This is a genomic window from Sphingomonas sp. NPDC079357, from assembly GCF_044901155.1.
Lineage (GTDB): Bacteria > Pseudomonadota > Alphaproteobacteria > Sphingomonadales > Sphingomonadaceae > Sphingomonas.
In genome coordinates this window covers 112648-168577 of the sequence record NZ_JBJDOM010000006.1, presented here as the reverse complement: position 1 = coordinate 168577, position 55930 = coordinate 112648, and the positions used below count along the sequence as shown (strand labels likewise).

The following is a 55930-nucleotide window of genomic DNA, read 5'->3' as shown; positions in this document are numbered from 1 at the left end:
TGCCATAATCCGCACGCTAGGGGCGGCCGGCGCGCTCCCAGGCGGCGATGTCAGCGATCCCCTCCGCCACGCTGATCCGCGGGGTGAAGCCGGTCGCCTGCATTCGCTCAATCGTGTAGCGAACCGAGGTACGGAAACGCGCAACCTCGTCGTATGACGGCGTGCGCGCGACGAATCGTTCGAGCGGGTCGAGCGCCACACCTGCCCGCCCGGCAGCGGCACCGATCGCTTTGGCGAGCTTGCGCGCGGCCAAGGTCGCCGAACCAGGCAGCGACCCGCTCCCCGCGGGAGCCTGCACCGCGTCACGCAGCGCCTCGAGATAGGCGTGCCACGTCGGGATGTCGGCACCGTTGACGTTGAACGTGCCGGCGATCGGCGCCGCGCTGGTCGCCAGATGGGTGATGAACCCGGCGAGATCGTCGACGTGGACCAGATTGGCATCGCCACGTCCGGCGTCGCCGAGCACCGGCCAGCCATCGTGCAACCGGTCGAGATAGGTGGTGGTCCAGGCCGCGCTGCCCGGACCGTAGATCAAGGTCGGGCGCAGGATGGCGACCGACAGGCCGTCGCCGGCCTGCTGGCAGGCAGCCTCCGCCGCCACCTTCGCCGCGCCATAGGCACCGTGCGGATGTTCGGTGGACGTATCCTCGTCGATCGTGCCGGTGGCGGCGCCATAAACCGCGACCGAGCTGATCTGGATGAAGCGCTTCACCCCCGCCGCGCGCGCGGCGGCCAACGTGTTGCGGGTGCCGTCGACGATGACGCGCGTGTCGCGCGGACCGCCGACAGCGGTGTGGACGACCGTCTCGATGCCCGGCATCGTCACCGCCAGCGCCTTGGGCTCCAGCACGTTGAGCGCAATGCCGCCCGGCGGCGGGCGACGGTAGCCCGCGACGACCGGAACCCCGGCGGCCTGAAGCGCGGTGACGACGCGTTGCCCGACGAAACCGCCCGCGCCGGTCACCAGCACCCGTCCCGTCATGCCTGCCGCTCCTTGAGATGATCCGCCAGCCGCAGGGCGAGCGCGATCGCGGTCAGCGTGGGATTGGCCTGGCTTGACGTCGGCGTGACCGATGCGCTGGCGACATAGAGGCCGGCGACTCCATGCACGCGGCAGTCGCGATCGACGACGCCGTCGCGCGGGCTGTCCGACATGCGGGTGGTGCCGCTGTGATGCCCGCCATAAGCCGCCGAGTCGAGCAATGCGTCCTCCAGCGCCGCCTCGTCATAATCGAGCGTGCCGGTGCCGGTGCGCGCCAGCTCTTCGCGGATCAGCCGGTAGGTCGCGCGTGCCGAATCAAAGTCGGCGGCGGCGACGCGCCAATCGACATGCAGGCGGCGCATGCCCAAGGCGTCGCGCTCGGGCGACAAGGCAACGCGGCTGTGCCAATTGGGCGATTGCTCGCTGACGAACTCGAACGGATAACGATTGTCGCGCGACGGCAGCGCGATCGAGGGGATCCGCCGTGACGCCAGATAGCGCTTCACCCCCCAAGTGCGAACGAAGTTGAACAACTGCACCGGGTGGCGCGCGATATTGCCGACATGGCGCAGATACGGCCCGAGCGAGCGATCCGCCTCGCGCGCGGCGCGACTATATTCATACTTCACCGCGAAGGCGGCGAGGAACATCAGCGAGAGCACCGGATCGCCGTGCGCAGGATCGTTGGCTTCGCGAATGTGGAGGCGCACCGTGCTGTTCAGCAACTGACGCGCGCGCTGCGCTTCCGGGGTGGGGGCAAGGCGTCGACGGATGTAAATTCCCTCGGCATCGCGTTCGTAATCGAAGCCGATCTTTTTGGGGTCGCCGGTGAAATGCGCCATGCCGAAGGTCGCGGCGAGGTGACACATATAGCCGCGGCCCAGCCAGCCGCCGGCGTTGCCCGGCCCGTCGGGCAGTATGTCGTCAGAGGCGAGCAGCAGTCGAGCGGTTTCCAGCCCGCCTGCCGCCAGCACGTAATGCGTCGCGCGGACCTGCCAGTCGGAGCCGTCCGGCGCGCGCACCGCCAGGTGGTCGACGCTGTTGCCGTCCGGTGCGAGCCGGATCGCGGTGACGGGCGCATGCGTGACGACGCGGACGTTGGCGGCGGCGGTCAGTTGCTGGCCGTAGCGCGTCCAGAAGTTGGTCGGGCGGCTGAAGCGTTCGATCGTGGTGTGGAGGCATTCGCCGTCGAGCCCCGGGACGATCGGCGCGGAGGGTGTGTGGTCGAACGCGCCGGCCTCCGCCGCCTCCATCGCAGCGGGATAGTAGCGCGCGACCTCGTCAAAGCCGATCGGCCATCCCGAGTGCGCCACCCACGGGCGCGGCTCGAAGTCGATCGGGTCGAACGGGATCGAGCGGCCGCCCCACAAGGCGGTGGTGCCGCCCAGGGCGCGCACGCGATAGGTATCCAGCGGCCAATGCACGCGCGGATCGGCGACCTGCCCGGCATAGGCGTCCTGCACCGCGGGATCGACGTCCGCCCCGCCGGCCTCGAGCACCAGCACCTCCAGCCCCAGCGCGGCGCAACGCGCGGCCAGGGTAAGCCCAGCCGCCCCCGATCCGACGATGCAGACGTCGGCCGGCGCGGGTGGGGCGGTCAGTTCGCTGGCATCGGCGCGCACGCTGTCTCCTTCGGGCTATGCCGCAAAGGCGTAGCATGGTGCAGCGCGGGAGCAAGTATTGCGGCTCCGCCACCGGGTGGCGGAGCCGTGTCATTTTGGGTGGTTAGAGGATGGCGCGGGCGATCGCGGCGGCCTGGACGTCATAGGCCCAGGCCGTTTCGTGCAGGCTGTCGGCGAACGCGCCGCTCACCTGAGCGGCAGTTCGGCCACCGAGCAGCGCCTCGTCGTCGATGAACAGGCAGCCGTTGTCGAAGGCGAATGCGCGCAGGGCGGCGCGCCATTGGCTGCGGTTCACGTCGCTGCCGCCGGCCGGACTGACCCCGGCGATCGCCGGCCAGGTGAGGATCACGCTGCCGCTCTGCCGCGCCTGCTGGACGATCGTGCGCAGGTTTGCCAGCCATGTCGCCATCGCCAGCCCTTGCGCGCTGTCGTTGGTGCCGAGGTTCACGATCGTCAGGTGCGGCGCATAGGTGGCGAGCGCCGCCGCCGGCGAATAGGCGTTGGTCATGTCGGCCTGAAACCCCGCGACCACGCCGAAGACGCCAAAATTGGCGATCTCCACGCCGGGCCGCGTGCTGTCCCAGGCGATCAACCCTGCGAGCTGCAGATTGCCCGTGTTGCCGCCGCGCGCGATCGTGATCGGGGCGGCGTCGCGCGTGACGAAGCTGACTTCCAGCCGTGCGAAGCCGCCGTTGGGCCCGGACGGGGTCAGCGTGACACTCTCGGTCCCCTTGGTGACCGTGAAGGGCGGGCGATCGCTGCCATTGCGGATGAAGACCGAGCAGCGATCCACCGCCCCGCCGGGCTGGAACTGTCCGGGGTTAGAATTGCCGGTGCTCATCGTGGCGCCGCCCAGCGAGTTCGCGCCGCCGCTCCAGCTCGAAAAGCCGCTGCGGCGCGGATCATAGGCAAGCAGGTCGGCGATACTGCCCAGTCCAGCGCAACCGAAGAAGCCGTCGGTGCGCGTCGGAAGGCCGCCCGCCGCCAGCAGCGCCGCGACCCGCGCCGGCCGGGAGCGGGCGAACGCGCCGACGGTATAATTGCCGCCGGTGCCGGCGCCCGCCCCCATGGTCTTGCTGTCCCCGACAAACGCGATCCGTGCCGAGTCGGCCATGCCGCTGCGCAGCCGTCCGCGCGCTGCCGCCCAGCCGAGCACGGCGGTAGGCGACGCGGTTTCCACGGTCGGTACCGGCGTACCGATGCGGGCGAGCGCGGCCGCGGTCACGGTGCCGCCGATCGATCCAGAGGTTCGTGTCATCTCAGGCCTCCGCGATCAGGTTGGTGGCGGTGGTGCCGGTGGCGCGGACGTAAAGCGCGCGCACCGCGACGTAGCTGGCATCGGGAAGGTTACGATAGGTGACGTCCTCGCTACCCTCGACGCCGCGCAGGACCAGCGTGCCGCCACCGCCGATGTAGATGCCGCATGGCACGCTGGGCAGCGGAGCGAGATCATCGGGCTGGATGGAATAGGGTGCGGTGGCGGGCGCGCTCGGGCTGTCGGCGCTGTTCTGGAATTTGTCGGCCATGGCTTCGTCCTCCTTGATAAGAGGGGTTCCCTTTATGTTCTGATACGGCTTGTAGGACAGCCCCCAGTTTCTGTGCCATAAAGGACACGCCTTTTCGGTTGGCGGTGGGGCGGTTAGGCACTAGCGTCGCCGAATGACGAAGCGTGCTCGCGCTTCACAGATCCGCCTTGACCAGGGATTGCGTGACACGATGGCCCGATCGCTGACGCTCGACGCCGCTCCGCTCGAGGCAACGGAGCGCGCCGCGCGCGACCCTGCCGACCGCCGCCCGCGCAGCGAGGCGCCGGGCGCTCCGCTTTCGTTCGAAGACAAGGTCGTGCTGGCGATCTTCGCGGTTGGACTGGTCGGCAATATCGTCCTCCAGAAGATCGCCTGGCCGCTGAAGGCCGGCGGGTTCGTGCCACTGGTGCTGCCGCTGTTCGTTGCGGCGATCGCGCTGGGGCCGGTGTTGATCCGGCCGAAGTTCGACCCGGCGCGGATCGGCGGGTTCTTTCTCGCCTTTCTGGTGGCGGCTTTCTCGACCTTCTTCCTCGCGCCACGCTACAGCGCGTCGAGCTTGATGCTGTTCGCTGCGCTCTATGCGCCGTTCATGATCTACTACGAGACGAGCGCCGCCAATTACCGCCGCTGCATGAACCTGTTCATCTCGGTCATGCTCGGGTTCGTCGGCATCACGCTGGCGCAGCACCTGATCCAGCTGGTACTGACCTACCGGGCGTGGCCGAACCTCAACCTGCTGCTCCCGCAGTCGTGGCTGATCCCCGATTACAATTACATCCAGCCGATCATCTACGGCTCGCGCTTCATGAAGCCCAATGCGGTGGTCTTCCTCGAAGTGTCGCTGCTGTCGCAGTTCATCGCGGTGGCGCTGGCCGCGGAGCTGGTGCTGTTCCGGCGACCGATCCGCCTGATCGTGCTGGCGAGCGGGCTGCTGATGACGATGGCGGGGACCGGAGCGTTGCTGCTCGCGCTGACGCTGCCGGTGCTGCTCGGTCGGATGCGGATGCGCAATGCGGTGGTGATGATCGCCATCCTGCTGGTGGTGTGCGTCGTCGCGTTCCGGCTCGGCTGGTTCGACATCGTCAGCTCGCGCATGGACGAATACAAGCGCAACGGGACCAGCGCCAACATGCGCTTCATCCTGCCGCTGGAGCGGATGGTGGAGTTCCTGCAGGATCCGCGCGGGCTGATCGCCGGGATCGGCGCCGGGCAGATCGAAAAGGGGCGCAACTTCATTTGGTGGCCGTTCACCAAGGTGGCGATTGAATACGGGCTGATCACCGCGATCATCTTCTATGGCTGGGTGATCTTCTGCCTGTTCCGCCGCGCGCCGGAGCGTGCGTTCGCGTTCGTGTTGCTGGTCTGGTTTTCGTTCGAGGGCACGCTGCTGACCGCGCACAACGTGCTGTCGCTGGTGATGTTCGGTACGTTGCTGCGCGTGGCGCCCGAGGAGTCGCGGCGGCGGCGCAGCAAGGAACCACCGCAGCCGCAACCGGACGGCCCGCCACTGCCGACCGCAACGACGCCGCCGCGTCCCACGCGTACGCCGCTGCCCGAACCGGTGCCGGCGGGCGGTGTCAGTGGCGAGGCGCTGGTGCGCGTGCTGGGCACGCCCGATACCGGCGGGCGGCTGATCTACGCGATCGGCGACCTGCACGGGCGTGTCGACCTGTTCGACAAGCTGCTCGCGCGGATCCGTGACGATATCGCGGCGCATCCGGGCGGCTATCAGGGCAAGCCGATGGTGGTGCTGCTCGGCGATTACATCGATCGCGGGCCGGCATCGGCGCAGTTGATCGACCGCATCCTCGCGCTGCGGAACGACGAGATGATCGAGTGGCGTGCGGTGCTGGGCAACCATGAGGATGCGATGGTCGCCTTCCTCGACGCACGCAGCAGCGGGCAGAGCTGGGGCCGCCACGGCGGCGCGACCACGCTCGCGTCCTACGGCGTCGCGGCGCCGGACACCGCCGAGGGCTGGGACGCGACCCGCGAGCAGCTACGCGCGGTGGTGCCCGAGGCGCACGACACATGGCTGCGCGGGCTCGATCATTACATCGTGCAGGGCGGGCTGATTTTCGTTCATGCCGGGCTGCGTCCGGGCGTGCCGCTGGAAAAGCAGCGGATGAAGGACATCCTCTATATTCGCGAGGAATTCCTGAGCGCGCCGGTCGACAGCGACCTGCTGATCGTCCACGGCCACACGCCGCAGGACGAAGCCTATGGCGCACCGGGGCGGATCTGTCTCGACAGCGGTGCCTATGCCACGGGTGTGCTGACTGCGGCACGCTTCGACGGTGGGCCGATCAAGTTGCTGACGTCGCGGTAAACGATCCTGCCGGCGGCGTCAGCGCCGCCGGATCGGACGCATCGGGCGGAGACGGACCGCCAGGCAGATGACGGTCGGCCAGAACAGCGTGTTGATGACGTCGGGGATTGTGTCCCACCACCGCCAGCTGTGGTAATGTAGCCGGTCGAGCACCTCGTTCGCCAGCTCGGCCACCACCACTACCGACAGCGGGATGAACGTGCCGAGCGAGCGGCGGGTGACGATTCGCGCGATCATCAGCACCGCCATTCCGGCGTGGATGTGCAGGACCGTATCGGTTGTACCGGTGCCGTCGCCGATCCAGTTGATGAAGCGGGCGTACAGCCCCGGTACGTCGATCACCGGGTTACTTCTGGCAGGCGACGATCGCGGTGACGACGCTGATCGTTTCCTGTGGATCGCGGACGCGGACGCAATCGACCCCCGCCTCGTGCGCGGGATAGTCGTTGCCGCCCGGGAAGATCGCGTCGCCGATGAACAGCATTTCCGACAGGTCGAACCCGCTCTCCTTCGCGAGCTTGCGCAGGCCGTAGCCCTTGTCGACGCCCTCGCGGGTGATGTCGATCGAGGTCGCGCCGCCCATGTTGATCGCAAGCCCCGGCAGACGCTGGCGCAGGTCGGCCTGGATCACCTTACGCTTGGCAAAGTCGGGATCCCAATGTTCCTTGGCCTCGATCGGCGCTTCCTGTCCGAGCGCGGAGAAGGTGATCTGGCTGCCGCGATCCTCGATCCGCTCGCCCCAGGTCTGTTCGGGGACGAAGCCAGTCGCCTCCAGCGATTCACCGAACGCGGTGATGATCTTTTGCTTTTCGGCGTCGTCGAACAGCTCGGCATAGACGGTCTGCCACGCGTCACCCTTATGGACGTAGAGCTTGGTGCCGGTGGTCGGCATCAGCCACAGCCGCGCGCGGTCGGCGCGTTCGGGGAGGCGGCTGGCGACCTGCTTCTCGAACTGTGGCCAGTCACCGCCCGAGATCACGGCGACGTCGGCCACGGTGAGCAGATCGGCCAGTGTCTCGCCCATATCGTCCTTCAGCGGTTGCTTGCTGAGCGCGAGCGTGCCGTCGAGGTCGAAGGCGACGAGCTTCTTCATTCGGTATCTCCGGTGCGCAGGATAATCGTGTCGATGGCGTGCGCTACGCCATCTTCATCATTGGCGCGAGTGGTGGTGTGCGCCTTCGCCTTCACCGCATCGGGCGCGTTGCCCATCGCGATCGACAGACCGGCGCGCGCCAGCATCGGCAGGTCATTGGCCTGATCGCCGATCGCGGCGGTGTCGGCGAGATCGACGTCAAGCGCCTTGGCGAGCGCGGCGATGCCGTCGCCTTTGTTGGCGGTGAGCGCCGTGACATCGAGATAATAGGTCTGCGACTGCGCGACGGTTGCGTCCTTGCCGTAGCGGGCATGGACGCGCTCGTAGAGCGCGTGGAGCGCGGCGTCGTCGTCACTGACGAAGGTGATCTTGTCGGCGCGGTCGAGCAGGTCGTCGAACGAGGCCACGACGACAGGTTCCTGCGCGCTGCTGCGACGCTCGCTCTGTGTGTGCGGGCCGTCACCGTTGCTGGCAAACCATTGGTCGTCGGCGAAAACCCAGGTGTCGACGCCGTCGGCCATCGCCATGACGCCGCGCGCGATCTCCGCGGGGATCGTGACGTGGCTGACGATCGTGCCGTCGCGGCGGAAAACGATCCCGCCGTTGAACGCCGCGACATCGCCGTCGAGACCAAGCGGTTCGAGTAGCGGGCGAATCCCCGACATCGGGCGCGCGCTGATGACGGTGAACCCGACTCCCGCCGCGCGCAGCCGGTCGACGGCGTCGATCGTCACGGGCGTGAGATTCTTGTCCTTGTCGACCAATGTGCCGTCAAGATCCGACACCAGCAGGCGGATCGCCATTATTGCGGCATCTCGACATGGCCGCCGAAGCCGAAGCGCATCGCCGACAACACCTTCTCGCCAAAGGTATGTTCGACGCGGCTGCGGTAGCGCGCGAACAGCGCGGTGGTCAGGACGTTGGCGGGCACCGCCTCTTCCATCGCCGCCTCGATCGTCCACTGACCCTCGCCCGAATCGGCGACGTTGCCGCTGAACTTCTCCAGCTTGCCATCGGCGGCAAGCGCGTCGGCGGTCAGGTCGAGCAGCCACGACGAGATCACGCTGCCACGCCGCCACACCTCGGCGACGTCGGCAAGGTCGATGTCATAGCGTTGATCCTCGGGCAGTTTTTCCGAAGCTTTGCCCTTCAGGATGTCGAAGCCCTCGGCATAGGCCTGCATCAGCCCGTATTCGATACCGTTGTGAACCATCTTCACGAAATGGCCTGCGCCGGCAGGGCCGGCGTGGATGTAGCCGCTCTCTGCGCGCGGGTCGGTGCCGTCCTTGCGGCCGACGGTGCGCGGAATCGTACCCATTCCGGGGGCGAGGGCGGCAAAAATCGGGTCAAGATCTTTGACGACGTCAGTCGGGCCGCCGATCATCATGCAATAGCCGCGTTCGAGCCCCCAGACGCCGCCCGAGGTGCCGACGTCGACATAGTGGATGCCCTTTTCGGCGAGCGCCTTTGCACGGCGAATATCGTCCTTGTAGAAGCTGTTGCCGCCGTCGATCACCACGTCGCCCGCGCTGCCGCCGGCCGCGATCTGGTCGACCATGCCGTCGGTGATGTCGCCATGAGGAAGCATTACCCACCAGATCGCCGGACGGCCCGCCTTGGCCCTGGCATCGTCGACGGAAGTGGCCGCGATCGCGCCCTCTGCGACAAGCTTTTCAACAGCTTGTGCGTCGCGATCGAAGGCAACGATCTCGTGCCCAGCCCTCATCAGGCGGCGCGCCATGTTGCCGCCCATCCGGCCGAGGCCGATCATCACCAGTCGCATTGCAAACTCCCTCGCTGGCCGCTTAATCACCCGACCATGCGTCAGGTTCCGCTGGCGCAACAACCCCTGGGAGCGTTCCCGCGTTGCATCGGCCCCGCTTGCTCGTCGTCCTGGGTACACGACCGGAGGCGATCAAGATGGCGCCGGTGATCGCGGCGTTGCGCAAACGACCGCAGGTCGACACGCGCGTGCTGGCGACGGGGCAGCACCGGACGCTGCTGAAGCAGGACCTGGACGTCTTCGGGATCGTCCCCGACGCTGAAATAGCGCCGACCGGCGCGGGCGGGGCGCTCGATGTCGCGCTGGCGCGATTGCTGACGGGGATCGGGAGCGTGATCGAACGGAAACGGCCGCAGCGCGTGATCGTGCATGGCGACACGCTGACGGCGTTGGCCGCGACGTTGTCGGCGCACCTGCGCGGTGTTCCCGTGGCGCATGTCGAGGCGGGATTGCGGAGCGGCGACCTGTCCGCGCCGTGGCCCGAGGAAGGCAGCCGGCGCGTGACGGGGGTGCTGGCCGATCTGCACTTCGCGCCGACCGCGGGGGCGGTGGCGGCGTTGCGGGCGGAGAACGTGCCGTCCGACGCGATCCATCTGACCGGCAACACGGTCGCGGATGCGTTGCGGATCGTCCAGGCACGGATTGCCGCCGCACCGGGGCTGACGGACGCTGTCGCCCCGGTGCTGGCGCGATTCGCGGGGCGGCGGATCGTGACCGTCACGGTGCATCGGCGCGAGAACCATGGCGTGGCGCTGGCGCGGATCGCCGAGGCGGTCGCGCGCCTGGCGATCCGCGAGGATATCGGCATCGTCGTAGCGCTGCACCCGAACCCGGCGGTGGCGGGGCCGTTGTCCGAACGCCTTCGCGGATGCGGGCGGGTCGCGCTGGTCCGGGCACTCGACTATCCGGCGTTCGTGCGGTTGATGGCGGCGAGCGCGCTGATCCTGACCGACTCCGGCGGCGTGCAGGAAGAAGCGCCCGCGCTGGGCGTGCCGGTGCTGGTGCTGCGCGACCGGACCGAACGGCCCGAAGGCGTCGCAGCAGGCGCGGCGCGGATCGTCGGCACCGACCCGGCGCGGATCGTCGCGGCGGCGAGTGGGTTGCTCGACGATCCCGCGGCGCTGGGCGCGATGGCGGTGGTGCGGCATTGCTATGGCGATGGTCGGGCGGGGGAGCGGATCGCGGCGATCCTCGCGGCGACGCCGGGGCGCGATCCGGCAGCGCTGGAGCGCCGCTGACACTGCCTCACGCTACCTCACGCCGGCTTTTTCAACTGACCTCCGGCCTTGGCCGGGGTGGCGATCCGACAGGTGCGATGGCGGGTTCGGCTTGGTCGCCCCAAGCTTTTCTGCGCTTGCCGCCACGCGCGGCGCGTCGCAGGTACGGGCGATGAACGGGGGCAGACCGCTTTGGACGCACTGAGCACGCTGGCAGGATTTCTGGTCGGCACGATCGTCGGGCTGACCGGGGTCGGCGGCGGATCGTTGATGTCGCCGCTGTTGATCCTGCTGTTCGGGGTTGCGCCGACGACCGCGGTCGGGACCGACCTGTGGTTCGCCGCGATCACCAAGATCGTCGGCGGGACGATGCACCACCGGCAGAACAACGCCGACTGGGCGATCGTCAAGCGGCTGTGCTGGGGCAGCCTGCCCGCGGTGGCGATCACCTTGTGGTGGCTGTCGAGCCATGGCCACAAGGCCGAGAGCAACGGCCTGATCGTGCGCGTGCTTGGCGTGACGCTGGTCATCTCCGCGCTGCTGACGCCGTTTCGCGCGAAACTGGCGCGGCGCTTTGCGCGCGCCGAGGGGGCGCGGACCGAGGCGATGTTGCGCTGGCAGCCGTTGTTGACGGCGGCGGCGGGGGCGCTGCTGGGGACGCTGATCACGCTGACCTCGGTGGGCGCGGGCGCGCTGGGGGCGACGTTGCTGCTGATGCTCTATCCGTTCCGGTTGAACGCCAAGCGGCTGGTGGGAACGGATATCCTCCATGCAGTGCCGGTCGCGCTGATCGGCGGGATCGGGCATGCGGTGATCGGGAACATCAATCTGCCGCTGCTGGGGTCGCTGCTGCTCGGGTCGGTGCCGGGGGTGATCCTCGGCGCGAAGCTGACCGACCGGCTGCCGGAGCGGGTGGTGACGCCGGCACTGGCGGTGGTGTTGCTGATCGTCGGGGTCCGGTTGTTGATGTAGGCTTGTGTCGGGTTGACGCGCGGTCTGACCGTCGACCGTCATTGCTTCGCTACGCTCGCAATGACGGCAAGAGGCTTTAACCCAGCGCCGCCTTCACCCGGTCGGCGAGGCGGAGGACGGCGGCGTCGTGGATGCCCGCAGTGCTGACGAGCACGCCATAGGCGCGCGGGTCGGGCTTGTTGAACACCAACGGCGCGCCGACAGCGTCGCTGACCGAGGCGCCCGCCGCGCTCGCCACCAGCACCGCGGCGGCGATGTCCCATTCGTTGCCCCAGCGCAGCGTCGCGACGAGGTCAGCGTGGTCTGCGGCGACCATCGCGACGCGCAGTGCGATCGAATTGGGTTTTTCGACCGCGGTCAGGTCGCGGTCGACCTTGGGCAAGGCGTCGACCGGGACGCGCGCGCCGGGCAAGGAGTCGCGCCTTCCCGCGGTGACGCGCACGCCATTGCGGGTCGCGCGGCCGGGCGCGGTGGCGCACCACACTTCGCCGCGTGCGGGGGCGTCGAGCACGCCGATCACCGGACGGCCGTCCTCGACCAAGGCGATCGACACGCACCAGCCGGTGCGCCCGCGAATATAGTCGCGCGTGCCGTCGATCGGATCGACCACCCAGACGCGGCGGCACGCCAGCCGGTCGGCATTGTCGGCGGTTTCCTCAGACAGCCAGCCGGCGTCGGGGAGCAGGGCGCCCAGCCGCGCGCGCACCATGCGGTCGACGTCGAGATCGACCTCGCACACCGGGCTGCCCTCGGATTTTTCCCAGCGCGCGAAATCGGTGCGCCAGCGCGCGAGCGCCATCTGCCCGGCGTCGCGCGCCACCGCGACGACCGCCGCGACCAGCCCGGGGTCCGGAGCGGCGGGCTCAGCCACCAGCGACCGTCATCCCGTCGATGCGCAGCGTCGGCACGTTGACCCCCTGTCGGAACACGAGATCGTTGGCGGGGGTGAGCGCGCGGTACATGGCGAGCAGGTTGCCCGCGATTGTGAAGCCGGCGAGCGGCGCGACGATCTCGCCGCCGCGGATCGCGAAGCCGGCCGCACCGCGGCTGTAATCGCCGGTGACGGGGTTGACGCCCTGACCGATCAGCTCGGTGACGTAGATGCCGTCCTCGATATCCTCGATCAGCGTCGCGACGGGCATTTTGCCCGGTTCCATATAGAGGTTGCTGGTCGACACGCCCGGTGCGCCCGCGATGCCGCGCGCGGCGTGGCCGGTCGGCTCCAGCCCCAATTGCCGCGCCGAAGCGCTGTCGAGCAGCCAGCTTTCGAGCACACCGTTCTCGATGATCGCGAGCGGCGAAACGGGTAACCCTTCGCCATCGAACGGGCGCGAGCGCAGGCCGTGGGGGCGGTGCGGATCGTCGCGGATCGTCACGCCCGGCGCGAAGACCTCGGTGCCGAGCGAATCGAGCAGGAAGCTGGTACGGCGGGTGATCGCCCCGCCGGTGATCGCGCCGCTGAGATGCCCGAGCAGGCTGGCGCCGACGCGCGGATCGAAGACGATCGGCATCGTGCCGCTGCGCGCGACGCCCGGATCGAGGCGGGCGACGGCGCGCTCGCCGGCGAGCTGGCCGATCGCCTCGGGGGTGTCGAGATGCGCGAGGTGGCGGGCAGAATGGAAGGCGTAATCGCGCTGCATCGCGCTGCCCTCGCCCGCGATCACGCTCGCCGAGACGCTGAATCCGGTGGTGGCGTAGCTGCCCGCGAAGCCGTGGCTGGTGGCGAGCGCCCAGACGCTCTCCGATGCCGCCGCGCCGCCGCCCTCGCTGTTGGTGACGCCGTCGACCGCGCGCGCGGCATCCTCGGCGCGCTGCGCGGCGCTGCGGAGCTGCTCGGGGGTGCAGGCGTGGCGGTCGGCGAGGTCGAGCGCGGGTGGCGCGCCGTGGAGCAGCCGCTCCTGCGGGGCGAGCCCGGCCCAGCGGTCCTCGGGCGCTTCGCGCGCCATCGCCACCGCACGTTCCACCAGCGCGTCCATCGCGGCGGTCGAGAGGTCGGAGGTCGAGACGCTGGCCGAGCGGCAGCCCGCGAACACACGCAGGCCGAGGTCCTCGCCCTCCGAGCGGCCGACGTCCTCGAGCCTGCCGAGCCGGACAGAGACCTCGGTTGAGGCGCTGGCGGCGAAGACCGCATCGGCGGCGTCGGCTCCGGCGGCGGTGGCGCGGCGGACGATGTCGTGGGCGCGATCCTGCGCTTGGGAAGGCGTGAGCATGGGATCGACTTAGGAGCGAAAGGTTTCGGATGCCATATCGCGGAGAACGTCGCCGCGGCGTTATTGGATGCGCGTGCCGACGACGATGCAGGCGAGGAACATCAGCAGCCCGGCGGTGCGGTTGCTGCGGAAGCGGTCGAGCGCGCCTTGGCCATCATCGTCGCGCAACGTCGCGACCTGCCAGAACAGGTGCAGCGCGACCGGGGCGAGCGCGGCGAGGATGAGCGGATCGGCGCGCACCTGCCACAGCGCTGCTGCCCAGAGCGCAAGCGCGAGCGCGTAACAGGCGCTGACGCCGGTGCGGACGTGGCGACCGAGCGCGAGTGCGGAGGAGCGGATGCCGACGAGCGCATCGTCCTCTCGGTCCTGCAACGCATAGATCGTGTCATAGCCGACCACCCAGAAGATCGTGCCGGCGTAGAGCGTCAGGCCGGGCAGGGTGAGCGCGCCCCAGGTTTCGGTCCAGCCGACCAGCGCCGCCCAGGAGAAGACCAGCCCGAGCCATGCCTGCGGCCACCAGGTGATGCGCTTCATGAACGGATAGGCGGCGACCGGCGCGATTGCGGCGAGCGAGACGAGCGCGGCAGGGAGGTGGAGCTGGAGCAGCACGACCAACCCGATCAGGCAAAGCGCGAGCAGGAACGCCCACGCCGCCTTCGCCGACACCGCGCCGCTCGCCAGCGGGCGCGTGCGGGTGCGCGCGACGCTGGCATCGAGATCGCGGTCGACGATGTCGTTGTAGACGCAGCCTGCGCCGCGCATCGCGATGCTGCCGAGGAGCAGCCACAGGAGGAGCGGCCAGCGCTCGATGACGCCGTCGGCGAGCGCGACGCCCCACGCGCCGGGCCAGAACAGCAGCCACCAGCCGATCGGCCGGTCGAACCGCGCCAGCGACGCGAACAGCCGCGCGCGCGGCGGCAGGAGCGACAGAAGGCCGCGGTGCTGGGTGTCGGGGACGATGTCGGTCACGCCCGCCGCGATAGCGTGAACCGGCGCGTGCGCGAAGCGGTTCATTCCGGCGCAACGGGTCCCTAGATAGAGGCTTCGGTTTTGCACGAGGTTCGCGCGTATGTTGACCCTTCTCGCCCTGCTCGCCGCCGCTGCCACCGATCCGCTGGCGGGGACGTGGCGCAATGCCAGTGACAGCGTGCGGATCCGCGTCGCGCCGTGCCGGGGCGAGCCGGGAATGTGCGGCACCGTGGTGTCGGCGAGCGACAAGGCCAAGGACGATGCCGCTGCGGGCGGCACCGACCGGCTGGTCGGCACGCCGCTGTTCCGCGGCTTCGAGCAGGATGGCGACGGGACGTGGGCGGGGACGGTGTTCGTCCCCGACATCGGGCGCGAGGTCGATGGGACGTTGCAGCTCGACGGGCGCAACACTTTGGTTGCGCAGGGGTGCCTGTTCGCGGGCTTCGGGTGCAAGGAGCAGCGCTGGACACGCGTTTCGGGTAAGTGATCCATCTCTCGGTCGCGATCGGCCGGTTTTTCGAGGCGCTGTTCTATGCCATTCTGCGCGTCGCCGGGGTGGTGACGGGCGTGGTGCTGGTCGTCGCGCTGGCGGGCGCGCTGCTGTTCCTGATCGCGCGCCTGCTGATCGGACGGGGAAGGAAGAAATGATGGGGGCGGTGCCCGCCTGGCCGCCGCGCTCGACGCCGCGGCTGTTCGTCGAGACGGCGCTCGCGCCCGGTCCGCTGACGCTGTCGGGGCCGCAGGCGCATTATCTGGTGGCGGTGATGCGCACGAAGCCGGGCGATCCGGTCAAATTGTTCAACGACGCCAGCGGCGAATGGCTGGCGGTGGCGAGCGCGGTCGGCAAGCGCGACCTGACGCTCGACGTGCAGGAGCGGCTGCGCGAGCGCGAGGCGGTGCCCGACCTGTGGCTGGTCGCCGCGCCGCTCAAGAAGGGGCGCGTCGACTGGATGGCGGAGAAGGCGTGCGAGCTGGGCGTCGCGCGGCTGGTGCCGGTGGTGACGCGGCGGACGGTGGTCGACAAGCCGAACACCGAGCGGCTGCGCGCGCATATGATCGAGGCGGCCGAACAATGCGGGCGCACCGCGGTGCCCGAGGTGGCGGAGATGGTGAAGCTGCCCGCGCTGCTGCGCGACTGGCCGGCGGAGCGGGCGCTGTTCTTCGCCGACGAACTGGGCGGCGCGCCGGCGGCGGCGGCAATGCGCGAGCGGCGCGGACCAGCGGCGATCCTGATCGGGCCGGAGGGCGGGTTCGACGACGAGGAGCGCGCCGCGATCCGCGCGCATCCGGCGGCGGTGGGTGTGGGACTGGGGCCGCGGATCCTGCGCGCCGATACCGCGGCGGCGGCGGCGGTCGCGGTGTGGATGGCGGTCGCCGGGGACTGGTGACGCGGCTTTACTCCTCGCAGCCCAATCCGCTCTAGCGCCGGTGTTCATCGCGGCGTAAGGCGCGGCCATGACGACCAAGACGGTTTCGGACGCACCGGCAGCGGCCATTGAATCGCGCGACGAATTGATCGCGCGCTTCGCGAGTGGCGAGAAGCCGGCGGAGCGCTGGCGGATCGGCACTGAGCACGAAAAATTCGTCTATGCCACCAGCGACCATCACGCGCCGTCCTATGACGAGGCGGGTGGAATTCGCGCGCTGCTCGGCGAGCTGGAACAGCATGGCTGGCGGCCGGTCGAGGAAGGCGGCAACGTCATCGCGATGAGCGGGGCGGACGGGTCGATCAGCCTTGAGCCCGCCGGGCAGTTCGAGCTGTCGGGCGCGCCGCTGGAGAATCTGCACCAGACCTGCGCCGAGACCGGGCGGCATCTGGCGCAGGTGAAGGCGGCGGGCGAGAAGCTGGGGATCGGCTTCCTCGGGCTCGGCATGTGGCCCGACAAGACGCGCGCCGAGCTGCCGATCATGCCCAAGGGCCGTTACGCGATCATGCTGCGCCACATGCCGCGCGTCGGGACGATGGGGCTCGACATGATGCTGCGCACTTGCACGATCCAGGTGAACCTGGATTACGCCAGCGAAGCCGACATGGTGAAGAAGTTTCGCGTCGGGCTCGCGCTGCAACCGCTCGCCACCGCCTTGTTCGCCAATTCGCCGTTCACCGAAGGCAAGCCCAACGGTTTCCTGAGCTATCGCAGCCATATCTGGTCGGACACCGACCCGACGCGGACGGGGATGCTGCCGTTCGTGTTCGAGGACGGGTTCGGCTACGAGCGGTACGCCGAGTATATGCTCGATGTGCCGATGTACTTCGTCTATCGCGACGGCCGCTACATCGATGCGGCGGGGCTGAGCTTCCGCGACTTCCTGCGCGGCGAATTGTCAGTGCTGCCCGGCGAGAAGCCGACGATCTCCGATTGGGACGATCACCTGTCGACCGCCTTCCCCGAGGTGCGGCTCAAGACCTTCCTCGAGATGCGTGGCGCGGACGGCGGGCCGTGGAACCGGATATGTGCGCTGCCGGCGTTCTGGGTCGGGTTGCTGTACGATAGCGTCGCGCTGGATGCGGCGTGGGATCTGGTCAAGCACTGGACGCTTGAGGAGCGGCAGGCGCTGCGCGACGCGGTGCCGAAAATGGGACTGTCGGCACCGATCCCCGGTGGCGGGCAGCTGCGCAACATCGCGGGTGCGGTGCTCGACATCGCACATGGCGGGCTGAAGGCGCGCGCGCGGGTCAGTGCGGCGGGTGAGGACGAGACGGGATTCCTCGAGCCGCTGCGCGAGATCGTGCGCGCGGGGAAGGTGCCGGCGGAGCGGTTGCTTGAGCTGTACCATGGCGCGTGGGGCGGAGATCTGTCGCGCGTCTACGGCGAGGCGAGTTTCTGAACCTTCTCCCCTCCCCTTCCCTTTACGGGAGGGGCTTTATTGCGCGTGCGGCCAGCCCTCTTGATCCCAACGCAGCCGCTGGATGCGCAGCGTAGGGGTGCCGTTTCGCTGCGTGTCATAGGCGTGGTAGACGATGCGGTCGCCGTCCGGGCCTTGCAGAATCGCATTGTGGCCGCGGCCGATATAGCGGCTGCCGGTGCCCTGTCCCGAGGTGAGCATCGGGGTGCCGCCGCCCTTCAGCATCGGCGTACCGGCGCGATCGAGGTAGGGACCGGTCGGGGCGGTCGCGCGGCCGACGACGGTGTTGTAGCTGCTCTTCGCGCCGCGACAGCAGAAGTCGAATGAGGCGAACAGGTAATAATAGCGGTCGTGGCGGATCACGAACGGCGCCTCGATCGCGCCGGGTGATGCACGTGAGGCGAGGCTGTGCATCGGTGTGTCCGGCATGCGCATGCCGGTGGCGGGGTCCAGTTCGATCAGCTTGATCCCGCTCCAGAAGCTGCCGAACGCCAGCCATTGATGGCCATCAGCGTCGGTGAAGGCGGCGGGGTCGATCGCGTTGAAGTCGTTGTCGGCGTTGGATTCGACCACCGGGCCCTTGTCGACCCAGTTGGCGGCGGGGGCGGCGGGGTCGAGGCGGTGCGCGGTGGCGAGGCCGATCGCGGAGCGATTCTTCCCGAACGTCGAGAGCGAGTAATAGAGGCGGTACTCGTCGCCGACCTTGCTGATGTCGGGCGCCCACATGCCGGCGGTGCCGGGGACATGCTTGCTTGCCCAGGCGGGGAGCGCGGTGAAGGAAGCGCCGCGCAGCGTCCAGTGCTTGAGGTCGGTCGAGGTGCGGAGCGGGATCAGCCCGTCGCGGCTGCGGACATGGCCGGTGACGAGGAGGTAGTAGGTGCCGTTGTCGGCGATGATCGCGGGGTCGTGGACGGGGGTGAGGGCGCCAGTCAGCGGCGGCGGAGCGGTCGCGGCCGGGGCGGTGGCGAGCAGGAGCAGCGCGCTGGTGCTGCGGAGGAGGATGCGCATGAGGCGGCGCCTTTCCGGATGCAGAAATGATCTGCAATACTCATACAATTGGTAAAGGCGCCATGTGGGAGCCGCTTCGTCATTGCGAGCGGAGCGGAGCAATCCAGGGCGTTCTGGTCCGGCTCCGGATTGCTTCGCTCCGCTCGCAATGACGGGTAGAGGCTACGCTCCGCGCGGCAGAGGGCCGTTGGCGACCGGCGGGTCGAATTGCGGAACGCCCGCTGCGTCGTAGCGGATCGGCTGAACGCGGGTGTGGCGATTGGGATCGAACAGCGGGTCGCCGACGATCTTCTCGTAATCGCGCGCGTGGAAGACCAGCATGTCGCGCCCGCGCTCGTCGACGGTGAAGCTGTTGTGGCCGGGGCCGAAGATCTTGTGCGCGCGCGAGGTCTTCATCACCGGCTCGGGCGACTTGGTCCATGCCGCCGGGTCCATGATGTCGGCATCGTCGCGCGCGGTGAGCATTCCCAGACAGTAACGCGCGTCGGTGGCGCTCGCCGAATAGGTCATGAACAACCGGCCGTTGCGCGCCAGCAGCGCAGGGGCCTCGGCGACCTTGTAACCCTGTATCTCCCACGGGAGTTGCGGGATCGTCAGCCGTGCGGGCTTGGCGGCGAAGGTCAGCGGGGTGGCGAGCGGGGCGAGGTAGATGTTCGAGTTGGTGTCGATGCCGTCCTCGCGCTGCGCCCACGCCAGATAGCGCTGGCCGCGATGGACGAAGCTGGTCGAATCAAGGTTGAAACTGTCCCACGGCGTTTGGAGCTGCCCCAGCACCGTCCAGTTGCCGGTCATCGGATCGGCCCCGTCGCAGACCACCGCATGGGTGCGGATGCGGAACACGTCCGCCCCGCCGCCGCTGGGGCCGGCGGCGAAATACATGATCCACTTGGCCCCGATCAGATGCAGCTCGGGCGCCCAGAGGAAACCCGAGAGCGGGCCGGTCTTTTCGTGCCGCCACAGCACCTTCTCGGCCGCGGTGGTGAGACCGGCGATCGTCTTCGCGCGGCGCAGCACCAGCCGGTCATATTCGGGCACCGAGCCGGTCATGTAATACCAGCCGTTGGTGTGGCGGAACACCTGCGCGTCGGCGCGCTGACGGACCAGCGGGTTGACGATCGTGCCGGCGTCCGCGCGGGTGCGCGCCAGCGCGGGGGCGGCGGCAAGCGCCGCGCCCCCGGCCACGAACAGACGGCGCGACAGCCGCATCCGTTCGTCGCGCATCAGTTGAGGTCCAGCATCACCACCGACTTGGCCGGCAGCGTGACGGTGAGCTGGCCGCCATTGAGCTGCGCGCCGTTGAAGGCGGTGGGCACGACGGCGTTGGGCTGTTCGAAGGTGTTGAGCGAATTGACCTTGGGCCCGGTCAGGATCGTGCCGCCGACGCGCGACGCATTGACCCCGGTCAGCGTGGTGGTGACGGTGATCGTGCGGTTCGGATCGGCATTGGCGAGCGCGACGTGCGTCACGCCGGCCTTGTCGCGGACCGCCGAGGCGCTGACCGCCGGGATCGTCCACTGATCCTTATTGTACCACGGCGACTTGATGTCGATCGGCAGCACCGTGCCGTCCATGAACGGCTTGTACATCTTGAAGACGTGATAGGTCGGCGTCAGCACCATCTTGTTGCCGTCGGTCAGGATCATCGCCTGCAGGACGTTCACCATCTGCGCGATGGCGGTCATCTTCACGCGATCGGCGTGTTTGGCGAAGATGTTGAGGTTGATCGCGGCGACCAGTGCGTCACGCAGCGAGTTCTGCTGGCGCAGGAAGCCGGGATGCGTGCCCGGATCCTGATCGTACCAGGTGCCCCATTCGTCGACCGCCAGATACACTTTCTTCTGCGGATCGTACTTGTCCATGATCGCGCTGTGTTTGGTGACCAGCTCTTCCATCTTCCACGTCTTCGACAGGACTTCCGCCCAGCCGGTTTCGTCGAAGTCGATCGCCGAGCCCTTCTTCTCCCAGGTCCCGGGCACGGTGTAATAATGGAGCGAGAGACCGTTGAGCATGCTGCCCGTCTCGCGCATCATCACTTCGGTCCAGTTATAGTCGTCGCCGTTCGCGCCCGACGCGATCTTCTCGATCCGCGTGTTGGCGGGCGCCTTGACGAAGGTGGCGTAGCGGCGCGTCACGTCGGCGGCATATTCCGGCTTCATGTTGCCGCCGCAGCCCCACAGCTCGTTGCCGATGCCGAAATAGGGCAGCTTCCACGGTTGCTTGCGGCCGTTCTTCGCGCGCTCGTCCGCCAGCGAGCCGGCCGGCGAGGTGATGTACTCGACCCACTCGGCCATTTCCTGCGGCGTGCCGTTGCCGACGTTGCCCGAGATATAGACCTCCGCGCCGATCTGCTCGGTCACGTCCATGAATTCATGCGTGCCCACGGTGTTGGGCTCGGTGACGCCGCCCCAGTGGGTGTTGATCTTGACCGGGCGCTTGTTCTTCGGGCCGATCCCCTCGCGCCAGTGATATTCGTCGGCGAAGCAGCCGCCCGGCCAGCGGATGACGGGGGTGCCAAGATCGCGGAGCGCCCCGACGACGTCGTTGCGGAAGCCGCGCGTGTTGGGGATCTTGCGGTCGTTGCCGACCCACAGGCCACCGTAGACGCCGTTGCCGAGATGCTCGGCGAACTGGGTGAAGATGCGCTTGTCGTAGACCGGACCGGGTGTGTCGCCGCGCACCGCGAGGGTTGCGGACTCGGCGGTGACGGCGGGGGCGTCCTGCGCGGAGGCGGGCGCGAGCGAGGCGAGCCCCACGGCCAGTGCTCCGGCATAAGCGAACAAACGTGCCTTCATCCTATCCTCCCGATCAAGGCGAAACGGGCCATTGCCCATCCCGCTGTTTTTGCTCATTACTCGGACATTAGGTTTGGGTGTCGAGCATTGCAACGGCCATTTGCCGGGCGGCGCGCGCTTGCCATGGCGCGTTAAAGCGGGTCACAAAGGAGCGGTGATGGCGGATCGGGAGAGCGGCGTGCCGCAGCGGGAGGGCGATACGCCAGCAGCGGGGGGCGAGGCCCCGGAAGTGGCGCGCGCGTCGGTGCGCGGTACCGGGCGGCGGCTGCATGGCGCGATCGCGCACAAGCTGGGCACCGCGATCGTTTCGGGCGAATATCTGCCGGGCGACACGCTGTCGGGCGAGGTCGCCTTTTCCGAAGCGCTCGACGTGTCGCGCAGCGCGTACCGCGAGGCGATGCAGGTGCTGGCGGCCAAGGGGCTGGTCGAGAGCCGTCCCAAGGCGGGGACGCGCGTGCTGCCGCGTGAGCGCTGGAATTTGCTCGACCCCGACGTGCTCGCCTGGGCGTTCGCGGGGGCGCCCGACATTCAGTTCGTCCGCGCCTTGTTCGAGCTGCGTGCGATCGTCGAGCCGGCGGCGGCGGGGCTGGCGGCACAGCGCCGCGACCGCAATGACCTAAAGGCAATGAAGGACGCGGTCGCCGCGATGCGGCGGCATACGCTGGCGACCGAGGCGGGACGCGCGGCGGACAAGGAGTTCCACAATGCGGTGCTGCGCGCGACGCGCAACGACGCGTTGATGGTGCTGAGCGCGAGCATCGGTGCGGCGATCCACTGGACGACGCAGTTCAAGCAGCGCGCGCGGGCGCTGCCGCGCAACCCGATCCCCGACCATGTCCGCGTCCACGACATGATTGCGGCGGGGGACGTGGCGGGCGCGACGGCGGCGATGCGGACGCTCGTCGATCTCGCGCTGGAGGATACGAAGTCCGCGATGGAAGGCTGACGGCAAAGACGCTGGCGATACGCGCAGGCTTCTGCCACGGAGCGGGAATGATTCCGTTTGCGTTGCTCCTGCTCGCCGCGGCCCCGGTGCAAGATACGCCGCAGGACGGCGACATTACCGTCCGCGCACCGCTGCCCGCCACTCCGCAGACCCCCGCGACGATGGTGGTCGAGCCGGTGGCGATGATGATCGCCGCCTGCGACCGCGACGGTGACGCGAAGGTCGAGCGGTACGAGCTGGAGGAATGCGTCGCGGCGTCGTTCGCGGCGTTCGATCCGAGCAAGACCGGCAAGTTGCGCTATATCGCGTTCGGCGACTGGGCGCTGCGCTATCTGGGCGACCGGGCCGCGCTGCCGAGCCCCTATGAGGTCGATCGCGACAATGACGGCGAGGTGACGCTGGCCGAGTTGCAGGACCACTTCTCGCGATTGTTCGCGCGCTACGACCGCGACGGCGACCATGCGATCAGCCGCGCCGAGCTGCTGACCTATCGCACGATGCCGGTCGATGCGCGCGGACCGACCGCGGGGCGGCGGCCGGAGAAGAAGGACGACGCGCCCGACGGGGACAAGAAGCGGCGGGGAGGCCGGCGATGACGCGCTTCGCCTTCGCAATCTCCGCGACCGACGGCGCGGCGCGTACCGGCACGATCACGATGCAGCGCGGCACGATCCGCACGCCGGCGTTCATGCCGGTCGGCACCGCCGCCACCGTCAAGGCGATGAAGCCCGCCGATGTCGAGCGCGCCGGCGCGGACATCATTCTGGGCAATACCTATCACCTGATGCTGCGCCCCGGTGCGGAGCGGGTCGCGCGGCTGGGCGGGCTGCACCGCTTCATGGGCTGGGAAAAGCCGATCCTGACCGATTCGGGTGGCTATCAGGTGATGAGCCTGTCCGCACTGACCAAGCGATCCGAGGAGGGCGTGGCGTTCGCGTCGCACCTGGATGGGACGCGGCACATGATCTCGCCGGAGCGGTCGATCGAGATCCAGCGCTTGCTGGGCAGCAACATCGTAATGGCCTTCGACGAACTGGTGCCGACCACCTCGACGCGCGAGGTGCAGGCGGCGGCGATGGAACGCTCGATGCGCTGGGCGCAGCGCAGCCGCGATGCGTTCGACAGCGGCGGCGACCATGCCGCGAACAATGCGATCTTCGGCATCCAGCAGGGCGCGCTCGACCAAGGACTGCGCAAGGCGAGCGCCGATGCGCTGATCGACATCGGCTTCGATGGCTATGCGATCGGCGGGCTGGCGGTCGGCGAGGGGCAGGCGGCGATGTTCGGATGCCTCGACTTCGCGACCGGGCAATTGCCCGCCGACCAGCCCCGCTATCTGATGGGGGTCGGCAAGCCGACCGATATCGTCGGAGCGGTCGAGCGCGGGGTCGATATGTTTGATTGCGTGATGCCGACCCGCTCGGGGCGGACCGGGCAGGCGTTCACGCGCGCCGGGCCGATCAACATCCGCAATGCGCGGTTCGCCGAGGATCAGGGGCCGCTCGACCCGGAATGCGCGTGCGCGGTGTGCACGACGTGGACGCGCGCCTATGTGCATCATCTGGTGCGGGCCGGCGAGATGCTGGGGGCGATGCTGATGACCGAGCATAACATTGCCTTCTACGAAGCGTTGATGGCCGATCTGCGCGCCGCGATCGTTGAAGGGCGATTGGCGGCGTTCGCCAATGACTTCCGCGCGCGATACGACGCGCCAAAAGGAGAGTGACGTGAGCGACGAGCAACCCAACGAAATCCTGGAAGCCGCCGCGGCCGCCAAGGCGCATGAGGAAGCCGGCGCGCAGAGCGCCGCCGCGCATCAGCGCAAGGGCCGATGGCAGCCGGGCAAGACCTGGCTGGGCGTCGGGATCGGTTCGGCGGCGGTGGCCGCGGCGGTGCTGTTCGCGAATTCGCGTAAGGATGAGGGGAAGAAGTAGGGTCCCTTCGCCCCGGATTTGATCCGGGGTCCCGCTTCTTCTTGCTGCTGCGCGGTAACGCGGGGCCCCGGATCAAGTCCGGGGCGACGACGAATAAGCCGGTTCGCAATGACGATTAAGGATGTTGCGCCCTCAAGGCGTTCGGCCGCCGGCGTGGGGGGCACGCCGGCGGCCCCGACTGTCGCAGCCACGGGGCGACCCGAAGGGCTGTTCGGCCGGTACAAGAAGGAAGGGACCGGGACCGCACCCGATGGGCGCAGCCCGATCCCTCCCAATTCATCAAGGGCTTGCTAGCCGATCTCTCAGTGAGTGACCAGATCAAAACGATCCGCGTCCATCACCTTCGTCCAAGCGGTGACGAAGTCGGCCACGAACTTGTCCTTGGCGTCGTCACAGGCATAGACTTCCGACAGCGCGCGCAGCTGCGAATTGGAGCCGAACACCAGATCGGTGCGCGACGCGGTCCACTTCTGCGCATGCGTCGTGCGATCGGTGCCGACGAACTCCTCGTCACTCTCGTCGCTCACCTGCTTCCACGCCGTGTTCATGTCGAGCAGATTCACGAAGAAGTCGTTGGTCAGCTGACCGACCCGCGTCGTGAACACGCCATGCGCGCTGCCCTGCGCATTGGCGCCGAGCACACGCAGACCACCGACCAGCACCGCCATCTCCGGCGCGGTGAGGCCGAGCAGCTGCGCACGATCGACCAGCAACTCCTCGGTCGGCACGTTGAACTTGACCTGCAGATAGTTGCGGAAGCCGTCCGCCTTGGGTTCGAGCACGTCGAAGCTCTCGGCGTCGGTCTGTTCCTCCAGCGCGTCGGCGCGGCCCGGCGTGAACGGCACGGTCACGTCATGTCCGGCGTCCTTCGCCGCCTTCTCGATCGCGGCGCTGCCGCCGAGCACGATCAGGTCGGCGATCGACACCTGCTTGCCGCCAGTCGTCGCGCCGTCGAAATCGGCCTTCACCTGTTCGATCAGGCCGAGCACGCGGGCGAGATTCTCGGGATCGTTGACTTCCCAATTGCGCTGCGGGGCGAAGCGGATGCGCGCACCATTCGCGCCGCCGCGCTTGTCCGACCCGCGATAGGTCGAGGCCGACGCCCAGGCGGTCTTGACTAGATCCTGCACCGACAGCCGGTCGAGCAGCGTCGTCTTGAGCGACGCAATATCGGTGGCGTCGATCAGCGGGTGGGTGACCGCCGGAATCGGATCCTGCCAGATCAGGTCTTCCTGCGGCACCTCGCTGCCGAGATACCGGATCTTCGGCCCCATGTCGCGGTGGGTCAGCTTGAACCACGCGCGCGCCCACGCGTCCGCGAAGTAAGCGGGATCGGCGCGGAATTTCTCCATGACCGCCCGGTACTTCGGGTCGACCTTCAGCGCCATGTCAGCCGAGGTCATCATCGTCGGCACCTTCTTGCCCGGCGTATGCGCGGCGGGGGCGAGCGTGTCGTCGGGGTTGCCGACCGGCTGGAACTGGTGCGCGCCGGCCGGGCTCTTCACGATCTCATATTCGTGATCGAGCAGCATGTCGAAATAGGTCATGTCCCACGTCGTCGGCGTCGGGGTCCACGCGCCCTCGATCCCGGAGGTGATCGTGTGATCGCCCATGCCGCTTTCGTGCGTCGACGCCCAGCCGAGTCCCTGCGCAGCGATATCGGCGCCTTCGGGCTCGCGACCGACCAGCTTGGGATCACCCGCGCCATGCGCCTTGCCGAAGGTGTGGCCACCGGCGGTGAGCGCGGCGGTTTCCTCGTCGTTCATGCCCATGCGCGCGAACGTCTCGCGCATGTCGCGCGCCGAGCCCATCGGGTTCGGGCAGCCGCCCGGGCCTTCCGGGTTGACGTAGATGAGGCCGTGCTGGATCGCGGCGAGCGGGCTTTCGAGCGCCAGTCCGGCTTCCTCGTCGATGCGGGTCTGGCCGAGCCATTCCTCCTCGGTGCCCCAATAGACGTCCTTCTCGGGCTCGAACACGTCCTTGCGGCCGCCGCCGAAGCCGAAGGTGGGGCCGCCCATCGACTCGATCGCGACATTGCCGGCGAGGATGAACAGATCGGCCCAGCTGAGCGCGCGGCCATACTTCTGCTTGATCGGCCAGAGCAGGCGGCGTGCCTTGTCGAGGTTGCCGTTATCCGGCCAGGAATTGAGCGGGGCGAAGCGCTGTTGCCCCGCCGACGAACCGCCGCGGCCGTCGCCGGTGCGGTAGGTGCCCGCCGAGTGCCACGCCATGCGGATGAAGAACGGGCCATAATGCCCGTAATCGGCCGGCCACCACGGCTGGCTGTCGGTCATCAGCGCGGTCAGGTCGGCCTTGACCGCCTTCAGGTCGAGCTTGAGGAATTCGGCGGCATAGTCGAAGTCGTCGCCGAACGGATTGCCGCTCTTGCCCTGCTGGTGAAGGATGTCGATCGACAGCGATTCCGGCCACCAATCCTTCGACGTGCGCCCGAGCAGCGTGCGCAGCGCAGCGGGCTGCTTCTTGGGATCGTTGATCGGGCTACCTTCGGTGATGGCGTCCATGTCTCTTCTCCTCTCGCGACCGGTGTCGGGGTCTGCCGCTGCCCAACGCACGGGCGCGCATCACCATTCCGGTAATCTGTGACACCCGTAGTAGAGGACGAAGATTGATCGGGAAAATGCGAAAAGTCGGACGGTATGATCGACGCCGTCGATCAGGGGGCGGCGTGGAGCTTGCCTTGCCGGATCGCGCCCGAGGCAGGCAGCGCGATGCCATGCGGCGGCACGTCGTGGCGGACCAGCGCGCCGGCTGCGATCGTCGCGTCATGGCCGACGGTGATCTCGCCGGTGACGATCGCGCCGGCGTAGATGATCGTGCCGTCCTGAATGACCGGATAGACCGCCTCGTTCGCGGCGCGGCGGCCGAAGGTCACGTTTTGATAGACGGTGACGTCGGCGCCGATCACCGTGTCCGCGCCAATCACGATCCCGACCGGGTGTGGCAGGCGCAGACCGGGGCCGATCTTCGCCGTGGGATCGATATAACAGCCATAGCCGAACACGATCCGCCGCCAGACCAGCTTTTCCACCAGTCGCCAGAACGGCCCGCCCTTCAGATAGGCAAAGCGCATGACGCGGTAGAGCGTGACGACCGCGAAGCCGGGATTGAGGAACCAGCCGATCAGCGCGCCCTTCACGCCGTGGCGCGACGCGTTGGCGTAGAGGTCGCGCCGCCAGCTCATCGCGCCGCCACCGCCGCGATCGCGTCGGTGTAGGCGGCGCGGTTCTCGGCGACGATCTTGTTCTCCGCGAACCAGCCGAGCGCCTGCGGGTCGCTGAGCCCGCCCGCGCGCCACGCAGTGGCATCGCCGAGTGCGGTGTCCATCGCGGCGGCGAGCGCCTCGACATCGGTGGGTTCGTAGGTGATCGCGTGCGCCGCCAGATCGGCGATCTCGGGGATGCCACCTGCCTCGGCACAGATCGCCGACAGGCCGTAGGACAGCGCCTCGATCAAGGTGCGCGGCAACGGCTCTGGCCAGACCGAGGCGATCAGCACCGTGTCGATCGCGCGGTAGAAGTCGCCGGCCTGCGAGAAGCCGAGCCATTCGATGCGCGGATCCGGATAGCGCGCCTTCAAGTCGGCGACATATTCGGGCACGCCGACCCCGGCGATGCGCAGCCGCCAGTCCGCACGCGTAACGCGGGTGGTCGCCTCCAGCACGACGTCGATGCCCTTTTCAGCCTCGATGCGGCCGATGAAGCCGAACACGAACGGCGCGTCCGGCGCCTTGGTGTCGCGCGGCTGTTCGTCGAGCGGCACGATGTTGAAGATGCGCCGCGCGGGCACGCCCGGGAAATAGCCCTCCGCATGGTGGCGGCGGATGACGTAATCGCTGTTCGAGACGAGCTGGTCGACGCGCGCCGATTCGGTCTTGCCCGGCGCGGTGAGCACGCGGCATTCGAGGCAGCGCGTCGTGCAGTTCGCGCCGTTCTTGAACAGCGCCGAGCGGGTGCACATCACGCCATAGTCGCGCAGCGTCTGGACGAGCGGCAGCTTGCGCTGCTTGATCTCGCGCCAGATCGCCGGGCTGAAGCCCGTGATGACGTTGCAATGGACGACGTCGGGGCGGACCTCGTCGAGCAGCTTGCCCAAGCGACCCGCGGCGGCGCGGTTCCAGCGGTTGCGCGCGTGCCATTGCAGCCGCTTCAGCTTCGGCTGTGCGGGCGCAACGGGATCGTAGGGCCAGTAGATATTGTCGATTGGCAGGCGACGCAGCGTCACGCCGTTCTTCACCTCGGTGACGGGCGCAGCGATGTCGTCGAGCGTCGCGACCACCACCTCGTCACCGGCGCGGACCAGCGCCTCGGCGAGCAGCGACACCGACTTTTCCGCCCCGCCGATCTTGTGTGGCGGATAGAGGACGTTGACGATCAATATCTTCATCGCGCGGCGACCTTCGCGCAGGCGTCGGCGAGGATCTTTGCCGAGCCGCGCCATGTGTAGCGTGCGACGCGCTGCGCGCCCTTCGCCAGCCGGTCACGGCGCAGCGCGCCGTCGTGATCGTCAAGCAGCATCGTCATCAGCCGCGCGAGCGTGGCGTCGTCATGCGGCTCGAAATAATCGGCGGCGTCGCCGCACACTTCCTGTACCGCGGGCGCGGTGCTGGCGAGCACCGGGCATTCGTTCACGAACGCCTCGAGCGGCGGGATGCCGAAGCCCTCGTAGATGCTCGGGAAGATCAAGGCGCGCGCGCCCTGCATCAGCCCGGCGACTTCGGCATCGTCGAGCCGGCCGGGCAGGAGCACGTCAGCGCCCGGCTCGGGCAGCCCGGCCGAGCCGAACACCGAGCGGTCCATCCGCCCGACCGCGACCAGCTTCGCGCTGCCCGGTTCCAGCCGCGCCAGCGCGCGCAGCGCTACCGCCAGATTCTTGTTGCGGGTGAGGTTGCCGAGCGTGAGGAAATAGCCGCCCTTGCTCAGCCCCAGCCGCTCGACCACGCCCGCGTCGGGCGCGATCGACAGATGCTCGGCACCATTCGGGGCGACGACGATGTCCTTCGCCGCGACCGGCAGCACGTCGGCGAGTTCGCGGCGCGAGAATTCGGAGACGGTCGCGACCACCGCGCGGCGCGCGAGCAGCCGGTCGAGCCAGCTGTGCGCGAAGACATAGGGCTTGCTGAAATGCTCGGGATGGCGCTGGACCGCGGCGTCGTGGATCACCACCACCTGCCGGCGCAGCGCGACCGGGCCGGTCATCGCGAGGCACAAGGCGGTGCCGCGGCTGGCGGCGCGGGCGTAATCGACCTGGTCCCAGTAATGGCCGGCGCGCTTGCCGATCGTGCGCGTCTCGATGTGGCGCAGCGGCAGCGTGCGCGCGCCCGGCGGGGTGAGCAGGACGTAGCGCGCCGGGAGCGCACCGTCGCCGGCGAGCGCATCGAGTGCGGTGACGATCTCTTGCGCGTACCGCTGCACGCCGCTGACCGGCTGCGTAAGGAAGCGGCCGTTGATGAAGACGGTCTGCATCAGCGCGTCCCGACCAGTTGGCGGTACAGTCGCTCGGTCTCGTCGATCATGCGCATTCCATTCACCTCGTTGCTGCGCCGCGCGGCGGCGGCAGCCATGGCGGCACGCGCCTCCGCATCGGTGCCGATCAGAATTGCGGTGTCGACCAGCCGGTCGACCACGGTTTCGTCGTTCGGCACGATCACGCCGCAGCCGGTGTCGCCGATCACGTCCTGCGCGCCCGCCACGTCGGTGGTGACGATCGGGACGTGCGCGGCGAGGCTTTCGAGCAGGACATACGAGAGTCCCTCGTAGCGGCTGGTCATCATCACCGCGTCAAAGGCAGGCAGATAGTCCTGCGCCTTGGCGGAGCGCTTCCAGATGAAGCGATCCGCCATGCCGGACGTGGCGAGGTCCTGCTCGACCGCCTCGGCGCATTCGCCGTCGCCGAGGATCACCGCGCGCAGCGTCGGCACCTGCGTCATCGCGCGGCGCATCGCCTCGACGAAGCGCTCCGGCGCCTTTTGATACGAGAGGCGTCCGACGAATCCGATCACCGGCGCCTCGTCGGGGAGGCCTAGCGTGGCGCGGGCCTGCGCACGCGTTACGTCGGGGATGGTGATGACGCCGTTGCGGATCAGGTGGCAGCGGCCATCGGCGATGTGCAGCTTGCGCGCGAACGCCAGCTCCTCGCTCGATACCGCGATCAGCGCGTCGGTGCGCGTCGCGCCCAGGACGATCTCCGCACCGTTGAACAGGATGCGCGCGGGCAGCGACGCGCCACCGTCGAGCCCGCGAAAGGCATGCGGTGTATAGACACGCTTTGCCGCGCCGACGTCGGCGAGCCGGACCAGCGCGCCCGCCTTCGAGCTATGGCCATGGACAATGTCGAACGGCCCCGCGCGGCGCACCGCGGCGCCCAGCGCGCGCGCCGAGGCGACGTCGTGCAAGCCGAGCGAGCGGTGCATTTCCAGCGGCTCGGCAGCGATCGGCAGCGCAGCGATCTCGGCAAGGTGCCGCGCCTCGGCCCGTACCGCCGAATAGATCAGGTGGACGTGATGACCGCGCGCCTGAAATGCGCCGGCCAGATCGAGGACGTGGCGGCTGGCACCGCCGCCGCCCGCCTCGATCACCAGACAGATGCGCAGCGGCGCGCCCGTCTCCGTCATGTCGCCACCGCCGCCACGCGGTGCCGGTCGCATTGCCGCGACGACATTCCACGCTTGGGCACAACCCGTTGCACCAGCTCAAACTCCCTGCCGTATCATGAACACGGCCGCTCGTTCCGGCGGCAGCTTCGCACGCGGCGCCTTCTAGCCGCGTGCTTCTGCCGCGCGCAAGCGCGTAACGATCGGCAGGTCTGTCAGCGGGATGCGTCGGCGGTCACGTCCGCGGTGGTCGAGGGGTCGATCCACACGCCGGTGCCACGGGCGACATAGGCGCCCTTGGCCGGAAGCCGAGCCAGCCCGCCCGACACATCGGCCCTGTCCGCCAGCATCCGCGCCGTGCCCGGCTGCCGCCCGAAGCGCGTGCAGCGATTGTCCTTCAGCACGACATCGGCGGCATTCGACACGGCGATACAGCCCTGGTCGACGCCGTCGATCTGGTTATCGCGGATCAGCAGCCCGGCATTGAGCGGCCCGGGGGCGAGCGGCGCCTGACCGCCGGGGCCATTGCCGGCCAGCTCGCCAAAGACGGTGATCGCCGCCCACACGCGGCCGGGGCGCGTGTCCTGCCCGGTATCCGCGATCCGATTGCCGGCGACGACGACGTTGTAGGCCCCCGCGCCTTCCTTCCATGCCGCGCTGGTGAGCAGCCGGATCGCATTGTAGCGCAGGCCGGAGAATTGATTGTCCTGGATCAGCCCGTTCGGCGCCTGCGCCAGCACGCCGTGGCAGATGCAATCGGCCATGCGGTTACCGACGATCGCATAACGCTGCGCCAGCAAGTCCATGTTGCGCGCGAAGCGCACCGTGCCCGCCGACACCGGCGCGGCGAAGGTGGCGCGCATGCGGCCGGCCGGGTCGCGCGGCGTGCGCGAAGCGACCTGCGCCGTACCCACCAACTGCAGCCCGGCGTCGAACAGCGCGAGCCGCGCGCCCGGATAGACGCGCGCCGACACGCCCGACAGCGTCGCGGTACGCCCGTCGGGATCGACGCTGGCATCGATGATCGGCCCGGCGATGTTGATCGCGTCATCGCCCATGCCGGTGAAGTCGCTGTCCTCCACCAGCAGGTCACCCCCCGCCGCGGTGACGTGGAAACCGTCATAGGCGATCGCGCTGCCCCCCGCGCCGCCCAGCGTCGCCCCGACGATCGCGAGGCCGCGGTCCATCAGATCGACGGTGATCCCGCTCCCCGCCGAATCACGCACCGTGACATGATCAAGCGTGATGTCGTGCGAGACCGGCTTGTCGCCCGGATCGCCAATCCGGATCGCACCGCCCTTGTACCAGCTCAGCTTCACCTGCACCGGCGTGCCGGGGGCAAAATCGCCAAGTCCGCCCGCCAGTCCGCCGTCGCGTTCAAGCGCCTTGCCCTGCTTGCCCATCAGCATGCGCGCGCCCGCCGGGCCGGCCGCTGACACCTGATAGACCGGTGCGCCGACGTCGGGCGCGGCGCCCGCGAAAGCGAGCCGCCCGCCATCGACCCGCGCCTTCACCACCGGAGGCCGGGCGTAGCCGACCGACAGGCCGCGCAGCATCAACCGCGCCGAGCGGGTGATGAGGATGCCGTCACCCCATTGGCCGAACACTAGGTTCGCGCCCTTGCCGTCGATCAGCACGTCGTTGAGTCCGTCCAGCGCCAGCGCCGGCGGGCCACCGGCGATCGGCCAGGTGCCGGGCAACAGCCGCAGCGTGCCGCCGCCCGCCGCGCGCAGCCGCGCCAGCGCCGTGGCGATCGCCGGTCCGTTGTCGCCGGGTGCGGGATCGAGCGCGATCGTCGGTCGGCCATCGAGCCGCGGCGCGAGGACCGTGACCGTCACCGGGCGACCGTCCGCGCCGGTCCAGCTCCGTCGCAGGCCATCGCCGCTGACTGGCGACTGCCGCGCGGCGGTGGCGAGCGACGACCAGTCGGCGGTGGCGCTTTGCGATGGCGCGGGCGAGCAGCAGGTCGCGATCAGCACGGCGAGCGGGGCGGAGAAGCGGGACGCAAGAACACGAGGCATTTAACTCTCCACGGCAGAGGCATCATCTACATAGCGCATTCGTCATGACGGCGTGACGCCGGCATATTGCGGATTAACGGTTGAACACGCCGCCTCGTCGCAATTCTTTCAAGTGTCCCACAACGTCGCCATCCGGCATGGTTGCGCTAGTGGTGCAGCGCACGCTAATAGCGGCCTCCAATCAGGCCAACACCCAAGGACCAGCACATGGCGCTCGTAGGCGGAGACCGACTGCCGTCCGCACGGCGCGCGCCCGCGGGGCGCGCATCCTTTGTTCCTTACGGTGCCCGGGCCCGGGCATTCGGCGGAATGTTCGCGATTCATTTCGCGTTGGGCGCAATGGTGGCTTTCGGCGCGGCAACAGCGCCGTCGGCAGCGTGGGCCTATCTCGCGCTGGTGCTGTTCGGCACGATGTCGTTCGGTATGCTGCGGACCTCGCCCGCGACGTTCCTGCTGTTCGTCCCGCTGATCGCGTTGCGGATTACCGAGTTCATCTCGGGAGCCGCGATCGAGGGAGGCGCCTATATGGTCGAGACCGAGATCACCGGGCGAGCAACGGGAGCGTTTGCACGACTGTTCCTGATCTACGTGCTCTTTTTTCTGACCGCCACAATCGTGGTTGAGGCATCCTGGCCCCGACTGAAGGCGCTGTTCCGCGATGCGCCGACGCGGTGGCAGCCCCAGGGCCGGGTAATCTGGATCGGGCTGCTGGTGGTGATGACCGCGGCGACGCTTTATCTGGTCCGGCTGGGGATCAACAACGGTTTTCCACTAATCGGGCATCTCGACCGCTTCGAATACCTGCGCAAGATCGACTCGCCGATCTACTCGGGGTGGATGACGAACCGGCCGGTGCTGGTGCCGTTCATCGGTGCGCTGTTCTGCGTGCCCGGCTATCGGATGCGTGGTGCGCTGGTGCTCGTCTGGCTGCTGGCCCTGTCTGTGCTGTTCGGCGAAAAATTCACCTCCTTGCTGATGATACTTAGCATCTTCTCGATCCCCGTGGGGCTGGTACATATTGCCAACGACCGTTCGATCCCAACCGGCGCGATCGGCGGGATCGCTGTCGCGGTGGTGGCGGTCACGGTTCCGGCGGTGCTGGTCGCTTACGGCGCGCTCACCAATTTCGACGCTGCCGTGCAGAAGTATGGGCAGCGCGTCGCCTTGCAGGGGCAGCTTTGGTACGTTGCCGATGACAAATACTTGGCCACCACGCGGCTGGACGACCGCGCGATCGGTGCCGATGTCGCCTCATGGGTGAAGCCCGGCGAGCAAAACGCGGACGGTGCGGGAACGCGGTTTGGGCTCTATTACGTCATGCAGCGCTTCACCGCGTCGCGGCTGCTTGGCTGGGCAATGGAAGGCGGGACGGGGTTCGTTTTCTCGCTTTATCCCTATTTGCTGATGACCATGGGGATTGTCGGACTGTTGTTCGTGTCGTCCATTCTCGCGGCATTTCACGCCTTCGTGATGCGTATGGTCGCGCAGACGATCGCGGAGGGCAACTGGATTGCCTCGATCCTGTTCGGAAGGGCCATGAGTTCGCTGTATGGCGGCTACACGACCGGCTTCATGTGGAACTTCTTTGGCATCAAGAATCTGGTCACCATTGCGGTCGCCTTGTTTCTGACCTGGGAAGGGCAGCGGCGGGACAGCCGCGTGCGCCAGATGATGCAGGCCTTGTCGCGCCGGCGCTGATCCCCCGGCCGCGCGAGCCGAATGGAAGCCGGCGCACGGCAGTCCGCTCGCTCGAATAGTTAAATTGCCATAAACCCTACTTATAAAGGTGATCGTGGGGCGTGCTTGATATCGGGGGATATCAAGCATGGGTGGGAAGTATTCGACATGTTGACGTCCGTTTACAATGCTTTCAGCGTTGATGATTACTTGAAGGATCAGGCCTGGGCCGGCGGACGGCTCGATGCGATTCAGTTGCATGGCGGTACTGCGGGCTGGAAAGACTGGCTGTCGTCGGTGCAGTGGCAGGCCGACATGTTCGCCAATCAGGACGTGTCGATCATGTGGTCGATCCCGCTGATCCCGTACGGCGCCAAGCTGGGCGACGCGGCCGCCGGCAAGTATGACGAAAATTTCCTGGCAATGGCCAAGCAACTGGCCGCGGCGTCATCGGGCGACGACAAGATTTACGTCCGGCTCGGCTGGGAATTCAACGGCAAGGGATGGAATTCCTCGTCCGCGGTAGGTGAGCCGGAAAATTATGCGGCGGCGTTCCGCAAGTTCGTCGATGCTGCGCGGTCGGTGTCGGACAAGTTTGTGTTCGAATGGTGCCCGGGGCTCGACGTGTGGGATATGAATCCCGAGGCGGCCTATCCGGGTGACAAGTACGTCGACGTGATCGGCGTCGACATGTACTATAATACCGCCTGGCACGACAAGGATCCGGTCAAGGCGTTCGACTGGTTCATCAAGCAGCCTTACGGTCTGCAGTGGCAGCAGGACTTCGCCGCCGCGCACGGCAAGCAGACCGCAATGGGCGAATGGGGAATCAACACCGATTCTCCCGAGTTCGTGAAGCTGGCCATGCAGTGGATGGCCGATCATGACATGGTCTATCAGAACTATTGGGACTCGAACGCCGCCTTCCCTGGCGAGCTGAGCAAGGGCCAGTACAAGAAGGCCGCTGCCGAATATCTGTCGATGGTCGACCAGCTGGCGACGCCCGCCGATGCGGTGACGCGCGTGTCCTCTACCGACAACCACCTGCGCGACGGCGAAGTGGCGCTGACGCTGATCGGCGACGCAATCCGCGGGTCGGGCAACGCCGACCACAACGTCATCACCGGCAATGCGATGGACAATGACCTGTTCGGCGGCGCGGGCAACGACAAGATCTATGGCGGCGCCGGCAACGATCGCCTCGACGGTGGCACCGGCGCCGACGTGCTGGTCGGCGGAACCGGCAACGACACCTATATCGTCGACAATGTCGGCGACAAGGTCGTGGAGCGGGCCGGCGAGGGGATCGACACCGTCTATTCCAAGATCGACTACACGCTCGGCGACAATGTCGAGAACCTGTACCTCGTCACCGGTGCGACCAAGGGCACCGGCAACGCGCTCGACAATGCCATCTACGGCACTGCGGCAAATGACGTGCTGAGCGGCATGGACGGCGACGACACGCTCAACGGCTATGCCGGGGACGACGCGCTGTTCGGCGGCAACGGCAATGACAAGTTGTTCGGCAACGAGGGCAACGACTATCTCGACGGCGGCACGGGCGCGGACATCATGGACGGCGGCCTGGGCAACGACACCTATGTCGTTGACGATGCCGGCGACGTGGTGCGCGAATATGCCGCGGGCGCAGCCGGCGGGATCGACACCGTCTACAGCTCGATCGACTATACGCTGACCGCCAACGTCGAGCACCTGTACCTGACGGGCAATGCGCGCGTCGGGACCGGCAATGCGCTGGCCAACGGGCTGAACGGCAGCGCGGGCAACGACATCCTGCACGGCATGGGCGGCGACGATTACCTGTGGGGCAACGCCGGCAACGACCAGCTGTTCGGCGACCAGGGCAATGACTGGCTGTACGGCGGCGAGGGCAACGACCGGTTGGACGGCGGAACCGGCGCCGACACGATGCAGGGCGGCGCAGGTGACGATACCTATATCGTCGACAATGCCGGCGACGTCGTGATTGAAAGCGCGGGTAAGGACAGCGGCTACGACACGGTCTATGCCTCGGTGAACTACACGCTGACCGCCAATGTCGAAGCGCTGTATCTCAGCAACAATGCGCGCATCGGCACCGGCAACGCGCTCGACAATGCGCTGTACGGCACCAACTTCAACGACACGCTGTCGGGACTGGCGGGCAACGACGTGCTGAAGGGCTATGCCGGCGACGACACGCTGCTGGGCGGTGCGGGCGACGACATCCTCTATGGCCATGAGGGCAACGATTATCTCGATGGCGGTACGGGAGCGGACACGATGGAAGGTGGCGTCGGCGACGACACCTATGTCGTCGACAATATCGGTGATCGCGTGATCGAGTATTACACGAATGGACAGGGCGGGAACGACACCGTACTGGCGTCGATCGATTACACGCTGGGCAACAATGTCGAAAATCTGACGCTGACCGGCAATGCCATCAACGCGACCGGCAATGCGCTCGATAACGTCATTCGGGGCAACGTCCGGGACAATGTCATCACCGGCGGCGCGGGCAATGACACGCTGTACGGCGGTGGTGGAGCGGATCGGTTCGTGTTCGCGTCGGGCTCGGGCAAGGACGTGATCGGCGACTTCGGCACGGGCGATCGCATCGACCTCGACGCCTATCGCTTCTCCGCCGCGCCTTCCGTGACCGACGTCCAGGGCGGCGCGCTGATTGACCTGGGGGGCGGCGACTCGATCCTGGTCTCGGGCGTCTCGGCCAGCCACCTGGCGTTCACCGGCGGCGGGTTTGGCTTCGTCTAAGGTGTCCAAACACCCGCGCGGGCGACAACAACCGTTCTCCGCGCGGGTGGTTCCCGGGTCGGTACACACCGTCCAAAAGCGTCCCGAAGTCGGGCAGCATTAATAATAAGCCTTGCTTGTCTGGATCATAGCCACTCTCCATTCGTAGGCGCACAAGTTGCGTAGACAGGGGTGTTGATGATGCAGACAGTCTGGAAATGCGCCGCGGCGGCGCTGGCCGTGGCGGCAGTACCGGCCGCGGCGGCGCCGACCACGGTGACGGTAACGGGCAAGGTAATGAACGGCTACGATCCGGTCGGGACGTTCGGGACGGCCGGCGCGGATCTGGCTGGAAAGGCGTTCAGCGCAATCTTCACGGTCGAGAGCAAGCCTGACAGCACGCTGACGAGCACCGCGACCTCCGCGTATCTCTACGGTCGTGGCGCGGCATCGCCAGTGAGCGCAGCGCTGACGATCGGATCGGCGACCTACAATTTCGCCGGGTCGTTCAGCGGCACCGCGCGCGTTTCCGACGCGGCGGGCAAGGGCGGCACCGACATGATCTACTACATGGCGGAGGACACCGATCTGTCGCTGCTGCCGCCGGACAACACGCTGTTCTACGTGTTTTTCGATTCGCTGAGCAACCTGCTCAGCCGGCCCGATTTCACCTCGTTTGACACCGTTCGTCCGGGTGCGGCCGATGCGGGGCAGGGCCAGGCACGGATCGCGAACTACGATCCGGTCACGGGCAAGTTCGGACAGTCGACGATCGCCAATCTTTCGATCGACACGATCCGCGCGGATGTCGCCTCGCCGGTGCCGGAGCCGGCAACCTGGGCGATGATGGTCGCCGGCTTCGCGATGGCCGGCGTCGCGCTGCGCCGCCGCCGTGTGGACGCGCGGGTACGCTTCGCCTGACAGGCCATTTCGCGACGCGCTGACGCGCGAATATGATGTCGGCTCGCTTTCCCGTCTCGCTAGTTTCGGCAACAGATCGAAGCAGCGAGGCGGGAAGGTGAGCCGCTTCGCGTTGGGAACGACGCTAACCGGGAGGTCGCAGGTGCGGTTGTTCGTCTTTGGACTGGGATATGCGGCGCGCGCTGTCGTGGAAGCGGCGGGCGCGCCGTTCCTTGCCACGACGCGTGACGGGCGCGACGGGACCATCCGCTTCGACGACGAGGCCGCGGTAACGGCGGGGCTGGCGGCGAGCACGCATGTGCTGTCGTCGGTGCCGCCCGACGACGCGGGCGATCCGGTGCTGCGGCACTATACGGGCGAGCTGGCCGGGCGCTGGCTGGGCTATCTTTCGTCGACCGGCGTCTATGGCGATACCGGCGGAGCGTGGGTGGACGAGCATGCTGCCGCCGACCGCGGGCGGCGGCCGTTGCGCAATGTCGCCGACGCCGGCTGGGTCGCGGCGGGGGCGCGGGTCTTCCGCTTGCCCGGCATCTACGGCCCGGGCCGCTCACCGCTCGACCGGGTGGCGCAGGGCGAGGCGCATCGCACCGGCATTGCGGGGCAGGTGTTCAGCCGCGTGCATGTCGCGGACCTGGCACGCGGCGTTATCGCCGGGTTCGACGCGCCGGCGGGGGCGTACAATCTCGCCGATGATCTCCCGGCGGCGCAGGACGATGTCGTCGCTCATGCCGCGCAATTGCTGGGCCTCGCGCCGCCACCGGTTGTGCCGCTGGAACAGCTGTCGCCGGCCGCGCGCGGCTTCCATGCCGAGAATCGCCGCGTGGCCAACGGCAAGGCGAAGCGCGTGTTGAACTGGCAGCCGCGCTACCCCGATTATCGTGCCGGCCTGCGCGCGCTGAGCGCCACCACCAGCCCGACCGCGGCCAGCCCCGCTCCCGCCGCCGCGAGCAGCGTCCAGCGATAGCCCTCGAAGACGGTCGACAGCAGCATCGCGATGACCGGGACGATCACGCCGTTATAGGCGGCCTTGGCCGGGCCGATCGTGCGGATGATGCGGAAATACAAGGTGAAGGCGAGCGCCGAGGCGACAATGCCGAGGTACAGCACGCCCGCGACATAGCCGGGGCGGAGATCGAAGACCGGCGCGCCGGTGGTACCCCACGCCCAGCCGGCGTCGATCGCCGCGCCGATCAGCATCGCGGTGGCGAGCGTCGGGATCATCGGATAGCGCGTCGCGGTCTTTGTCGCCTGCATGACGTTGGCGGTGGAGGCGGACAGGATCGCGCAGAGGGTGAAGGCGATGCCGATCAGCGATTCGGCCGGCCCGCCGGGATCGCTGCGCGCTTCCTTGATGAACAGCAGCGCCACCCCGCCCATCGCAATCGCGGATCCGACCAGCAATTGCCGCCCGAGCCGCTGCCCAAGAAAGATGCGGGCGAACAGGGCGTTAGGGACGAGTAGCAGCGCGAAGATCACCGCGACCAGTCCCGAGGTGATATGCTCCTCGGCGCGATAAACGAAGTTAAAGTTGAGCACGAACTGGAAGACGCCGAGCAATGCGGCGAAGCGCCAGAAACCGGATTGCCCGAACAACACGCGCGTGCCGGGGGCGCGCTGCCACGCCGCCACCGCCGCCAGCGTCACGCCGGCGACGAGAAAGCGGTAGCTGACCGACCAGCTCGCCGGCACCGCGACCGCGCCGCCGTGGAGCTGGTCGCGGATCACGATCCAGGTCGAGCCCCAGATCAGTACCACCAGCGCGAACGGCACCAGCACCGCAGCGCGGGTGCTGTTGGGTGGATCGGCGGGACTCATCCGAGCGCGGCGATCGCGTCGGCAAGCGGGCGGATGTCCGCAGGCCGCTGGTTCCAGCTGACCACCAGCCGCGCCTCACCCACGCCCCAGTCGTAGAAATCGAATCCGGCGGTGCGCAGGCGCGCGGCCTCATCGGCGGTGACGCGCAGAAACACTTCGTTTGCCTCGACCGGGTGGAGCAGCCGCGCGCCCGCCGCCTGCGCGAGCAGCGCCGCGCCGGCATTGGCGTTGCGCGCGCACTTCAACCACACGTCGTCATCGAGCATCGCGAGCAATTGCGCGGCGAGATAGCGACCCTTTGACAATAGATGCCCGGCGCGCTTGCGGCGATAGAGCGTCGCGTCGGCGAGGGCGTGATCGAAGAACACCAACGCCTCGGCGTTCATGCCACCGTTTTTGACGAAGCCGAAGCTGAGCACATCCGCCCCGCCGCGCCACGTGAGGTCGGCGGGTGACGCACCGGTCGAGACGACCGCATTGGCGAAGCGTGCGCCGTCGATATGGAAGCCGAGCCTGCGCTCTTTCGCCAGCGCGCCGAGCGCCGCCACCTCGGCGGGCGTGTAGACGCGGCCATATTCAGTGGCGTTGGTGATCGACAGCGCGTGCGGGCGCTGTTGGTGGACGTCATAGCGCTGGCGATCAAGCACCGCCGCGGCGGTGATGGGGGTCAGCTTGGCGCCGGCGCCCTCGGCCAGCAGCAGCTTGGCGCCATGCGTGTAGAATTCGGGTGCGCCGCATTCGTCATTCTGGATATGCGCCTCGCGGTGGCAGACCACCGACCCGTGCGGCGGGCACAAGGCGGCGAGCGCGAGGCAATTGGCGGCGGTGCCGCTCGGCACCCACAACACGCGCACGGCGGTTTCGAACAGCGCCGAGAAACGTTCGTCGAGCGCCTTCGACCAGCGATCGCCGTCATAGGCAGTGTCGAGCATGTCGGCCGCGGCGATTGCGCCCAGCACGGCAGGGTGAACCGGGGCGGCGTTGTCGGAAAAGAAGCGCATGATCCGTGCCTTCGGACAGGCATGCGGGCGGGTCAATATGCTTGCGGCGGGGACGACGCCGCGCAGTGGGTCGGGCGACCCGCTGGCGGGGCGGACCAGTGTCGTCGGATCGCGGAAATGGACCGTCACCCGGTCGCTCCAAAAGCCTGGCCGGGCGGGTTGCTGGATATCAAGACATAAGGATATCTTTATATCACTGTTGACAGCGTGTCGCCGATCGTGTCCAACCCGTTCGTCGAGGTTCCTCATCCCAGGCGTGGCGATGGGGCTAAGACGGGAAGCCGGTGATGCCTTTCGGGGCAGAGTCCGGCGCTGCCCCCGCAACTGTAAGCGGCGAGCGGCGGCTCCAATTCGTGTCACTGGGCGCCCGCGAGGCGCCCGGGAAGGCCGGAGCCACCGTGTTGACCCGTGAGCCAGGAGACCTGCCTCCGACGCTATAACGTTCCTCGGACGGGGGTTCCTCCGGCGGATCGCGCTCGACGCATGGCGCGTGGCGTATCGCCGCCCACGCCGGATCACGCCTGGCGCGCTCTTCCGTGATCCCTGCCCGTACAAGCAGGTGAGTCATGACGAATAGCGGCTTCACGTTCACGATCAGCAGCATCGCCTTCGACGAGGATTATCGTCCCGCCGACAATACCCGCATCACTACCAATTTCGCGAACCTGGCGCGCGGCGCGTGTCGTCAGGACAATCTGCGCAAGACGCTCGCGATGATCGATCATCGATTTAATTCATTGATGCATTGGGATAATCCGGCTGGAGACCGATATAAGGTCGAGTTGCGGATCATCTCGGCCGCGCTGCAAATCGCGGACGGTGGTGCCGATGATGCCTTTCCGCTGATCGAGATTCTGCACACCGCGGTGGTCGATCGGCGCAGGGGCACCCGCACCGACGGCATGGTCGGCAACAACTTCTCGTCGTATATCCGCGATTACGACTTCAGCGTCGTGTTGCCGGAGCATTCACGAAGCAACGGCCATGGTCGCCCGCCTGAAGAATTCGGTGATCTGCACGGCAACCTTTTCAAACGCTTTTTGACCTCGGCCGCCTATCGCGACAATTTTACCAAGCCGCCGGTGATCTGCCTGAGCGTGTCGAGCAAGCAGGCTTATCAGCGCACTGCGAATGTCCATCCGATCCTCGGCGTCGAATATCGCACCGCCGATATCTCCCCGACCGACGGCTATTTCGCAAAAATGGGAATGAGCGCGCGATATTTCATGCCGCCGCACGGCGTCGCGCCACTGGCCTTCTATCACATCGGTGATCTGGTCGGCGATTATACCGATCTGGAACTCGCCAGCACGATCAGCACGATGGAGACGTTCCAGAAAATCTATCGGCCCGAGATCTACAATGCCAATTCAGTCGCCGCCGAACAATACCGGCCGAGCCTGACCTATCAGGATTATTCGCTCACGCGCATCGTCTATGATCGCGAGGAACGCAGTCGGCTGGCGGTCGAGCAGGGCCGATTTGCCGAAGAGCAATTCATCAAGCCGCATGGCGCAGCACTTGCGCGCTGGTCCGCGAGCGGCGCGCTTTAATCCCGACGATTGCGAGAAGGTACTGACCATGACGACATTATTGCCGACGACGACCGCAGGCAGCCTGCCGAAGCCGGGATGGCTGGCACAGCCCGAAACGCTGTGGTCGCCGTGGAAGCTGGAGGGGGCGGAACTGGCGAGCGGCAAGCGTGACGCGCTGCGGCTGGCGGTCGACGATCAGCGGCAGGCCGGGATCACGATCGTCGGCGACGGCGAGCAGACCCGCCAGCATTTCGTCACGACCTTCGTCGAGCATCTGAGCGGGGTCGATTTCAGCAGGCGCGAGGTGGTCAGAATCCGCAATCGCTATGACGCCAGCGTGCCGACCGTCACCGCCGCGGTGTCGCGCCCGTCGCCGGTGTTCGTCGAGGACGCCAGGTTCCTGCGCGCGCAGACCGATCAGCCAATCAAATGGACGCTGCCGGGGCCGATGACGATGATCGATACGCTCCACGACGACCATTACCGCAGCCGCGAGAAGCTGGCGTGGGAATTCGCGTGCATCCTGAACGAGGAAGCGCGCGAACTGGAGGCGGCGGGCGTCGGCATCATCCAGTTCGATGAGCCGGCGTTCAACGTCTTCTTCGACGAGGCGAACGACTGGGGAATCGAGACCCTGGAACGCGCGGCCGAAGGGCTGACGGCCGAGACGGCGGTGCACATCTGCTATGGCTATGGGATCAAGGCCAATACCGACTGGAAGAAGACGCTCGGATCCGAATGGCGGCAGTATGAACGGACCTTCCCCCGTCTGCAGGCGTCGACGATCGACATCATCTCGCTCGAGTGTCAGAATTCGCGGGTGCCGATGGAGCTGGTCGAACTGGTCCGCGGCAAGAAGGTGATGGTCGGCGCGATCGACGTGGCTACCGAGACGGTCGAAACGCCGGAGCAGGTCGCCGACACGCTGCGCAAGGCGCTGGCGTTCGTGGATGCCGACAAGCTGCTTCCCGCCACCAATTGCGGCATGGCGCCGCTGTCACGCGATGTTGCGCGCGGGAAGCTGCATGCGCTGGCGGCCGGGGCCGCGATCGTCCGTGCGGAATTGCAGGACTGACGATCCCTCGCGCGGCTGGACCGCGGGCTCGAACGGGAAAGGGGCGCGGGATCGCCCCCACGGCCCTTTCCGATCAATCGTGTCCGATCAAACGAAGCGCAACACCGTCTTGCGGCGCATGGCATAGCCGATCACGCCGAAGCCCAGGATCATCATCGCCTAGGTGGCGGGCTTTGGGACGGCGGCGGTGCTCGTGACGAACACGGTAGCGCCCGAACCGCCCGAGGGGTTGAGCGTGATCGACGTCAGATTGACGGCATCGATCTTGTAGAAGGTCGTGCTCTTGCCCACGCCATTCGGCCGCCATTGCCCATATGCACCCCAGGTTAGGTGATCCCGTTCAGCGCTTCGGTGAAGCTGATCGTCGAGCCGGCTTGCGAGCCAACCGAAACCTTTATCTGTGCCGGGATGGCGCCATACTTGATGTCGGCGCTGGTACAGCCAAGCGCATCGAGCGCGGCATTGGCGGTAGTGTTCGAGTTGGCGCTGTTGCTCAGCACGTTGCCGTTGTCGCGGCCATAGCAGCTGACGAGCGACGATCCACCGGTGAACGACACGTCTGACGCGCAGCCGCCCCCGCCGGTTGACACGTCGGTGTCCGCGAGCGTCGGCGCGCTGACCAGGCAAGTACCGAGTGCGAGCGCAACGGATTGCAATTTCATGAACTTCCGCCCTTGAAGCCGGGCGTGGCGCCCTGATCGCAAAACGTTACGCTTTGAGTCTGCTTGATTCTAAGTTCGATCCGAGAAAGTTTTGTGCCTCGTGGCCGAAGCCGTCCTAAATCGCGAAGCCGCGCGGCTAGGCCGGGGTTTTCGCTGATGGGCGGGGCAAGGATTCGGATCAGACCCCGACTTCTCCAACACAATCCCCTGAAGTCAGACATTGTGGCGGAGGCATCCTCCGCCGGTGTTACCTGGCGCGATGGCCCGCTATCCTCCCGGCCTTGTCATCGCACGTGCCGTTATGTGATCCCGCACGAGACGTAGCGAAACAGGGGTGACGAGTGACTTGGCTTGGGATCACAGCATTAGCGACGACGGCGCTCGCGCTAACGGCGGGCGCGAGAGCGCAGATTCCTTCTTCGCCAATACCTTCGGCGTCTCAAACGCCATCACCAACATGGGCTGGAAGTCGCGTGTACGCCTTCGAGTTGGGGTACGTTCTCGATCTAAATTCAAATCAGAGGGCTCGCCCACCTAAGAGGTTCGCCGAGGTGAAAGATTGCTCCGACCGAGACTATTTTTGCGTGGACGAAGTCGGAGGTGATGCAAGAAAAATTTTCAGCTTCGTGGTTCCGAAGCGCTGCAGCGACCCAACGACCGGAACAAATTGGACGTTGGGATCGGTTCGTACAACAGTAATTGCGTCCGAGGCCAAATCCGGGATGTACTTCATCGCTCCTTCCAAGAGGAGTTCTGTGGTTTATCGTTGGCACCCGGTCTCGGGTATCGTTTCAATCATCGTTGGCCAAAAGGACGAGGATATCGCTGGCCAAATAGCAGCGGCTCACGGCATCCCTGCGGACCAGCTTGAAAATGCCAGTGCGTTGATCACCTTTGACAATCTCGCCGGATGCAACGGCCGATAGATTAGATGCGGATAAGCGACTTCGGTAATCAACGGGCACTGAGGCGGAGGTACCCTCCACCTCAATCGGCAGGTGCCGTTTGAAATCGCGTCTCTTCTCGCAGGTCTGGCCGGGGTCGATACCCCGACCGCTACCCCTCAAATTGGCGCTTCGTTGTCAGGCGTCCAGTCTGGCTACGATCCGAAGGCGGAGCGGCGCAAATAGCCGTGGATGCTTGATTGTCAATTGGCCGGTCCGGCGGCGGCCCGCAGTTACCTGTTTTGGAACGATTATTTCGGTGGGGTGCAAGTCGTGAATGAGTTTGCAATGATATATTTATCTTGCATCAAGTTTATTCGCAGGCTTTGATGTTGATGGCGTGTTATTACCTGGCATGGCGACGTTCGATATTATAATTGCTGATGCAATTTCCTTGGCTTACACCGAAGAATACCCCTCAATCGAGATCGCGAGAGACGCCACCGTACGTGCCGCCATCAAGATGATGTTGGAAAGTCCGTCGCATAAAGGCGGTCGGATAGCCGATTGTGCGGTGGTCGATCATGACGGCAGCCAAGAGCGCTCGTTTACAGTTGCCTTGTCGATCCTCGACTATGTTTGATCAGTTGATGGGATTAAGCCCAATCAAAGCCGCTCCTTGTAAGTCTGATTAGTTGGCGTCGCGCCGTCGGAGCCTCGTTGCGTTCGACCCGCGCCTCCTCGCTTACAGCCCAAGCTTTGGCGTCGGCCTTGGTGGCGAATGTACGGCTTTGTGCAGGATGACCCTTCCTGCGAATCTGGACAGACCGGCGCTGCCTCGCTTTGTGATCGTCGCCACTCTCAACCTCGCGCTTCGAAATTGCTTCACGAGCGACGGCCAAGGCCGATTTAAAGGCGGGACTCACCGACGGGAGAGACAAAAAATGCCAGCTTCCCCAAGGGGATGCTGGCATTTTTAGATGGTGGGCGTGGCAAGGATTGAACTTGCGACCCCTGCGATGTCAACACAGTGCTCTACCACTGAGCTACACGCCCTCCGTAGGGGTGCGCCTCTAACGACTGGGTCGGAGGCGCGCAAGCGGCTTTTTACGCTTTTGTCGCCAATCTTGTCAGATCAGCTCGTTCGCGGTGCCGGTGTCGAACAGCCGGTCAACCTCCAGCACCAGGTCGCGCAGGTGGAACGGCTTCGACAGGACACGCGCCTGCGGCATCGCATTGCCGGCCTTCAGCGTGACCGCGGCGAACCCGGTGATGAACATCACCCGCATCCCCGGTGCCAGCTCCTGCGCCTTCTGCGCCAGCTCGATCCCATCCATCTCGGGCATCACGATGTCGGTGAGCAACAGGTCAAACCGCTCGCTTTCCAGCAGCGGCAGCGCGGCGGTGCCACGATCGACCGACGTGACATGATAGCCCGAACGCTCGAGCGCACGCCCGAGATATTCGCGCATTACCGCATCGTCTTCGGCCAGCAGAATCCGTATCATCGCAACCACAACTCCCGTTCGCGGCATAATATGCCCGAGGAGCGTTGATTTTTCCATCAGCGGACATGGTGAACGGCTGACCCACGACGACACGTTGCAGCGACGCGGCGGCTTCCATAGGGTGGGTGGGAATGACGCGTTCCTTCCGCATGTTCGGCGAGATGCTGCCCGAGAGCCCGGTGGTGCTGTCGGTGCCACACGCGGGACGCGAGTATCCCGCGACATTGCGGATGGCGCTGCGCGCGCCGCTGGCGAGTCTCGCGGCGCTGGAGGATCGACATGTCGATGCGATCGCGCTGGCGGCCCGGGGCGAGGAGACGCTGCTGCTCCAGACGCTGCCGCGCGCCTGGATCGACCTGAACCGTGCTGAGGACGAACGCGATCCGCTGCTCGACGAGGGGGCCTGCCGCGGGGCGGGGGTGTCGGCGAAGGTGCGTGCCGGCATCGGCCTGGTGCCCCGGCGAACAGCGGCGGCGGGTGAGTTGTGGCGATGCCGGTTGAGCGCCGCCGAGGTAGAGGCGCGGATCGCCGCCGACCACCGGCCCTATCACGAGACGCTGTCGCAGGCACTGGAGGCGGCGCGGGCGCGCTTCGGCTGTGCAGTGTTGCTCGATGTTCATTCCATGCCGCCGATTGCGGGCGGACGGGCGCGGGTCGTGATTGGCGACCGTTTCGGGCGCGCCGCGGGCGCGCGGTTCGTGGCAAGGATCGAGGAGGCGCTGGGGCGCGAGGGGCTGCACCATTCGCTCAACACGCCTTATGCCGGCGGGCATATCCTGGAACGCCACGCCGCGCCGCAGATCGGCATCCACGCGATCCAATTGGAAATTGATCGCGCGCTCTACCTCGATCGCCGGCTCGATCAGCCTGGGACCGGTGCTGCTGCGGCCGCGCGAATGCTGCGTGCGGTAATCGATGCATTGACCGAACAGGCGTTGAGCGACGGCGCGATTGCCGGACCGATCGCGGATGCGGCCGAGTAGAAGCGTCCCATAAAAAAACCACCGGGTGCTTGCACCCGGTGGCCAAGGTTCAGGGAGGAGACACGCCGAAGCGTGTCATACGGGCCCGCGAAAGGGGGGACACGAGCGCCGTACATGCTTAACTTAGGGAGTTCGCTTTTGGTTGCAAGTGCCGAACTGTAAAAGGTTGATCGGGCACGACGAACCGCCGCGTCGTGCAAGGCGGGGTAGGGCAACCACCGAGTCGAGGGCAGCCGCAGCCCCCGCCTGCGCGGGGCTGCGGGTCAGCTCAGCGCGCGCCGCGTGGAAGTATCCGTAGCAGGATCGAATCGCGCAGGATCAAGTGATGGCGTAACGCGGCGGCGACGTGGAGCAGCACCAGCACCAGCATCGTCCAGCCGAGGATTTCATGCACTTCGTGGCCCGCGCTCGCGCCGCTGGCGTCGACGGGGAGGTAGGGCAGATCGGCCACGCCGAACCAGCTGAGCGGGCGGCGACCCTCCGGACCGGAGACCATTGCCCAGCCCGACAACGGCATTAGGAGCAGCAAGGCATACAGAGCCCAGTGCGTCGCATGGGCGGCACCGCGCTCCCACGCGGGGGTAAAGGCAGGCAGCGGCGGCGGGCGATGCAGCAACCGCCACGCGACCCGCAGCACGGTTAGCGCCAAAACGGTGATGCCGATCGCCTTGTGCCCGGGCATCCACGCCCTGAGCGCCGGGATCGCATCATGTCCGATCCCGACGATCAGGTTGACGATTACAAGCAGCGCAATCGTCCAGTGGAAGGCGATGGCAACCGCGGAATACCGCTCGTTCACGGGCAATCGGGTGGCCATCGCATTCCCTTTCATCAGGCGTTGAGCTGCGGCTGCGGCATCTTGCCCAGCTTGACCTGGCGCGCGAAAATCTCGCGCATCAACGCCAGCGAGAACAGGTGCGCGTAGAGCAGCGGGAGCATCCCCGACTGCGAGATCTTGCGCAGTTGATCGCCGCGCAGCTCCGACAGCTTTTTCTCGTCGATCATCTGGAAGCCGCGATACACGAACGGCTGTTCAATGCCGTCCTGCTGGATGGTGACCTCACCCTCCATTAGCAGATCTAGTTCCTTGATCTCCTTCATGAACTGACCGGTGCGCGCAGCGGCCTGCTCGAAGTTCTCGTTGAACTTGAGGATGTTCTGCGTCAGCTCCGACGGCTGGCCATCGGTAAAGAGCGCATCGCCCTCCTCGAACGCGCCGATCGTCGGCGACGACGGGTCGAAGCACAGCGACAGCTCGTCGGCGTCAGGACGCAGTCGCGCCAGCATGTACGGATAGCGGCGAATATAGGCGGGAACGTAGATCGTCTCGTCGTTCAGCCGGCCTTCTTCCGAGACGAAGACGTTGACGCCCTCGTTCAGGCCCATCAGCGCGATCGGAATCGCCTCGTCGCCCGACGAGAAGACGATCGGCATATGCCGCTGAATCAGTGGAAATTCCTCAACCGTAACCGGGATCGCATGCTGGTTGACCAGAAATGGCGCGGTGTCGGACGGCTTCACCTTGAAGTTGGCGTGAACCTCGCTCGAGAGCGGCTCGAGGCCATTGTAGAAAAGCGGAAGTTGCGGCGCGCTGGCCATGAGAATCTCCAGAACGGACGGTATCGTGTGCATTTGCGCAAGGGGACGTCACGTCCTGCCGCCCCCCCGGACAGCGCAGGTGCTATTGAATGGGCGCGTCCGGCGCAAGCGTGACGAGCTTTCCCGGGTTGAACAGTTCGTGCGGATCGAAGGCGCGCTTGATCGCGCGCAACGCCGCCAGCCGCGCGGGCGGGCCGAGCCGTTCCAGCTCGCGCCGCTTCATCTGACCGATGCCGTGTTCGGCCGAGAACGACCCGCCGGCCGCGACGACAAGGTCGTGGACGAAGGCGGAGACGACCGGCACCTGCTCGGCATACCAACGGCTTGGGTCGGTGTCGGGAGCGGCGCGAACGTGGAAGTGGACATTGCCGTCGCCGAGATGCCCGAACCCCGAGGCGCGGGTGCCGGGGAAGCGCGCCTCGCATGCCGCCGCCGCCTCGACCATGAAGCGCGGCATCGCGTCGACCGGCACCGAGAGGTCGTGCTGCGCGGCAGGGCCGGTGGCGCGTTCCGCATCGGAGATTGATTCGCGCATCCGCCAGAACGCCCCGGCCTGCGCCTCGCTGGCGGCGAGCGTGGCGTCGGCGGCGATGCCGTCCGCCAGCGCGGCGGCGAGCACGCGCTCGACCAGCGCGGCGGGGTTTTCCTCAAGGGTGTCGGCGGTGACTTCGAGCAGGACGTGCCACGGGTGCTCGCCCGCCAGCGGTGCGCGCGTGCCGGGGATGTAGGCGAGCACCGCTGCAAGCGATTCGGCGGGGAGCAGCTCGAAACTCTCCAGCGCCGGCGTGGCGCGCTGGAAGCGGCGCAGCAGTGTCAACGCCGCGGCGGGCGAGGCAAGGCCGACCCACGCCACGCAGCGCGCCGCGACCGCGGGCACCAGCCGCAGCGTCGCAGCGGTGACGACGCCGAGCGTGCCCTCCGCACCGATCAGCAGCTGGTCGATATCATAGCCACGATTGTCCTTCTTGAGCGCCGACAGCCCGTCGTACAGCGACCCGTCGGGCAGCACCGCCTCCACCCCGGCGACCAGCGCGCGCATCGTTCCGAAGCGCAGCACCTGCGTGCCACCGGCGTTGGTCGAAACCAACCCGCCGACGGTCGCGACGCCCTTCGCTCCCAGCGACAGCGGGAAGCGGCGACCTTGCTCCAGCGCGGCGGCGTGGAGATTGGACAGGATCACCCCGGCCTCTGCGATCGCCAGCCCGGCTTCGGCGTCTAGCGCGCGGATGCGGTTCAGGCGGCGCAGCGACAGGATCGCGGCGCGGCCGTCGCCAGGCGGGGTCGCGCCGCCGACCATCGAGCTGTTGCCGCCCTGCGGCACGAGCGGCACGCCTTCCTCGCGTGCGGCGGTGACAATCGCCTGCACCTCCGCGACTGAGCCGGGGGCGAGCAGCAGCGACGCATGACCGTGGAAGCGGCGGCGCCAGTCGGTGAGCAGCGGCGCGATCACGTCGGGATCGGTGACGATCGTGCGTGGCGCGACGTGTGGCGCCAGCCGGTCGGCGAGGCGGGAGAGCGCGGAGGGCGGTGCGGAGGCGATGGTCATGCGATTTCTCTTGGCTGCCGGGCGATGTGCGTCCAATTCATCACATGTTCAACCGTCGATGGTCAGTGCTGCTGCCCCAAGATGACCTTGCGTAATTCGTCCGTTCTGCTGCTTATTCCGGCGGTGCCGTTCGTGCTGTCGGCGAGCCCGCCGCAGCTCGATGGCGTGGAATATGCGCAACTTACGATTCACGAGCGGCTGATTATCCGCGTGCCCCGCGTCTCGCCCGCCCCGATGCGCGGGCGCGGCGTGCCGCCGCCGCCGCAGGTGCGCTGGGACGAGAAGAAGGGGCCGGCGTGTGTGGCGATGAACACGCTGACGGGGGCGGCGGTGGAGCGTGAGGGGGAGGTCGATCTGGTGGTGGGCGGTGCGCGGCGGATCCGCGCCAAGCTGGATGACGACTGCCCGACGCTTGATTTCTATCGCGGATTCTATCTGAAGCCGACCGCCGACGGGCAGTTGTGCGCGCGGCGCGACGGCATCCGGTCACGATCGGGTGCCTATTGCGCGGTGACGCGCTTTCGTGCGCTGACGCCCCGAAAGGCCAGCAAATAGCCCGCCACGCGGCGGCGAGGGCGCAAATTTCTTGACTTTGCGGCGTGGATCGGGAAGCGCAGGGAGCGATGGGAACCGCCACGCCGCGCCACCCGACAGCCCGGACATCCGCATGAGCTTTGCCGACCTCGGCCTTTCCGACGAACTTCTCCGCGCCGTCGGCGACACCGGCTATACCGAGCCGACGCCGATCCAAGCGAGCGCGATCCCGCCGGTGCTGATGATGCGCGACATCATCGGCATCGCGCAGACCGGCACGGGCAAGACCGCCAGCTTCGTGCTGCCGATGATCGACATCCTGGCGCACGGGCGCAGCCGCGCGCGGATGCCGCGCAGCCTGATCCTGGAGCCGACCCGCGAACTCGCCGCGCAGGTCGCCGAGAATTTCGAGACATACGGCAAATATCACAAGCTGAGCATGGCGCTGCTGATCGGTGGCGTGCAGATGGGCGATCAGGTCAAGGCGCTGGAAAAGGGCGTCGACGTGCTGATCGCGACGCCGGGCCGCCTCATGGACCTGTTCGGGCGCGGCAAGATTCTGCTGACCGGCTGTTCGATGCTGGTGATCGACGAGGCGGACCGGATGCTCGACATGGGGTTCATCCCCGATATCGAAGAAATCTGCACCAAGCTGCCCGCGCAGCGCCAGACGTTGCTGTTCAGCGCGACGATGCCGGCGCCGATCAAGAAGCTGGCCGACCGCTTCCTCAACAATCCCAAGACGATCGAGGTCGCACGCCCCGCCTCGACCAACATCAACATCACCCAGTGGGTGGTGCCGGTGAAGGGCCCGTCGTTCGAGAAGCGCAAGGCGCTCCGCGCGCTGCTGGGGCAGGAGGAGGTGCGCACCGCGATCATCTTCTGCAACCGCAAGACGACGGTGCGCGAGCTGAACAAGAGTCTGCGCGAGCACGGTTTTTCCAGCAGCGAGATCCATGGCGACATGGACCAGCCGGCGCGCGTCGCCGAACTGGAGCGGTTCAAGAAGGGCGACGTCAACATTCTGGTCGCGAGCGACGTCGCGGCACGCGGGCTGGACGTGAAGGGCGTGAGCCACGTCTTCAACTATGATGCGCCGTGGCATCCCGATGATTACGTCCATCGCATCGGACGCACCGGGCGCGGCGGCGCCACCGGGGTCGCCTATACGTTCGTCGGGCCGGACGACGCCGAGAATATCGACAATATCGAGAAGCTGACCGGGCAGAAGATATCGCGGGTCGCCGACGTGCCCGACGCACCGGCCGCCGCGCCGCGCGAGGAAGCGCCGCGTCGCGAACGCTCCCGCCGGCGCGAGCGGGTGGTGGAAGAGGCGTCGCGCGTCGAGGTACGCGAGGAAGCGCCGCCGCGCGAGCAGCGGCCGCGCCGCGACCGCGACGAGCGCCCGCGTGGGCGCGAGCGGGACCGTGACCGTACGCCGGCGCCGGCCGAGGTGGCGGACGACGGCGGCTGGAACGGGCCGGTGCCGGACTTCCTGAGCGTCCGCCTTCGCTACTGATCCGTGCCCGTCGCCGGGTTGACCGGTGGCGGTGGTTCGTGGCAGGGACGGCCGCGTCGCGGGTATAGTACAATGGTAGTACAGCAGCCTTCCAAGCTGAATACACGGGTTCGATTCCCGTTACCCGCTCCATCCTCCCGATCATCCGTGCCCCAGGCGCGCCCGCCGCTAACCTGCGATGGCGCGCGGGCGATGTTTTACAGTTTGTAAATGATTGTTGCGCCTGTGTTATGTCCCCTCTAGGCGTTAAGCATAATTAAAAACAGACGGATCGCATTCCACACGACAACAGGCGGGGAATGGATTCATGAAGACGATCGCGACGGCTGCGCTATGCAGCATGATACTGGCCGCGCCGGCCACCGCGGCAACGATGACGTTCAGCGGCGTCAACGGCAAAGTGACCCAAGCGACCTACACCGAGGATGGGATTACCGCGACCAGCATCGACGGCGATTTCTGGGGATATCCGGACGGCGGCCAGTTGCACCTTGACCCGGACGGTTATCAAAACAGCACGTATGATTTCACCTTTGCCGGTGGGCTCTTCACGCTCGCCAGCCTGGACGTCAGCTTTGCCTCCGATAGCGCGCTGGGGACGTTCACAGCCTATGATGCTGCGGATCAGATCGTCGGGAGTGCCAGCTTTTCCGGCGCGACCACCGGCGCGCGAACTTTTTCACTGACCAATATCTCACGTCTGCGGCTGGTGAACACCGGCAGTCACATGAGCATCGACAATCTGACGGTGAATGCCGCCGGCGCGGTGCCCGAACCGGCGACATGGGCGATGATGGTGGCGGGTTTCGGCGTGGCAGGCGCGGCGTTGCGCCGCCGTTCGCGTGCGACGGTGCGCGTCATGGCCTGAGATCGCGCAAGAATGCGAGCCCCGGCCCGGTTATCGTGCCGGGGCGCATCTTCCGCTTGACAGCGTGACGCTCTTCTAGTACAAAAAGAGAACATCGAGATGGTGTCTAAACGGGCCGGGCGGCTCGGGGCTGCGGCCCCGGTCGCGCCGGCCCGATTGCGTTTCGGCGCGGGTGACGGCGGGCGGGAGGGCGCAGATGGGTGAGGTGGCGGTAAGCGGTGGCGGGTCGCCGGCGGGTGGCGACGTCGAAGGTGCGGCCAAGAGGTCGCAGCGGTGGTCGCGTGAGGATCGGCTGACCTTCTTCGATCATTTCGCGATCAGCGGCGATGTCGCGAAGGCCGCGGCCGCCGCGGGGAAGACGGCGCGGTCGGCCTATGCGCTGCGTCGTCGCAGCACGAGCTTCGGTGCGCAGTGGCGGCTGGCGCTGGACGATGCCTATGAACGGATGGAGGCCGCGCTGGTGCGGCAGGTGCTGGGCGATACCGACACGAAGCTGGACGTGTCGGCCGCGTTGCTGCTGCTGGGGCGGCGACCGCCAGCGGTGATCGACGTGGCGACGACGCCGCGAAAGGTCGCCGATCGCAACAGCGCGGGCGCGAAGGCGGAACGCGAGTTGCTGCGGCGGCTGGAGGCGATGTCGAAGCGATCGCGCCCGAAGGCCGCGGAATGAGCGGCGCGGACCCGTATGGCGGGATCGGCGGCATACGGAAGCTGGCGGCGCTCGATGCGGCGGAGCGGAGCGCGGTGCTGTCGTCGCTGAGCGCCGAGGTGAAGATGGAGCTGGCGCAGAACTGGCCGTTGTGGGCGCATGACGGCCAGTTGCCGCCGCCGGGCGACTGGCGCGTATGGGTGATGCAGGCCGGGCGCGGGTTCGGCAAGACGCGGGCCGGCGCGCAATGGGTCGGCGCGATGGCGCGCGCGGTGCCCGGCGCGCGGATCGCGCTGGTCGGCGCGACGATCGAGGATGCGCGCAAGGTGATGGTCGCCGGGCCGAGCGGGGTGGTTGCGGTGGCGCGCGACGACGACGCGGTGGTGTGGCGACCGTCGAGCGGGGAGGTGCGGTTCGGCAATGGTGCGGTCGCGACGCTTTACTCGGCGGCGGCGCCGGAGAAGTTGCGCGGGCCGGAACATCATTTCGCCTGGGCCGACGAACTGGCGAAATGGAGCCATGCCTCGGCGTGGGACAATCTGACGATGGGGTTGCGGCTGGGCGAACTGCCGCGCGTGCTGGTGACGACGACGCCGCGACCGACCGCGTTGATGCGGCGGGTGCGCGCCGCAGCCGGGACGGTGGTGACGCGCGGGAGCACGCGCGACAACCTGCATCTCCCCGACGCCTTCGTGGCGGCGATGGAGGCGAGCTATGGCGGGACGCGGCTGGGGCGGCAGGAACTGGACGGCGAGTTGATCGAGGATGTCGCAGGGGCATTGTGGCCGCGCGCTTTGATCGAGCGCCAGCGCGCGGCGGCGGTACCGGAGCTGACGCGTGTGGTGGTCGGGGTCGATCCGCCGGCGGGCATCGGGGGCGATGCGTGCGGGATCGTCGCCGCCGGGCTGGGGCGTGACGGGCATGGCTATGTGATCGAGGATGCGAGCGTGACGGGCGCGAGCCCCGAACGCTGGGCCGATGCGGTGGTGGCGTGCGCGGCACGGGTGTCGGCGGACCGCGTCGTCGCGGAGGCGAACCAGGGCGGGGCGATGGTGGAGCAGGTGCTGCGCGCGGCGCAGGCGTCGCTGCCGATCCGGCTGGTCCATGCGACGCGCGGCAAGGCGGCGCGCGCCGAGCCGGTCGCGGCGCTCTATGAGCGCGGGCGGGTGTGGCATGCGCGGACGTTTCCGGCGCTGGAGGACGAACTGGCGGGGCTGGTCGCCGGTGGCGGATATGAGGGGCCCGGCCGCTCGCCGGATCGGGCGGATGCGTGCGTGTGGGCGCTGACCGCGCTGATGCTCGACCGGCAGGGTGAGGTGCGGGTGCGGTCGGTTTAGGGGGGGGGCACGTCTCTTCGTCATTGCGAGCATAGTGAGGTAGTCCAAGGGCGGATCAGGACGCTCTGGATTGCCGCGCTGCGCTCGCAATGACGCTCAGGAGGCCGGCCGATGTCGCAATCCACAAGGTGCTTCGAGACGACATCTCGGCTTCGCTCGATGTCTCCTCAGCACGAACGGCATTCTTGAGATCATCTTC

52 protein-coding genes, 2 tRNA genes, 1 pseudogene and 1 riboswitch are annotated in these 55930 nt (G+C 67.2%); of the genes and pseudogenes, 26 read left to right on the top strand and 29 right to left on the bottom strand.

What is annotated here, in order from left to right; translation table 11 throughout:
* Positions 1-16: 16 nt before the first annotated feature.
* The 4 genes from ACI2JO_RS16515 to ACI2JO_RS16500 all read right to left on the bottom strand — a co-directional run bounded on the left by ACI2JO_RS16515 (position 17) and on the right by ACI2JO_RS16500 (position 4130).
* On the bottom strand, positions 17-982 hold the full coding sequence (locus ACI2JO_RS16515; protein ID WP_404721703.1) for an NAD-dependent epimerase/dehydratase family protein: 966 nt from the start codon (positions 980-982) through the stop codon (positions 17-19).
* Positions 979-2604: an FAD-dependent oxidoreductase gene (locus tag ACI2JO_RS16510; RefSeq protein ID WP_404721702.1), complete on the bottom strand. Its 1626-nt coding sequence runs from the start codon at positions 2602-2604 to the stop codon at positions 979-981. Before ACI2JO_RS16510 ends, ACI2JO_RS16515 begins: the two co-directional genes overlap by 4 nt.
* Before the next feature lie 103 nt (positions 2605-2707).
* The gene (locus tag ACI2JO_RS16505) at positions 2708-3862 is read right to left on the bottom strand and encodes an SGNH/GDSL hydrolase family protein (protein ID WP_404721701.1); all 1155 of its coding nucleotides are present in this window, start codon (positions 3860-3862) and stop codon (positions 2708-2710) included.
* A gap of 1 nt (position 3863) precedes the next feature.
* Positions 3864-4130, bottom strand: coding sequence for a hypothetical protein (locus tag ACI2JO_RS16500; protein WP_404721700.1), 267 nt, complete (start codon positions 4128-4130; stop codon positions 3864-3866).
* 190 nt (positions 4131-4320) lie between these two features.
* Here ACI2JO_RS16500 and ACI2JO_RS16495 point away from each other — a divergent pair, with 190 nt between their 5' ends.
* Positions 4321-6459 carry a metallophosphoesterase family protein gene (locus ACI2JO_RS16495; RefSeq protein ID WP_404721699.1) on the top strand — a complete coding sequence of 713 codons (2139 nt, stop codon included), beginning with the start codon at positions 4321-4323 and terminating at the stop codon, positions 6457-6459.
* An 18-nt stretch (positions 6460-6477) separates the two neighbouring features.
* Here the strand turns inward: ACI2JO_RS16495 and ACI2JO_RS16490 are convergent, their stop codons facing one another.
* From ACI2JO_RS16490 to gnd, 4 genes are read right to left on the bottom strand one after another with little or no spacing between them, the layout of a single operon-like run.
* Positions 6478-6801, bottom strand: a complete 324-nt coding sequence (locus tag ACI2JO_RS16490) for a hypothetical protein (RefSeq protein ID WP_404721698.1) — start codon at positions 6799-6801, stop codon at positions 6478-6480.
* Between the two features lie 4 nt (positions 6802-6805).
* Positions 6806-7552, bottom strand: a complete 747-nt coding sequence (locus ACI2JO_RS16485; protein ID WP_404721697.1) for an HAD-IIB family hydrolase — start codon at positions 7550-7552, stop codon at positions 6806-6808.
* Positions 7549-8355, bottom strand: coding sequence for a Cof-type HAD-IIB family hydrolase (locus tag ACI2JO_RS16480; RefSeq protein ID WP_404721696.1), 807 nt, complete (start codon positions 8353-8355; stop codon positions 7549-7551). The genes ACI2JO_RS16485 and ACI2JO_RS16480 overlap by 4 nt, the downstream gene beginning before the upstream one ends.
* Positions 8355-9335, bottom strand: coding sequence for a phosphogluconate dehydrogenase (NAD(+)-dependent, decarboxylating) (gene gnd, locus ACI2JO_RS16475; protein WP_404721695.1), 981 nt, complete (start codon positions 9333-9335; stop codon positions 8355-8357). The genes ACI2JO_RS16480 and gnd overlap by 1 nt, the downstream gene beginning before the upstream one ends.
* A gap of 83 nt (positions 9336-9418) precedes the next feature.
* Here gnd and wecB point away from each other — a divergent pair, with 83 nt between their 5' ends.
* Both wecB and ACI2JO_RS16465 read left to right on the top strand, forming a co-directional pair.
* A complete protein-coding gene (wecB, locus tag ACI2JO_RS16470; protein WP_404721694.1) occupies positions 9419-10573 on the top strand; it encodes a non-hydrolyzing UDP-N-acetylglucosamine 2-epimerase in 1155 nt (384 codons plus the stop codon).
* A 171-nt stretch (positions 10574-10744) separates the two neighbouring features.
* Positions 10745-11524, top strand: a complete 780-nt coding sequence (locus ACI2JO_RS16465) for a sulfite exporter TauE/SafE family protein (protein ID WP_404721693.1) — start codon at positions 10745-10747, stop codon at positions 11522-11524.
* A 76-nt stretch (positions 11525-11600) separates the two neighbouring features.
* On the opposite strand, the gene ACI2JO_RS16460 is transcribed toward ACI2JO_RS16465, so the two are convergent.
* The 3 genes from ACI2JO_RS16460 to ubiA are packed head-to-tail and all read right to left on the bottom strand — an operon-like array spanning position 11601 to position 14703.
* A complete protein-coding gene (locus ACI2JO_RS16460) occupies positions 11601-12395 on the bottom strand; it encodes a 3'(2'),5'-bisphosphate nucleotidase CysQ (RefSeq protein WP_404721692.1) in 795 nt (264 codons plus the stop codon).
* The gene (locus ACI2JO_RS16455; protein WP_404721691.1) at positions 12388-13734 is read right to left on the bottom strand and encodes a TldD/PmbA family protein; all 1347 of its coding nucleotides are present in this window, start codon (positions 13732-13734) and stop codon (positions 12388-12390) included. Before ACI2JO_RS16455 ends, ACI2JO_RS16460 begins: the two co-directional genes overlap by 8 nt.
* A gap of 60 nt (positions 13735-13794) precedes the next feature.
* A complete protein-coding gene (gene ubiA, locus ACI2JO_RS16450; RefSeq protein WP_404721690.1) occupies positions 13795-14703 on the bottom strand; it encodes a 4-hydroxybenzoate octaprenyltransferase in 909 nt (302 codons plus the stop codon).
* 100 nt (positions 14704-14803) lie between these two features.
* On the opposite strand from ubiA, the gene ACI2JO_RS16445 reads away from it, so the two are divergent.
* The 4 genes from ACI2JO_RS16445 (at position 14804) to ACI2JO_RS16430 (ending at position 17532) form a co-directional block, all read left to right on the top strand.
* On the top strand, positions 14804-15190 hold the full coding sequence (locus ACI2JO_RS16445; RefSeq protein WP_404721689.1) for a DUF2147 domain-containing protein: 387 nt from the start codon (positions 14804-14806) through the stop codon (positions 15188-15190).
* Positions 15187-15351, top strand: a complete 165-nt coding sequence (locus ACI2JO_RS16440; RefSeq protein ID WP_028967579.1) for a hypothetical protein — start codon at positions 15187-15189, stop codon at positions 15349-15351. Before ACI2JO_RS16445 ends, ACI2JO_RS16440 begins: the two co-directional genes overlap by 4 nt.
* Positions 15351-16091, top strand: a complete 741-nt coding sequence (locus tag ACI2JO_RS16435) for a 16S rRNA (uracil(1498)-N(3))-methyltransferase (RefSeq protein WP_404721688.1) — start codon at positions 15351-15353, stop codon at positions 16089-16091. The genes ACI2JO_RS16440 and ACI2JO_RS16435 overlap by 1 nt, the downstream gene beginning before the upstream one ends.
* Before the next feature lie 67 nt (positions 16092-16158).
* The gene (locus ACI2JO_RS16430) at positions 16159-17532 is read left to right on the top strand and encodes a glutamate--cysteine ligase (RefSeq protein ID WP_404721687.1); all 1374 of its coding nucleotides are present in this window, start codon (positions 16159-16161) and stop codon (positions 17530-17532) included.
* A gap of 36 nt (positions 17533-17568) precedes the next feature.
* Here the strand turns inward: ACI2JO_RS16430 and ACI2JO_RS16425 are convergent, their stop codons facing one another.
* The 3 genes and pseudogenes from ACI2JO_RS16425 to ACI2JO_RS16415 form a co-directional block, all read right to left on the bottom strand.
* On the bottom strand, positions 17569-18558 hold the full coding sequence (locus ACI2JO_RS16425) for an arabinan endo-1,5-alpha-L-arabinosidase (RefSeq protein WP_404721686.1): 990 nt from the start codon (positions 18556-18558) through the stop codon (positions 17569-17571).
* Between the two features lie 174 nt (positions 18559-18732).
* A pseudogene (locus tag ACI2JO_RS16420) lies at positions 18733-19779 on the bottom strand (family 43 glycosylhydrolase); the annotation flags it as partial.
* Positions 19779-21350, bottom strand: coding sequence for an alpha-N-arabinofuranosidase (locus ACI2JO_RS16415; protein WP_404721685.1), 1572 nt, complete (start codon positions 21348-21350; stop codon positions 19779-19781). The pseudogene ACI2JO_RS16420 and the gene ACI2JO_RS16415, both read right to left, overlap by 1 nt.
* 157 nt (positions 21351-21507) lie before the next feature.
* Between ACI2JO_RS16415 and ACI2JO_RS16410 the strand changes: the two genes are divergently transcribed.
* The 4 genes from ACI2JO_RS16410 to ACI2JO_RS16395 are packed head-to-tail and all read left to right on the top strand — an operon-like array spanning position 21508 to position 24230.
* The gene (locus ACI2JO_RS16410) at positions 21508-22296 is read left to right on the top strand and encodes a FadR/GntR family transcriptional regulator (protein WP_404721684.1); all 789 of its coding nucleotides are present in this window, start codon (positions 21508-21510) and stop codon (positions 22294-22296) included.
* Between the two features lie 47 nt (positions 22297-22343).
* Entirely contained in the window at positions 22344-22892 is a 549-nt protein-coding gene (locus ACI2JO_RS16405; protein ID WP_404721683.1) for an EF-hand domain-containing protein, read from the top strand.
* Positions 22889-24022: a tRNA guanosine(34) transglycosylase Tgt gene (tgt, locus tag ACI2JO_RS16400; protein ID WP_404721682.1), complete on the top strand. Its 1134-nt coding sequence runs from the start codon at positions 22889-22891 to the stop codon at positions 24020-24022. Before ACI2JO_RS16405 ends, tgt begins: the two co-directional genes overlap by 4 nt.
* 1 nt (position 24023) lies before the next feature.
* A complete protein-coding gene (locus ACI2JO_RS16395; RefSeq protein WP_404721681.1) occupies positions 24024-24230 on the top strand; it encodes a hypothetical protein in 207 nt (68 codons plus the stop codon).
* Between the two features lie 302 nt (positions 24231-24532).
* Here ACI2JO_RS16395 and katG read toward each other — a convergent pair whose 3' ends face one another.
* The 6 genes from katG to ACI2JO_RS16365 all read right to left on the bottom strand — a co-directional run bounded on the left by katG (position 24533) and on the right by ACI2JO_RS16365 (position 32861).
* The gene (gene katG, locus ACI2JO_RS16390) at positions 24533-26752 is read right to left on the bottom strand and encodes a catalase/peroxidase HPI (RefSeq protein WP_404721680.1); all 2220 of its coding nucleotides are present in this window, start codon (positions 26750-26752) and stop codon (positions 24533-24535) included.
* 152 nt (positions 26753-26904) lie between these two features.
* Positions 26905-27432: a serine O-acetyltransferase gene (locus tag ACI2JO_RS16385; RefSeq protein WP_404721679.1), complete on the bottom strand. Its 528-nt coding sequence runs from the start codon at positions 27430-27432 to the stop codon at positions 26905-26907.
* On the bottom strand, positions 27429-28634 hold the full coding sequence (locus ACI2JO_RS16380) for a glycosyltransferase family 4 protein (RefSeq protein ID WP_404721678.1): 1206 nt from the start codon (positions 28632-28634) through the stop codon (positions 27429-27431). Before ACI2JO_RS16380 ends, ACI2JO_RS16385 begins: the two co-directional genes overlap by 4 nt.
* The gene (locus ACI2JO_RS16375) at positions 28631-29713 is read right to left on the bottom strand and encodes a glycosyltransferase family 4 protein (protein ID WP_404721677.1); all 1083 of its coding nucleotides are present in this window, start codon (positions 29711-29713) and stop codon (positions 28631-28633) included. Before ACI2JO_RS16375 ends, ACI2JO_RS16380 begins: the two co-directional genes overlap by 4 nt.
* The gene (locus tag ACI2JO_RS16370; protein ID WP_404721676.1) at positions 29713-30861 is read right to left on the bottom strand and encodes a glycosyltransferase; all 1149 of its coding nucleotides are present in this window, start codon (positions 30859-30861) and stop codon (positions 29713-29715) included. Before ACI2JO_RS16370 ends, ACI2JO_RS16375 begins: the two co-directional genes overlap by 1 nt.
* A 194-nt stretch (positions 30862-31055) precedes the next feature.
* Positions 31056-32861, bottom strand: coding sequence for a right-handed parallel beta-helix repeat-containing protein (locus tag ACI2JO_RS16365; protein WP_404721675.1), 1806 nt, complete (start codon positions 32859-32861; stop codon positions 31056-31058).
* 309 nt (positions 32862-33170) lie between these two features.
* Between ACI2JO_RS16365 and ACI2JO_RS16360 the strand changes: the two genes are divergently transcribed.
* From ACI2JO_RS16360 to ACI2JO_RS16345, 4 genes are all read left to right on the top strand, one after another.
* The gene (locus ACI2JO_RS16360; protein WP_404721674.1) at positions 33171-34559 is read left to right on the top strand and encodes a DUF6418 domain-containing protein; all 1389 of its coding nucleotides are present in this window, start codon (positions 33171-33173) and stop codon (positions 34557-34559) included.
* A 147-nt stretch (positions 34560-34706) separates the two neighbouring features.
* The gene (locus tag ACI2JO_RS16355; RefSeq protein WP_404721673.1) at positions 34707-37316 is read left to right on the top strand and encodes a glycosyl hydrolase; all 2610 of its coding nucleotides are present in this window, start codon (positions 34707-34709) and stop codon (positions 37314-37316) included.
* A 177-nt stretch (positions 37317-37493) separates the two neighbouring features.
* Complete coding sequence (locus ACI2JO_RS16350) at positions 37494-38216, top strand: PEPxxWA-CTERM sorting domain-containing protein (RefSeq protein WP_404721672.1); 723 nt, start codon at positions 37494-37496, stop codon at positions 38214-38216.
* Positions 38217-38358: 142 nt separating this feature from the next.
* On the top strand, positions 38359-39180 hold the full coding sequence (locus ACI2JO_RS16345) for an NAD(P)-dependent oxidoreductase (protein ID WP_404721730.1): 822 nt from the start codon (positions 38359-38361) through the stop codon (positions 39178-39180).
* Here the strand turns inward: ACI2JO_RS16345 and ACI2JO_RS16340 are convergent.
* Both ACI2JO_RS16340 and ACI2JO_RS16335 read right to left on the bottom strand, forming a co-directional pair.
* Complete coding sequence (locus tag ACI2JO_RS16340; protein WP_404721671.1) at positions 39090-40031, bottom strand: DMT family transporter; 942 nt, start codon at positions 40029-40031, stop codon at positions 39090-39092. The two genes, ACI2JO_RS16345 and ACI2JO_RS16340, sit on opposite strands and share 91 nt — an antisense overlap.
* Positions 40028-41032, bottom strand: coding sequence for a threonine aldolase family protein (locus ACI2JO_RS16335; RefSeq protein ID WP_404721729.1), 1005 nt, complete (start codon positions 41030-41032; stop codon positions 40028-40030). The genes ACI2JO_RS16340 and ACI2JO_RS16335 overlap by 4 nt, the downstream gene beginning before the upstream one ends.
* Before the next feature lie 221 nt (positions 41033-41253).
* Positions 41254-41477: riboswitch (cobalamin riboswitch) on the top strand.
* Between the two features lie 121 nt (positions 41478-41598).
* On the opposite strand from ACI2JO_RS16335, the gene ACI2JO_RS16330 reads away from it, so the two are divergent.
* Both ACI2JO_RS16330 and ACI2JO_RS16325 read left to right on the top strand, forming a co-directional pair.
* Positions 41599-42585, top strand: a complete 987-nt coding sequence (locus tag ACI2JO_RS16330) for a putative oxygenase MesX (protein WP_404721670.1) — start codon at positions 41599-41601, stop codon at positions 42583-42585.
* A gap of 28 nt (positions 42586-42613) precedes the next feature.
* Complete coding sequence (locus ACI2JO_RS16325) at positions 42614-43642, top strand: methionine synthase (protein ID WP_404721669.1); 1029 nt, start codon at positions 42614-42616, stop codon at positions 43640-43642.
* Positions 43643-43801: 159 nt separating this feature from the next.
* Here ACI2JO_RS16325 and ACI2JO_RS16320 read toward each other — a convergent pair whose 3' ends face one another.
* Together ACI2JO_RS16320 and ACI2JO_RS16315 are read right to left on the bottom strand one after the other, a co-directional pair.
* Positions 43802-43933 (bottom strand): hypothetical protein, encoded by a 132-nt coding sequence (locus ACI2JO_RS16320; RefSeq protein WP_404721668.1) that lies wholly within the window; start codon positions 43931-43933, stop codon positions 43802-43804.
* A gap of 35 nt (positions 43934-43968) precedes the next feature.
* The gene (locus ACI2JO_RS16315) at positions 43969-44304 is read right to left on the bottom strand and encodes a hypothetical protein (RefSeq protein WP_404721667.1); all 336 of its coding nucleotides are present in this window, start codon (positions 44302-44304) and stop codon (positions 43969-43971) included.
* 473 nt (positions 44305-44777) lie between these two features.
* Here ACI2JO_RS16315 and ACI2JO_RS16310 point away from each other — a divergent pair, with 473 nt between their 5' ends.
* Together ACI2JO_RS16310 and ACI2JO_RS16305 are read left to right on the top strand one after the other, a co-directional pair.
* Positions 44778-45230 (top strand): hypothetical protein, encoded by a 453-nt coding sequence (locus ACI2JO_RS16310; protein WP_404721666.1) that lies wholly within the window; start codon positions 44778-44780, stop codon positions 45228-45230.
* Between the two features lie 373 nt (positions 45231-45603).
* The gene (locus ACI2JO_RS16305) at positions 45604-45831 is read left to right on the top strand and encodes a hypothetical protein (protein ID WP_404721665.1); all 228 of its coding nucleotides are present in this window, start codon (positions 45604-45606) and stop codon (positions 45829-45831) included.
* Between the two features lie 338 nt (positions 45832-46169).
* On the opposite strand, the gene ACI2JO_RS16300 is transcribed toward ACI2JO_RS16305, so the two are convergent.
* Positions 46170-46244 (bottom strand) — tRNA-Val (locus ACI2JO_RS16300).
* 74 nt (positions 46245-46318) lie between these two features.
* Complete coding sequence (gene cpdR, locus ACI2JO_RS16295; protein ID WP_028967597.1) at positions 46319-46696, bottom strand: cell cycle two-component system response regulator CpdR; 378 nt, start codon at positions 46694-46696, stop codon at positions 46319-46321.
* Between the two features lie 131 nt (positions 46697-46827).
* Here cpdR and ACI2JO_RS16290 point away from each other — a divergent pair, with 131 nt between their 5' ends.
* Positions 46828-47679, top strand: coding sequence for an N-formylglutamate amidohydrolase (locus ACI2JO_RS16290; protein WP_404721664.1), 852 nt, complete (start codon positions 46828-46830; stop codon positions 47677-47679).
* Positions 47680-47947: 268 nt separating this feature from the next.
* On the opposite strand, the gene ACI2JO_RS16285 is transcribed toward ACI2JO_RS16290, so the two are convergent.
* The 3 genes from ACI2JO_RS16285 to ACI2JO_RS16275 form a co-directional block, all read right to left on the bottom strand.
* Positions 47948-48496, bottom strand: a complete 549-nt coding sequence (locus ACI2JO_RS16285; protein ID WP_404721663.1) for a cytochrome b — start codon at positions 48494-48496, stop codon at positions 47948-47950.
* Between the two features lie 14 nt (positions 48497-48510).
* Positions 48511-49278: a SapC family protein gene (locus ACI2JO_RS16280; protein WP_404721662.1), complete on the bottom strand. Its 768-nt coding sequence runs from the start codon at positions 49276-49278 to the stop codon at positions 48511-48513.
* A gap of 82 nt (positions 49279-49360) precedes the next feature.
* A complete protein-coding gene (locus ACI2JO_RS16275) occupies positions 49361-50824 on the bottom strand; it encodes an FAD-binding oxidoreductase (RefSeq protein WP_404721661.1) in 1464 nt (487 codons plus the stop codon).
* A gap of 81 nt (positions 50825-50905) precedes the next feature.
* On the opposite strand from ACI2JO_RS16275, the gene ACI2JO_RS16270 reads away from it, so the two are divergent.
* The 6 genes from ACI2JO_RS16270 (at position 50906) to ACI2JO_RS16245 (ending at position 55731) form a co-directional block, all read left to right on the top strand.
* Positions 50906-51379 carry a hypothetical protein gene (locus ACI2JO_RS16270; RefSeq protein ID WP_404721660.1) on the top strand — a complete coding sequence of 158 codons (474 nt, stop codon included), beginning with the start codon at positions 50906-50908 and terminating at the stop codon, positions 51377-51379.
* A gap of 112 nt (positions 51380-51491) precedes the next feature.
* Entirely contained in the window at positions 51492-52877 is a 1386-nt protein-coding gene (locus tag ACI2JO_RS16265; RefSeq protein WP_404721659.1) for a DEAD/DEAH box helicase, read from the top strand.
* A 58-nt stretch (positions 52878-52935) separates the two neighbouring features.
* Positions 52936-53009, top strand: a tRNA-Gly gene (locus tag ACI2JO_RS16260).
* 175 nt (positions 53010-53184) lie between these two features.
* Positions 53185-53745, top strand: a complete 561-nt coding sequence (locus ACI2JO_RS16255) for a PEPxxWA-CTERM sorting domain-containing protein (RefSeq protein ID WP_184507624.1) — start codon at positions 53185-53187, stop codon at positions 53743-53745.
* A 196-nt stretch (positions 53746-53941) separates the two neighbouring features.
* Positions 53942-54415: a hypothetical protein gene (locus ACI2JO_RS16250; protein ID WP_184507627.1), complete on the top strand. Its 474-nt coding sequence runs from the start codon at positions 53942-53944 to the stop codon at positions 54413-54415.
* Complete coding sequence (locus tag ACI2JO_RS16245) at positions 54412-55731, top strand: DNA-packaging protein (RefSeq protein ID WP_404721658.1); 1320 nt, start codon at positions 54412-54414, stop codon at positions 55729-55731. Before ACI2JO_RS16250 ends, ACI2JO_RS16245 begins: the two co-directional genes overlap by 4 nt.
* Positions 55732-55930 lie beyond the last annotated feature (199 nt).

Coding starts and splice junctions, on each gene's coding strand:
- ACI2JO_RS16515 (WP_404721703.1), bottom strand. CDS start 982: ATGACGGGACGGGTGCTGGTGACCGGCGCGGGCGGTTTCGTCGGGCAA.
- ACI2JO_RS16505 (WP_404721701.1), bottom strand. CDS start 3,862: ATGACACGAACCTCTGGATCGATCGGCGGCACCGTGACCGCGGCCGCG.
- ACI2JO_RS16500 (WP_404721700.1), bottom strand. CDS start 4,130: ATGGCCGACAAATTCCAGAACAGCGCCGACAGCCCGAGCGCGCCCGCC.
- ACI2JO_RS16495 (WP_404721699.1), top strand. CDS start 4,321: ATGGCCCGATCGCTGACGCTCGACGCCGCTCCGCTCGAGGCAACGGAG.
- ACI2JO_RS16485 (WP_404721697.1), bottom strand. CDS start 7,552: ATGAAGAAGCTCGTCGCCTTCGACCTCGACGGCACGCTCGCGCTCAGC.
- ACI2JO_RS16480 (WP_404721696.1), bottom strand. CDS start 8,355: ATGGCGATCCGCCTGCTGGTGTCGGATCTTGACGGCACATTGGTCGAC.
- gnd (WP_404721695.1), bottom strand. CDS start 9,335: ATGCGACTGGTGATGATCGGCCTCGGCCGGATGGGCGGCAACATGGCG.
- ACI2JO_RS16455 (WP_404721691.1), bottom strand. CDS start 13,734: ATGCTCACGCCTTCCCAAGCGCAGGATCGCGCCCACGACATCGTCCGC.
- ACI2JO_RS16445 (WP_404721689.1), top strand. CDS start 14,804: ATGTTGACCCTTCTCGCCCTGCTCGCCGCCGCTGCCACCGATCCGCTG.
- ACI2JO_RS16435 (WP_404721688.1), top strand. CDS start 15,351: ATGGGGGCGGTGCCCGCCTGGCCGCCGCGCTCGACGCCGCGGCTGTTC.
- ACI2JO_RS16430 (WP_404721687.1), top strand. CDS start 16,159: ATGACGACCAAGACGGTTTCGGACGCACCGGCAGCGGCCATTGAATCG.
- ACI2JO_RS16425 (WP_404721686.1), bottom strand. CDS start 18,558: ATGCGCATCCTCCTCCGCAGCACCAGCGCGCTGCTCCTGCTCGCCACC.
- ACI2JO_RS16415 (WP_404721685.1), bottom strand. CDS start 21,350: ATGAAGGCACGTTTGTTCGCTTATGCCGGAGCACTGGCCGTGGGGCTC.
- ACI2JO_RS16410 (WP_404721684.1), top strand. CDS start 21,508: ATGGCGGATCGGGAGAGCGGCGTGCCGCAGCGGGAGGGCGATACGCCA.
- ACI2JO_RS16405 (WP_404721683.1), top strand. CDS start 22,344: ATGATTCCGTTTGCGTTGCTCCTGCTCGCCGCGGCCCCGGTGCAAGAT.
- tgt (WP_404721682.1), top strand. CDS start 22,889: ATGACGCGCTTCGCCTTCGCAATCTCCGCGACCGACGGCGCGGCGCGT.
- katG (WP_404721680.1), bottom strand. CDS start 26,752: ATGGACGCCATCACCGAAGGTAGCCCGATCAACGATCCCAAGAAGCAG.
- ACI2JO_RS16385 (WP_404721679.1), bottom strand. CDS start 27,432: ATGAGCTGGCGGCGCGACCTCTACGCCAACGCGTCGCGCCACGGCGTG.
- ACI2JO_RS16380 (WP_404721678.1), bottom strand. CDS start 28,634: ATGAAGATATTGATCGTCAACGTCCTCTATCCGCCACACAAGATCGGC.
- ACI2JO_RS16375 (WP_404721677.1), bottom strand. CDS start 29,713: ATGCAGACCGTCTTCATCAACGGCCGCTTCCTTACGCAGCCGGTCAGC.
- ACI2JO_RS16370 (WP_404721676.1), bottom strand. CDS start 30,861: ATGACGGAGACGGGCGCGCCGCTGCGCATCTGTCTGGTGATCGAGGCG.
- ACI2JO_RS16365 (WP_404721675.1), bottom strand. CDS start 32,861: ATGCCTCGTGTTCTTGCGTCCCGCTTCTCCGCCCCGCTCGCCGTGCTG.
- ACI2JO_RS16360 (WP_404721674.1), top strand. CDS start 33,171: ATGTTCGCGATTCATTTCGCGTTGGGCGCAATGGTGGCTTTCGGCGCG.
- ACI2JO_RS16355 (WP_404721673.1), top strand. CDS start 34,707: ATGTTGACGTCCGTTTACAATGCTTTCAGCGTTGATGATTACTTGAAG.
- ACI2JO_RS16350 (WP_404721672.1), top strand. CDS start 37,494: ATGATGCAGACAGTCTGGAAATGCGCCGCGGCGGCGCTGGCCGTGGCG.
- ACI2JO_RS16340 (WP_404721671.1), bottom strand. CDS start 40,031: ATGAGTCCCGCCGATCCACCCAACAGCACCCGCGCTGCGGTGCTGGTG.
- ACI2JO_RS16335 (WP_404721729.1), bottom strand. CDS start 41,032: ATGCGCTTCTTTTCCGACAACGCCGCCCCGGTTCACCCTGCCGTGCTG.
- ACI2JO_RS16330 (WP_404721670.1), top strand. CDS start 41,599: ATGACGAATAGCGGCTTCACGTTCACGATCAGCAGCATCGCCTTCGAC.
- ACI2JO_RS16325 (WP_404721669.1), top strand. CDS start 42,614: ATGACGACATTATTGCCGACGACGACCGCAGGCAGCCTGCCGAAGCCG.
- ACI2JO_RS16315 (WP_404721667.1), bottom strand. CDS start 44,304: ATGAAATTGCAATCCGTTGCGCTCGCACTCGGTACTTGCCTGGTCAGC.
- ACI2JO_RS16305 (WP_404721665.1), top strand. CDS start 45,604: ATGGCGACGTTCGATATTATAATTGCTGATGCAATTTCCTTGGCTTAC.
- cpdR (WP_028967597.1), bottom strand. CDS start 46,696: ATGATACGGATTCTGCTGGCCGAAGACGATGCGGTAATGCGCGAATAT.
- ACI2JO_RS16290 (WP_404721664.1), top strand. CDS start 46,828: ATGACGCGTTCCTTCCGCATGTTCGGCGAGATGCTGCCCGAGAGCCCG.
- ACI2JO_RS16285 (WP_404721663.1), bottom strand. CDS start 48,496: ATGGCCACCCGATTGCCCGTGAACGAGCGGTATTCCGCGGTTGCCATC.
- ACI2JO_RS16280 (WP_404721662.1), bottom strand. CDS start 49,278: ATGGCCAGCGCGCCGCAACTTCCGCTTTTCTACAATGGCCTCGAGCCG.
- ACI2JO_RS16275 (WP_404721661.1), bottom strand. CDS start 50,824: ATGACCATCGCCTCCGCACCGCCCTCCGCGCTCTCCCGCCTCGCCGAC.
- ACI2JO_RS16270 (WP_404721660.1), top strand. CDS start 50,906: ATGACCTTGCGTAATTCGTCCGTTCTGCTGCTTATTCCGGCGGTGCCG.
- ACI2JO_RS16265 (WP_404721659.1), top strand. CDS start 51,492: ATGAGCTTTGCCGACCTCGGCCTTTCCGACGAACTTCTCCGCGCCGTC.
- ACI2JO_RS16255 (WP_184507624.1), top strand. CDS start 53,185: ATGAAGACGATCGCGACGGCTGCGCTATGCAGCATGATACTGGCCGCG.
- ACI2JO_RS16250 (WP_184507627.1), top strand. CDS start 53,942: ATGGGTGAGGTGGCGGTAAGCGGTGGCGGGTCGCCGGCGGGTGGCGAC.
- ACI2JO_RS16245 (WP_404721658.1), top strand. CDS start 54,412: ATGAGCGGCGCGGACCCGTATGGCGGGATCGGCGGCATACGGAAGCTG.